Annotated in this window: 51 protein-coding genes and 1 riboswitch (1 of these 52 only partly in view); of the genes, 13 read left to right on the top strand and 38 right to left on the bottom strand. The window is 67.1% G+C overall.

The window, feature by feature from the left end; genetic code table 11:
- From hflX to G7Z99_RS13445, 7 genes are all read right to left on the bottom strand, one after another.
- Positions 1-659, bottom strand: partial view of a ribosome rescue GTPase HflX gene (gene hflX / locus G7Z99_RS13475; protein WP_181094578.1) — the 5' portion only. Its footprint begins 643 nt before the window's first position; the window shows 659 of its 1302 coding nt (coding positions 1-659); the start codon lies at positions 657-659; its stop codon lies beyond the left edge, outside the window.
- Positions 660-671: 12 nt separating this feature from the next.
- Entirely contained in the window at positions 672-932 is a 261-nt protein-coding gene (gene hfq, locus G7Z99_RS13470; RefSeq protein ID WP_060395122.1) for an RNA chaperone Hfq, read from the bottom strand.
- A gap of 94 nt (positions 933-1026) precedes the next feature.
- Complete coding sequence (gene miaA, locus G7Z99_RS13465) at positions 1027-1989, bottom strand: tRNA (adenosine(37)-N6)-dimethylallyltransferase MiaA (RefSeq protein ID WP_181094576.1); 963 nt, start codon at positions 1987-1989, stop codon at positions 1027-1029.
- Between the two features lies 1 nt (position 1990).
- Complete coding sequence (mutL, locus tag G7Z99_RS13460; RefSeq protein WP_181094648.1) at positions 1991-3916, bottom strand: DNA mismatch repair endonuclease MutL; 1926 nt, start codon at positions 3914-3916, stop codon at positions 1991-1993.
- Positions 3916-5379: an N-acetylmuramoyl-L-alanine amidase gene (locus G7Z99_RS13455; RefSeq protein ID WP_219854208.1), complete on the bottom strand. Its 1464-nt coding sequence runs from the start codon at positions 5377-5379 to the stop codon at positions 3916-3918. Before G7Z99_RS13455 ends, mutL begins: the two co-directional genes overlap by 1 nt.
- Positions 5380-5853: a tRNA (adenosine(37)-N6)-threonylcarbamoyltransferase complex ATPase subunit type 1 TsaE gene (gene tsaE, locus G7Z99_RS13450; protein ID WP_181094572.1), complete on the bottom strand. Its 474-nt coding sequence runs from the start codon at positions 5851-5853 to the stop codon at positions 5380-5382.
- Positions 5841-6701, bottom strand: coding sequence for an NAD(P)H-hydrate dehydratase (locus G7Z99_RS13445; RefSeq protein WP_375139157.1), 861 nt, complete (start codon positions 6699-6701; stop codon positions 5841-5843). The genes tsaE and G7Z99_RS13445 overlap by 13 nt, the downstream gene beginning before the upstream one ends.
- 50 nt (positions 6702-6751) lie before the next feature.
- Here G7Z99_RS13445 and queG point away from each other — a divergent pair, with 50 nt between their 5' ends.
- Positions 6752-7828 (top strand): tRNA epoxyqueuosine(34) reductase QueG, encoded by a 1077-nt coding sequence (gene queG / locus G7Z99_RS13440; protein ID WP_375139156.1) that lies wholly within the window; start codon positions 6752-6754, stop codon positions 7826-7828.
- Between the two features lie 26 nt (positions 7829-7854).
- On the opposite strand, the gene G7Z99_RS13435 is transcribed toward queG, so the two are convergent.
- Together G7Z99_RS13435 and orn are read right to left on the bottom strand one after the other, a co-directional pair.
- A complete protein-coding gene (locus tag G7Z99_RS13435; RefSeq protein WP_181094566.1) occupies positions 7855-8466 on the bottom strand; it encodes a trimeric intracellular cation channel family protein in 612 nt (203 codons plus the stop codon).
- Between the two features lie 133 nt (positions 8467-8599).
- Positions 8600-9142 carry an oligoribonuclease gene (orn, locus tag G7Z99_RS13430; protein WP_181094564.1) on the bottom strand — a complete coding sequence of 181 codons (543 nt, stop codon included), beginning with the start codon at positions 9140-9142 and terminating at the stop codon, positions 8600-8602.
- Between the two features lie 135 nt (positions 9143-9277).
- Here orn and rsgA point away from each other — a divergent pair, with 135 nt between their 5' ends.
- Entirely contained in the window at positions 9278-10309 is a 1032-nt protein-coding gene (rsgA, locus tag G7Z99_RS13425) for a small ribosomal subunit biogenesis GTPase RsgA (protein WP_181094562.1), read from the top strand.
- A gap of 325 nt (positions 10310-10634) precedes the next feature.
- On the opposite strand, the gene motB is transcribed toward rsgA, so the two are convergent.
- Both motB and motA read right to left on the bottom strand, forming a co-directional pair.
- Positions 10635-11684 carry a flagellar motor protein MotB gene (motB, locus tag G7Z99_RS13420; protein WP_181094560.1) on the bottom strand — a complete coding sequence of 350 codons (1050 nt, stop codon included), beginning with the start codon at positions 11682-11684 and terminating at the stop codon, positions 10635-10637.
- A gap of 3 nt (positions 11685-11687) precedes the next feature.
- Positions 11688-12539, bottom strand: coding sequence for a flagellar motor stator protein MotA (gene motA, locus G7Z99_RS13415; protein ID WP_060395133.1), 852 nt, complete (start codon positions 12537-12539; stop codon positions 11688-11690).
- 130 nt (positions 12540-12669) lie between these two features.
- Here motA and G7Z99_RS13410 point away from each other — a divergent pair, with 130 nt between their 5' ends.
- The 3 genes from G7Z99_RS13410 to asd are packed head-to-tail and all read left to right on the top strand — an operon-like array spanning position 12670 to position 15937.
- Entirely contained in the window at positions 12670-14208 is a 1539-nt protein-coding gene (locus G7Z99_RS13410) for an HDOD domain-containing protein (RefSeq protein WP_181094558.1), read from the top strand.
- A gap of 46 nt (positions 14209-14254) precedes the next feature.
- A complete protein-coding gene (locus G7Z99_RS19895; RefSeq protein WP_258197034.1) occupies positions 14255-15064 on the top strand; it encodes a rhodanese-like domain-containing protein in 810 nt (269 codons plus the stop codon).
- A gap of 9 nt (positions 15065-15073) precedes the next feature.
- The gene (gene asd / locus G7Z99_RS19890; RefSeq protein WP_258197033.1) at positions 15074-15937 is read left to right on the top strand and encodes an archaetidylserine decarboxylase; all 864 of its coding nucleotides are present in this window, start codon (positions 15074-15076) and stop codon (positions 15935-15937) included.
- Positions 15938-16284: 347 nt separating this feature from the next.
- Here the strand turns inward: asd and serB are convergent, their stop codons facing one another.
- The gene (gene serB / locus G7Z99_RS13400; RefSeq protein WP_181094556.1) at positions 16285-17508 is read right to left on the bottom strand and encodes a phosphoserine phosphatase SerB; all 1224 of its coding nucleotides are present in this window, start codon (positions 17506-17508) and stop codon (positions 16285-16287) included.
- Between the two features lie 134 nt (positions 17509-17642).
- Between serB and G7Z99_RS13395 the strand changes: the two genes are divergently transcribed.
- On the top strand, positions 17643-19148 hold the full coding sequence (locus G7Z99_RS13395) for an AhpA/YtjB family protein (protein WP_181094554.1): 1506 nt from the start codon (positions 17643-17645) through the stop codon (positions 19146-19148).
- Positions 19149-19488: 340 nt separating this feature from the next.
- Here the strand turns inward: G7Z99_RS13395 and G7Z99_RS13390 are convergent, their stop codons facing one another.
- The 9 genes from G7Z99_RS13390 to G7Z99_RS13350 form a co-directional block, all read right to left on the bottom strand.
- Complete coding sequence (locus G7Z99_RS13390) at positions 19489-20199, bottom strand: PqiC family protein (RefSeq protein ID WP_181094552.1); 711 nt, start codon at positions 20197-20199, stop codon at positions 19489-19491.
- Positions 20200-20373: 174 nt separating this feature from the next.
- Complete coding sequence (gene parC, locus G7Z99_RS13385) at positions 20374-22623, bottom strand: DNA topoisomerase IV subunit A (protein WP_181094550.1); 2250 nt, start codon at positions 22621-22623, stop codon at positions 20374-20376.
- A gap of 10 nt (positions 22624-22633) precedes the next feature.
- Positions 22634-23152, bottom strand: coding sequence for a retropepsin-like aspartic protease family protein (locus tag G7Z99_RS13380; protein ID WP_181094548.1), 519 nt, complete (start codon positions 23150-23152; stop codon positions 22634-22636).
- Positions 23149-24144 (bottom strand): esterase-like activity of phytase family protein, encoded by a 996-nt coding sequence (locus tag G7Z99_RS13375; RefSeq protein ID WP_181094546.1) that lies wholly within the window; start codon positions 24142-24144, stop codon positions 23149-23151. Before G7Z99_RS13375 ends, G7Z99_RS13380 begins: the two co-directional genes overlap by 4 nt.
- A complete protein-coding gene (gene parE, locus G7Z99_RS13370; protein WP_181094544.1) occupies positions 24141-26045 on the bottom strand; it encodes a DNA topoisomerase IV subunit B in 1905 nt (634 codons plus the stop codon). Before parE ends, G7Z99_RS13375 begins: the two co-directional genes overlap by 4 nt.
- Before the next feature lie 34 nt (positions 26046-26079).
- Complete coding sequence (locus tag G7Z99_RS13365; protein WP_181094542.1) at positions 26080-26688, bottom strand: YqiA/YcfP family alpha/beta fold hydrolase; 609 nt, start codon at positions 26686-26688, stop codon at positions 26080-26082.
- 108 nt (positions 26689-26796) lie between these two features.
- Positions 26797-27612 (bottom strand): 3',5'-cyclic-AMP phosphodiesterase, encoded by an 816-nt coding sequence (gene cpdA, locus G7Z99_RS13360; protein WP_181094540.1) that lies wholly within the window; start codon positions 27610-27612, stop codon positions 26797-26799.
- A 73-nt stretch (positions 27613-27685) separates the two neighbouring features.
- A complete protein-coding gene (locus tag G7Z99_RS13355) occupies positions 27686-28138 on the bottom strand; it encodes a DUF1249 domain-containing protein (RefSeq protein ID WP_181094538.1) in 453 nt (150 codons plus the stop codon).
- Positions 28129-28746 (bottom strand): NUDIX domain-containing protein, encoded by a 618-nt coding sequence (locus G7Z99_RS13350; protein WP_181094536.1) that lies wholly within the window; start codon positions 28744-28746, stop codon positions 28129-28131. The genes G7Z99_RS13355 and G7Z99_RS13350 overlap by 10 nt, the downstream gene beginning before the upstream one ends.
- A 186-nt stretch (positions 28747-28932) precedes the next feature.
- On the opposite strand from G7Z99_RS13350, the gene G7Z99_RS13345 reads away from it, so the two are divergent.
- The gene (locus G7Z99_RS13345) at positions 28933-29679 is read left to right on the top strand and encodes an RsiV family protein (RefSeq protein WP_181094534.1); all 747 of its coding nucleotides are present in this window, start codon (positions 28933-28935) and stop codon (positions 29677-29679) included.
- Here G7Z99_RS13345 and cytX read toward each other — a convergent pair.
- The 3 genes from cytX to G7Z99_RS13330 form a co-directional block, all read right to left on the bottom strand.
- Entirely contained in the window at positions 29648-30931 is a 1284-nt protein-coding gene (gene cytX / locus G7Z99_RS13340; protein WP_181094532.1) for a putative hydroxymethylpyrimidine transporter CytX, read from the bottom strand. The genes G7Z99_RS13345 and cytX overlap by 32 nt on opposite strands.
- Before the next feature lie 102 nt (positions 30932-31033).
- Positions 31034-32920 carry a phosphomethylpyrimidine synthase ThiC gene (gene thiC / locus G7Z99_RS13335; protein WP_181094530.1) on the bottom strand — a complete coding sequence of 629 codons (1887 nt, stop codon included), beginning with the start codon at positions 32918-32920 and terminating at the stop codon, positions 31034-31036.
- A 156-nt stretch (positions 32921-33076) separates the two neighbouring features.
- Positions 33077-33183, bottom strand: a riboswitch (TPP riboswitch).
- A gap of 7 nt (positions 33184-33190) precedes the next feature.
- The gene (locus G7Z99_RS13330; RefSeq protein WP_181094528.1) at positions 33191-33367 is read right to left on the bottom strand and encodes a hypothetical protein; all 177 of its coding nucleotides are present in this window, start codon (positions 33365-33367) and stop codon (positions 33191-33193) included.
- On the opposite strand from G7Z99_RS13330, the gene G7Z99_RS13325 reads away from it, so the two are divergent.
- On the top strand, positions 33342-34778 hold the full coding sequence (locus G7Z99_RS13325; protein ID WP_181094526.1) for a TolC family outer membrane protein: 1437 nt from the start codon (positions 33342-33344) through the stop codon (positions 34776-34778). The two genes, G7Z99_RS13330 and G7Z99_RS13325, sit on opposite strands and share 26 nt — an antisense overlap.
- A gap of 173 nt (positions 34779-34951) precedes the next feature.
- On the opposite strand, the gene G7Z99_RS13320 is transcribed toward G7Z99_RS13325, so the two are convergent.
- The 3 genes from G7Z99_RS13320 to G7Z99_RS13310 form a co-directional block, all read right to left on the bottom strand.
- On the bottom strand, positions 34952-35578 hold the full coding sequence (locus tag G7Z99_RS13320; RefSeq protein ID WP_181094524.1) for a LysE family translocator: 627 nt from the start codon (positions 35576-35578) through the stop codon (positions 34952-34954).
- 108 nt (positions 35579-35686) lie between these two features.
- Positions 35687-36976, bottom strand: a complete 1290-nt coding sequence (gene waaA, locus G7Z99_RS13315) for a lipid IV(A) 3-deoxy-D-manno-octulosonic acid transferase (RefSeq protein WP_181094523.1) — start codon at positions 36974-36976, stop codon at positions 35687-35689.
- A 123-nt stretch (positions 36977-37099) separates the two neighbouring features.
- A complete protein-coding gene (locus G7Z99_RS13310) occupies positions 37100-37990 on the bottom strand; it encodes a LysR family transcriptional regulator (protein WP_181094521.1) in 891 nt (296 codons plus the stop codon).
- Between the two features lie 82 nt (positions 37991-38072).
- Between G7Z99_RS13310 and G7Z99_RS13305 the strand changes: the two genes are divergently transcribed.
- The 4 genes from G7Z99_RS13305 to G7Z99_RS13290 all read left to right on the top strand — a co-directional run bounded on the left by G7Z99_RS13305 (position 38073) and on the right by G7Z99_RS13290 (position 41467).
- Positions 38073-38405: a DMT family transporter gene (locus G7Z99_RS13305; protein ID WP_181094519.1), complete on the top strand. Its 333-nt coding sequence runs from the start codon at positions 38073-38075 to the stop codon at positions 38403-38405.
- 77 nt (positions 38406-38482) lie between these two features.
- Positions 38483-39658, top strand: coding sequence for an NAD(P)/FAD-dependent oxidoreductase (locus G7Z99_RS13300; protein WP_181094517.1), 1176 nt, complete (start codon positions 38483-38485; stop codon positions 39656-39658).
- Positions 39655-40467, top strand: coding sequence for an aldo/keto reductase (locus G7Z99_RS13295; RefSeq protein ID WP_181094515.1), 813 nt, complete (start codon positions 39655-39657; stop codon positions 40465-40467). The genes G7Z99_RS13300 and G7Z99_RS13295 overlap by 4 nt, the downstream gene beginning before the upstream one ends.
- A gap of 37 nt (positions 40468-40504) precedes the next feature.
- Positions 40505-41467: a metal ABC transporter ATPase gene (locus tag G7Z99_RS13290; RefSeq protein WP_181094513.1), complete on the top strand. Its 963-nt coding sequence runs from the start codon at positions 40505-40507 to the stop codon at positions 41465-41467.
- A 324-nt stretch (positions 41468-41791) separates the two neighbouring features.
- Here the strand turns inward: G7Z99_RS13290 and G7Z99_RS13285 are convergent, their stop codons facing one another.
- The 7 genes from G7Z99_RS13285 to msbA all read right to left on the bottom strand — a co-directional run bounded on the left by G7Z99_RS13285 (position 41792) and on the right by msbA (position 50048).
- Positions 41792-42595 (bottom strand): hypothetical protein, encoded by an 804-nt coding sequence (locus G7Z99_RS13285; RefSeq protein WP_181094511.1) that lies wholly within the window; start codon positions 42593-42595, stop codon positions 41792-41794.
- Between the two features lie 55 nt (positions 42596-42650).
- A complete protein-coding gene (locus tag G7Z99_RS13280; RefSeq protein ID WP_181094509.1) occupies positions 42651-43322 on the bottom strand; it encodes a hypothetical protein in 672 nt (223 codons plus the stop codon).
- A gap of 25 nt (positions 43323-43347) precedes the next feature.
- Complete coding sequence (locus tag G7Z99_RS13275) at positions 43348-44322, bottom strand: glycosyltransferase family protein (RefSeq protein WP_181094507.1); 975 nt, start codon at positions 44320-44322, stop codon at positions 43348-43350.
- Positions 44323-44374: 52 nt separating this feature from the next.
- Positions 44375-45796: a bifunctional D-glycero-beta-D-manno-heptose-7-phosphate kinase/D-glycero-beta-D-manno-heptose 1-phosphate adenylyltransferase HldE gene (gene hldE / locus G7Z99_RS13270; protein WP_181094505.1), complete on the bottom strand. Its 1422-nt coding sequence runs from the start codon at positions 45794-45796 to the stop codon at positions 44375-44377.
- 134 nt (positions 45797-45930) lie between these two features.
- Positions 45931-47331: a PIG-L deacetylase family protein gene (locus G7Z99_RS13265; RefSeq protein WP_181094503.1), complete on the bottom strand. Its 1401-nt coding sequence runs from the start codon at positions 47329-47331 to the stop codon at positions 45931-45933.
- A gap of 3 nt (positions 47332-47334) precedes the next feature.
- Positions 47335-48234: a GNAT family N-acetyltransferase gene (locus G7Z99_RS13260; RefSeq protein WP_181094501.1), complete on the bottom strand. Its 900-nt coding sequence runs from the start codon at positions 48232-48234 to the stop codon at positions 47335-47337.
- Positions 48228-50048 carry a lipid A export permease/ATP-binding protein MsbA gene (msbA, locus tag G7Z99_RS13255; RefSeq protein ID WP_181094499.1) on the bottom strand — a complete coding sequence of 607 codons (1821 nt, stop codon included), beginning with the start codon at positions 50046-50048 and terminating at the stop codon, positions 48228-48230. Before msbA ends, G7Z99_RS13260 begins: the two co-directional genes overlap by 7 nt.
- Positions 50049-50179: 131 nt before the next feature.
- Between msbA and G7Z99_RS13250 the strand changes: the two genes are divergently transcribed.
- A complete protein-coding gene (locus G7Z99_RS13250; RefSeq protein WP_258197032.1) occupies positions 50180-50854 on the top strand; it encodes a toluene tolerance protein in 675 nt (224 codons plus the stop codon).
- Positions 50855-51145: 291 nt separating this feature from the next.
- Here the strand turns inward: G7Z99_RS13250 and G7Z99_RS13245 are convergent, their stop codons facing one another.
- The 4 genes from G7Z99_RS13245 to G7Z99_RS13230 form a co-directional block, all read right to left on the bottom strand.
- Positions 51146-52627 carry a hypothetical protein gene (locus G7Z99_RS13245; protein ID WP_258197031.1) on the bottom strand — a complete coding sequence of 494 codons (1482 nt, stop codon included), beginning with the start codon at positions 52625-52627 and terminating at the stop codon, positions 51146-51148.
- Positions 52628-52734: 107 nt separating this feature from the next.
- On the bottom strand, positions 52735-53643 hold the full coding sequence (locus tag G7Z99_RS13240) for a glycosyltransferase family 2 protein (protein WP_181094497.1): 909 nt from the start codon (positions 53641-53643) through the stop codon (positions 52735-52737).
- On the bottom strand, positions 53630-55384 hold the full coding sequence (locus tag G7Z99_RS13235) for a carbamoyltransferase family protein (protein WP_181094495.1): 1755 nt from the start codon (positions 55382-55384) through the stop codon (positions 53630-53632). Before G7Z99_RS13235 ends, G7Z99_RS13240 begins: the two co-directional genes overlap by 14 nt.
- Before the next feature lie 225 nt (positions 55385-55609).
- Positions 55610-56446, bottom strand: a complete 837-nt coding sequence (locus tag G7Z99_RS13230; RefSeq protein ID WP_181094493.1) for a 23S rRNA (adenine(2030)-N(6))-methyltransferase RlmJ — start codon at positions 56444-56446, stop codon at positions 55610-55612.
- Positions 56447-56871: the final 425 nt, after the last annotated feature.

Genomic DNA, 56871 nt, shown 5'->3' with positions numbered 1-56871 from the left:
TGGGTCAGGGCATTGAACAGGGTCGACTTGCCGGCGTTGGTGTAGCCGACCAGCGACACCGACGGGATGTCGGCACGGCGGCGCCCGCGGCGGGCCTGTTCACGCTGGCTGCGGACCTTTTCCAGGCGCGCCTTGATCTGCCTCAGGCGAACCCGCAGCAGGCGGCGGTCGGTTTCCAGCTGGGTCTCGCCGGGGCCGCGCAGGCCGATACCGCCCTTCTGCCGCTCCAGGTGAGTCCAGCCACGCACCAGGCGCGTGCTCATGTGCTCGAGCTGGGCCAACTCGACCTGCAGCTTGCCTTCGTGCGTACGGGCGCGCTGGGCGAAGATGTCGAGAATCAGGCCTGTACGGTCGAGCACACGGCACTCGAACACGCGTTCGAGGTTGCGCTCCTGGCTGGGCGTGAGGGTGTGATTGAAGATGACCAGGTCGGCTTCCTGGGTCTTGACCAGGTCGCGCAGTTCCTCGACCTTGCCGCTGCCGATCAGGTACTTGGCCGTGGGCTGATGACGCGCCACGTTGGCGAGCGCGACGATGTCGGCGCCTGCCGACAGCGCCAGCTCCTGGAACTCCTGCGGGTCTTCGCGCGCCTCAGGGTTCTGACCTTCCAAGTGAACGAGCAGCGCCCGTTCACCACCACCGTGGCGCTCAAAGAACAAGGGAGACTCCTATCAAACGTTACCTGGCTCGGCGTCGCCGCCCTCGGAATCGGTAGGGCTAGGCAGGCGAACAGGACGGGCGGGCACGACCGTGGAGATGGCGTGCTTGTAGACCATCTGGCTGACGGTGTTCTTCAGCAGAACGACGAACTGGTCGAACGACTCGATCGAGCCTTGCAGCTTGATGCCGTTGACCAGGTAGATCGAGACCGGGACTTTTTCTTTTCTCAAGGTGTTCAAGTAAGGGTCTTGTAGCGAATGCCCTTTTGACATATGCCGCACTCCTGTAAGGATCAATAGTAAAAAAACGGTGATAAACGGTGGATTCATGCCGGTCACCGTAAGGATAGCCGGTATGTACAAGGACTCAGCCCAATATGGAGATGGTCCTGAGGTATTTCAAGGTGCGCGACAGGTTGTCATCGGCCAGGCTGTCCAGCCAATGCAGGTCAGGCCAGCTTCGCAGCCAGGTGAATTGCCGCTTGGCCAGTTGCCGGGTCGCGATCACGCCACGCTCCTGCATCTGCGCCGCGGTCAGTGTGCCATCGAGATGGTCCCAGACCTGCCGATAGCCCACTGCTCGTATAGACGGCAATCCGGCGTGCAAGTCACGTCTGTTTCGAAGTGCACGCACTTCCTCGACGAACCCTTGCTCCAGCATTTGGGCAAATCGTAACGCAATTCGTTCATGCAGGACGTGACGATTCGCCGGCGCGATCGCCAGGCTGGCGACGGTATAGGGCAGCGCCCCGTCATCACCGGCCTGCGCCGCCTGCTGCTGACGGGCCCGGTGGGCGGTCATGCTCTGCCCGCTGACGCGGTAGACCTCCAGGGCACGCACCAGCCGCTGCGGGTCGTTGGGGTGGATGCGCGCGGCCGACTCGGGGTCGACCTCGGCCAGCTGACGGTGCAGCTCGGCCAGACCGAGCGTGGCCATTTCGGCCTCGAGGTCGGCGCGTACCTGGGCATCGGCCGGCGGCATGTCCGCCAGCCCGTCGACCAGCGCCTTGTAGTAGAGCATGGTGCCACCGACCAGCAGCGGGATGCGCCCACGCGCGCTGATGTCGGCCATCGCCGCCAGGGCGTCGTGCCGGAATTCGGCAGCCGAGTAGCTGTGCGCCGGGTCGCGGATGTCGATCAGGCGATGTGGATGGGCTGCCAGCACGTCCTTGGACGGTTTGGCCGTGCCGATGTCCATGTCGCGGTAGATCAGCGCCGAGTCGACGCTGATCAGCTCGCACGGCAGGACCTGGGTCAGCGCGATGGCGAGATCGGTCTTGCCGGCCGCCGTGGGGCCCATCAGGAAGATTGCAGGGGGCTTGCCGCTCATGTCACCGACCGCGCAGGAAAAGTTTGTCGAGATCGTCCAGGCCCATCTGGGTCCAGGTCGGGCGCCCGTGGTTGCACTGGCCGCTGCGTTCGGTGGTTTCCATGTCCCGCAGCAGGGCGTTCATCTCCGGGATCGCCAGCCGCCGGTTGGCCCGCACTGCGCCATGGCAGGCCATGGTGCCGAGCAGTTCGTTGAGGTGCGCCTGGATCCGGTCGCTGGTGCCGTACTCCATGAGGTCGGCCAGCACGTCCTGCACCAGGCGGTTGGCCTCGGCCTGCTTGAGCAGCGCCGGGATCTGACGGATTGCCAGGCTTTCCGGGCCGAGCCGCTGCAGCTCGAAGCCCAGGCGTCGGAACCAGTCGGCGTGCTCTTCGGCGCAGTCGGCCTCACGCTGGCTCAGCGCCAACGACTCGGGCACCAGCAACGGCTGGCCGCTCAGGCCTTCGCTGGCCATGGCGACCTTCAGCCGTTCGTACATGATGCGCTCGTGGGCGGCGTGCATGTCGACCAGCACCAGGCCGGTGGCATTCTCGGCCAGGATGTAGATGCCCTTGAGCTGCGCCAGGGCGTACCCCAGGGGTGGAATGTCGCCCTGCGCTTCGGGCAGGCCGGCCGGCGCAGCGCCAGGCAGCGGCGAGAAGAACTCGCGGTAGACGGCCTGGGCTTCGGCCGCCGGCACCTGGGGCGCGGGACGTGGCGTATAGGCGTAGCCCTGACCCCCACCTGCGCCCCCGCCCGTGCTACTGCCGTAGCCGCTGCCGGTCGTCGACGCGGGTACGGCGGGCGCCGCGAAGGTCGGTTCCAGGGTCGAGGCGGCCAGGCGCATCTCACCCTGTGGGCCGAACACCCCTGCCTGCAACCCGGTCGGTACCGGCACGTCTTCAGTGGGCACGGCGGCGGCGGCGTGATCCTGGGGCCGTACGTCGGCCAGGGCGCGGTGCAGCGTGCCATAGAGAAAATCGTGCACCGTGCGCCCCTCACGGAAGCGGACCTCGTGCTTGGTCGGGTGCACGTTGACGTCGACCCCGGTCGGGTCGAGCTCCAGAAACAGCACGAAGGTCGGGTGCCGGCCGTTGAACAGCACGTCGCGGTAGGCCTGGCGCACGGCATGGGCGACCAGCTTGTCGCGCACGGCACGGCCGTTCACGAAGAAATACTGCAAGTCGGCCTGGCTGCGCGAGAACGTCGGCAGCCCGACCCAACCCCACAGGCGCAGGCCGTTGCGCTCGATCTCGATCGGCAGGGCCTGCTCCAGGAAGCCCGGGCCACAGATGGCCCCGACCCGCCTGGCACGCGCGACCTCATCGGGCGCTTCGTGCAGGCCGAGCACCACCTTGCCGTTGTGACGCAGGTGAAAGCCCACGTCGAAACGTGCCAGCGCCAGGCGCCGGATGACTTCCTGAAGGTGGTCGAACTCGGTCTTTTCGCTCTTGAGGAACTTGCGCCGCGCCGGTGTGTTGAAGAACAGGTCGCGCACCTCGACCGACGTGCCGACCGGGTGGGCAGCCGGCTGGACCCGGGGCGTCATGTCACGGCCTTCGGTCTCCACCTGCCAGGCTTCGCCGGCATCGGCGGTACGCGAGGTGAGGGTCAGGCGTGCCACCGAACTGATCGAGGCCAGCGCTTCGCCGCGAAACCCCAGGCTCAATACGCCTTCGAGGTCTTCCAGCTCGCGGATCTTGCTGGTGGCATGGCGCGCCAGGGCCATCGGCAGGTCGTCGGCCGCGATGCCCTGGCCGTCGTCGCGTACGCGCAGCAGCTTGACCCCGCCCTGCTCCACCTCGACGTCGATGCGCCGGGCGCCGGAGTCCAGGCTGTTTTCCAGCAGCTCCTTGATCACCGAGGCGGGACGTTCCACCACCTCGCCGGCCGCGATCTGGTTCGCCAGTCGCGGGCTGAGCAACTGGATACGTGCATCGCCCTTCATCATTGCGAGGCCAGCGTGGTGTTGGGGATGTTCAGTTGCTGACCGACCTTGAGCGCATCGGTCTTCAGCCCGTTGGCGCTGCGCAACCCTGCTTCGCTGACCTGATAGCGCACGGCGAGCATCGCCAGCGTCTCGCCTGGCCGCACGGTGTGCTCGCGCGGGCCCTGGGCGATCTTGCCGCTGTCACGCAACCAGGCGATGTAGGTGCCTGGCGGCGGGTTCTGCTGGAAGAACTGCTTCACGCCGCTGGTGATCGAGCGCGCCAGGGCCTGCTGATGGCTCGGGTTGGCCAGCTTGGCGGCTTCGTTGGCGTTGGAGATGAAGCCGGTTTCGACCAGGATCGACGGGATGTCCGGCGACTTGAGCACCATGAACCCGGCCTGTTCGACACGGCGCTTGTGCAGCGACGTGATGCGACCCATGTTGCCGAGCACCTTCTGCCCCACGTTCAGGCTGGAACTGAGGGTGGCGGTCATCGACAGATCGAGCAGCACCCCGGCGAGCATGCGGTCCTTGTCGTCGAGGCTGACATTGCCGGCACCGCCGATCAGGTCGGAGCGGTTTTCACTGTCGGCCAGCCAGCGCGCCGTCTCGGACGTGGCGCCGCGGTCGGACAGGGCGAACACCGAGGCCCCGAAGGCCGCCGTGGACGGCGCCGCGTCGGCATGGATGGAAATGAACAGGTCGGCGCCTTTCTTGCGCGCGATCTCGGTGCGCTTGCGCAGCGGGATGAAGTAGTCGCCGGTGCGGGTCAGCTCGGCCCGGTAGCCTTTTTCGGCGCTGACCTGGCGCTGCAGTTCCTTGGCGATCTGCAGGACGATGTCTTTCTCGTGCTGACCGCGCGACCCCGATGCGCCCGGGTCCTCACCGCCATGGCCGGCGTCGATGGCGACCACGATGTCGCGCTTGCCGCTCGGCGCAGGCGGCAACTTGAGCGTGGACTGCGTCGGTGCGGAGGGCACGGGCACCGGTGCCCGGGTGACGGTCGGCACCGGCACCGTGGCAGGCGCGATGGCCGGGGCAGGCGTGGGCGTACTGGCGGCGATCGCGTCGGCTTCGCTGTCGTACAGGTCGACCACCAGGCGATTGCCGTACTGGGCATTCGGCGCCAGGGTGAAGCTCTTGGGCGTCACGGCCTGCTTGAGGTCGATCACCACGCGCAGGTCGGTCGGCGTGCGCTGGGCCGAGCGCAGGCTGGTGATCGGGGTGTTGGAAGTGGCGACGTCGAGCGGCCCGCCGAGGGTCGCGCCATTGATGTCGATGACCAGACGATTCGGCGCGCTCAGGGTGAAGACGTTGTGCTGTACCGGGCCGGTCAGGTCGAACACCAGCCGCGTGTTGTCCGGCGCACGCCACAGGCGCACGCTCTTGACCTGTGTAGCGGCCAGCGCGTCGATGGTCACTGCCGTCAACAGCAGCCCAACCAGAGTGACCAGTGCGCGTAGGCGCATACCTTTCCCCATTTACTGTGTGAATTCGGCCGCCAGTGCACTGCACCAGGCATCGGCGCGCGCGCTTTGCGGCGTCAGGTGCAGCGAACGGCCGCTGCCCTGCGGGCGTATGGTAATGGTCAGGTCAGGCTTTGGCAAAATGCCCTCACCCTTGCCCGGCCACTCGAACAGGCATAGCGGGTCATCATCGAAATAATCGCGAATGCCCATGAATTCCAGCTCCTCCGGATCGGCCAGCCGATACAGATCGAAATGATAAGCACGGACCTCACCGATCTCATAAGGTTCGACCACGGTGAAGGTCGGGCTCTTGACCGCCCCCTCATGGCCCAGGCCGCGGATCAGGCCGCGGCAGAGCGTGGTCTTGCCCGCGCCCAGGTCGCCCTCGAGAAACAGGATGCCATGCCCGGCGGTCAGCCCGGCCAGGCGTGCGCCGAAGGCGACGGTCGCCTGCTCATCGGCCAGATACAAGGTTATGCCAGACACGCTGAGTGCTCCTCCAACAAGGTTCTGATGACCGGGATCAGGTCGCTGGCGGCCAGCCCGCGCCCCTGCTCACCCAGCCGTTCGCCGGCGCGGGCGTGCAGCCAGACACCGAGACAAGCCGCCGCCCAGGCGTCCAGCCCCTGCGCCACCAGGGCCGCGAGCACGCCCGTCAGGACATCGCCCAGCCCGGCACCGGCCATGGCCGGGTGCCCATGGTCGCAGCGCGCCAGCCGTCCGGTCGGGTCGGCCACCAGCGTCCCGGCGCCCTTGAGCACGCAGACCACCCCGTGCGTGCGCGCCAAGGCACGCGCCGCGCCTGGCCGGTCGGCCTGCACAGCCTGGGTGGACAAGCCCAGCAAGCGCGCAGCTTCGCCGGGGTGAGGCGTGATCAGGCTGCCCTCGGGCAACGTCATGGGGGTGCTGGCCAGCAGGTTGAGCGCATCGGCGTCCCAGACCTGCGGGACCCGTGCGGTGACCACCGTCGACAGCAAGCTGCGCCCCCAGGCCGCCTGCCCCAGACCTGGGCCGACCACGACCACCGAGGCGCGCTCGAGCACCGGCATGAGCTGATTGGCCGAGGCGACGCCCAGGCACATGGTCTCGGGAAGCCGGGTCAGGCCGGCACCGACGTGTTCGGGCCGGGTGGCGACGCTGACCAGACCGGCGCCGCAGCGCAGCGCCGCTTCGCCGCTGAGCAGGACCGACCCACCGGTCCCCAGGTCACCCCCGACGATCAGGGCATGCCCGAAGTCGCCCTTGTGGGCGCCTGGCGAGCGCGGCGCCAGGCCGGTGAGGTCCTTGCCACGGATCGGCTGGGGGTCGCTTTGGCTGTGTTTGGTCTGAGGCATAAGGTCAACGGCTCCGATGTCTGGCAGAATTATACGCACCTGAGCCTGTAATGCCTTGCCCATCCATGTCTGTCCACTCTCTCGATCTCGCCGCGTTGGCCCTGTCCGTCAAGGACTGGGGGCAAACGCTGGGCTTTTCTCACGTTGGCATCGCCGGTATCGACCTGGGCGAGCACGAACATCACCTGCGTCGCTGGCTGGAGGCCGGCCACCACGGCGACATGGACTACATGGGCGCGCATGGCAGCAAGCGGTCGTACCCGGCCGAGCTGGTGCCCGGTACGGTTCGGGTGATTTCCCTGCGCATGGATTACCTGCCGGGCGACACCGCCATGGCCCAGCGCCTGGCGCAGCCCGAAAAGGCCTACATCTCGCGCTATGCCCTGGGCCGCGACTACCACAAGCTGGTGCGCAAGCGCGTGCAGCACCTGGCCGAGCGCATTCAGGCCGAGATCGGACCCTTCGGCTTTCGCGCCTTCGTCGACAGCGCACCGGTGCTGGAAAAGGCCCTGGCCCAGCAGGCCGGCCTGGGCTGGATCGGCAAGAACACCCTGCTGCTCAACCGCAAGGCCGGCAGCTACTTCTTCCTCGCCGAGCTGTTCGTCGACCTGCCCCTGCCGGTGGACGAGGCCCAGGCCACCGAGCATTGCGGCCGCTGCCAGGCGTGCCTGGACATCTGCCCGACCCAGGCTTTCGTCGGCCCTTACCAGCTCGACGCGCGGCGCTGCATTTCCTACCTGACCATCGAATTGAAGACCGCCATCCCGGTGGAGCTGCGCCCACTCATCGGCAACCGCGTCTTCGGCTGCGACGACTGCCAGATCACCTGCCCGTGGAACCGCTTCGCCCGCCCGACCGGCGAGAGCGACTTCATGCCCCGCCACGGCCTGGAGAACGCCGACCTGGCAGCGTTGTTCCTGTGGGACGAAGCGACGTTCCTGAGCCGGACCGAAGGCTCGCCGCTGCGCCGCGCAGGGTACGAACGCTGGCTGCGCAACCTGGCAGTGGGCCTGGGCAACGCGCCGTCCACGATCCCCGTTCTGGAGGCGCTGCAGGCGCGCCGCGACCACCCGTCCGACCTGGTGCGCGAACATGTCGCCTGGGCGCTCGAGCGGCATGGGGTATAGCGATCAGAGGTCAGGCCGTTGCTCGCTCACGGCTGATCGTTGTAGTGGAACTTGGGCATCTCCCAGTGGAACCGGATCGCCAGCAAGCGGATCAGGAGCCCGCCGAACAAGGTCAGCAGCATGGACTGCTCCGGCGGCACCTCGAAGTGCACGCAGCCCAGGTAGAACCAGGCGGCCGCGAAGGACACGCTGGCGTACAGCTCACGCCGGAACACCAACGGGATATCGTTGCAGAAGATGTCGCGCAGAATGCCGCCGAACACGCCGGTGATCACCCCGCTGATCGAGGCGACCAGCAGGCCCTGCCCCATCTCCAGCGCCGTCATGCAGCCGATCAGGGTGAAGGCCACCAGACCCAGGGCGTCGAGCACCAGGAACAGCGAGCGCAAGTGACGCATCAGGGGTGCGATGAACACCGTCAGCAGCGCCGCGAAACTGGTCAGCACCAGGTATTCAGGGTGCTTCACCCATGTCAGGGGATAATGCCCGAGCAGCACATCGCGTACCGAACCACCGCCCAGCGCGGTGATGCAGGCGATCAGCACCACCCCGAACCAGTCCATCCCCCGTCGCCCTGCGGACAGGGCGCCGGTCATGGCTTCGGCGGTGATCGCGATCAGGTACAGCATCAGCAACATGACAGGCCTCCGACAAAAAGGCGCGCAGTCTACCTGATGGGCAGCGGCAAGCGGCAGCGCATTGACTGCACGCCGCGCGCATTTCGGTGGCAGGCGCTCTTGTGCCAACGCAGCTTCACGCCTGCTGACGGCTTCACGCCTTGATGAAGTGCTCACGGTAGTGGCGCAACTCGGCGATCGACTCGCGGATGTCGTCCAGCGCCAGGTGGGTGTTGCCCTTGCGGAACCCATCACGCACCGCCGGCGCCCAGCGCGCGGCCAGCTCCTTGAGGGTCGAGACGTCCAGGTTGCGGTAATGGAAGTGGTTTTCCAGCCCGCGCATGTGCCGGTACAGGAAGCGGCGGTCCTGGCAGATGCTGTTGCCGCAGATCGGCGATGCGCCCTTGGGTACCCATTGCTCCAGGAACGCCAAGGTCTGCGCCTCGGCCTCGGCCATGTCGATGCGGCTGTCGCGCACGCGCTGGGTCAGGCCCGAGGCGCCATGGGTGCGGGTGTTCCACTCGTCCATCCGTGCCAGCACCTCGTCGCTGTGGTGGATGGCGATCACCGGGCCTTCGGCCAAGGTATTGAGGTCGCTGTCGGTGACGATGGTGGCCATTTCGATGATGACGTCGCTGTCCGGGTCCAGCCCGGTCATTTCCAGGTCGATCCAGATCAGGTTCTGTGGGTTCTGCATGCTTGAGGCTCCTCGACTAGGCCGTCATGGTAGCCCAGTTGCGCCGCGCATGCGCCGCCCAAGCGTGCGCAATCGCAGGGGATGGGCGTGCTAGACTGCCAGCCGTTTATTTCTGCTCGCCAACACGGAACATTCATGGCCAAACGCCAGCTCAACCGTCGCCAGAACTGGCGCATCGAAAAAATCCAGGGCGAGCGCGCCGCACGTGCCGCCAAACGCGAACAGCAGGTGCTGCAGGAACTCGAAGGCGGCGACCTGGGCCCGGAGCGGCTAGGCCTGGTGATCGCGCATTTCGGCGTGCAGGTCGATGTCGAGGCCCAGGATGGCGAGGCGGCCGGCGAGCTTTTCCGCTGCCACCTGCGCGCCAACCTGCCGGCCCTGGTAACGGGCGATCGGGTGGTCTGGCGTGCCGGCAATCAGGGAATCGGCGTGATCGTTGCGCAGATGCCGCGCAGCACCGAGCTGTGCCGCCCGAACAATCACGGCCAGCTCAAGCCGGTGGCGGCGAACGTCGACCGCATCGTCATCGTCTTCGCCCCGGCGCCCGAACCGCAGGCCAACCTGATCGACCGCTACCTGGTGGCGGCCGAGCACGCCGGCATCCAGCCACTGCTGCTGCTCAACAAGGCCGACCTGATCGACGAGCACAACCGTACAGCGCTGGAAGCGTTGCTGGCGGTGTACCGCAGCCTGGACTACCCCTTGCTGGAAGTCTCCGCTCACGGTGGCGAAGGCATGCAGCGCCTGCAGGAAGCGCTGGACGGCTTCACCAGCGTGTTCGTCGGGCAGTCCGGCGTCGGCAAGTCCTCACTGGTCAACAGCCTGCTGCCGGCGGCGCGCACGCGAGTGGGCGACTTGTCCGACTGGTCCGGCCAGGGCACGCACACCACGACCACGGCACGGCTCTACCACTTCCCCAACGGTGGGGACCTGATCGATTCGCCGGGCATTCGTGAATTCGGCCTGATGCACGTGAGCCGCGACGACGTCGAGGCCGGCTTCATCGAGTTCCGCGACCTGCTGGGACGTTGCCGCTTCCGCGACTGCAAGCATGACCGCGAGCCGGGGTGTGCGTTGCTGGGAGCGTTGGAGGAGGGGCGGATTCAGCCGCAGCGGATGCACAGCTATCGATCGATCATCGCCAGCTTGCCGGAGGATGAATACTGAGGGCGAGCTGATGTGCGAGCGGCGTCGTGCTCATTGCGAGGGCTGAGCATGGGTGTGCTGCCAGGGCAGGTTGGCCTGACGATTGGAGGGGCTGACTTTATGGGCCCTGCGGGCCCAATCGCGGCCGATCCGGCGCCCCGGCAGGGGCCGCTCAGGATACCGCGATGGCCTGCTTCACCGCATTGGGTGTAGGAGCGGCCCCTGTGCCGCGATTGGGCCCGAGGGGCCCACAAGACCCTCAGCGCAGTCATGGCATGGATCAACGCGCAGAGAGACAGCTGTTCTCACATGACCTGCTTGCATGCAGGGGTGCGAGCAGAGTTCCTCACCCCTCCCTGGCTTCGTCCAGTTTCAGCGTGCCGTTGTCGAAGATGTTCAACTTCTGTCGCAGCTCGCGCGGCTGCATCGGCGCCGCGCTGCTCTGATCGGGCGCAGCGGCGCCAGGTGCCGCAGGTGCAGGTGTCGAACCCGTCGGCGCGGGTGTCGGCGCCGGGCTCGGTGCGGCTTCTGGCGTGGCCGGGGTGCTCTGCTCGCCTTCGATGTCGCGTTGCGCCTTCTTGGTCAGGACGATGATGTCGATGCGCCGGTTGACCGGGTTGTACGGGTCCTTGCGGTCGAACAGCGACGACGAGGCATAGCCCACCACCCGTGCCACCTGCTCATCCGGGTAGCCACCCACCACCAGCGCCCGGCGTGCCGCGTTGGCACGGTTGGCCGACAGCTCCCAGTTGCCGAACTCGCCGTTGCCGGCATAGGCCTTGGCGTCGGTGTGGCCGCTGACGCTGATCTTGTTCGGCACGCCCTTGATGGTGTCGGCCATGGCCAGCAGGATGTCCTCGAAGTACGGCTGCAACCGCGCGCTGCCCAACGCGAACATCGGCCGGTTCTCGGCATCCATGATCTGGATGCGCAGACCGTCTTGGGTGATCTCGAACAGGATCTGGTCCTTGAACTTCTGCAGCTCGGGATTCTGATCGACCTTGTTCTGCAGCTCCTGCAGCAGCAATTCCAACCGCTGGTGCTCGAGCTGCTCGGCCATGGTCTGCACCTGGTCCTGGTCCATGTCGAGGTTGTCGCGCTTGAGCGGCTCGGTCTGCTGCTCGGGGTTGATGGTCTTGTCCGGCGCCAGCTCCGGCGAGCCGCCCAGGTCGATGACATAGGGCGTGCCGCTCTCCGTGAACCCGATGGGGTCCTTGAAGTAGCCTGCGATGGAGAGCTTCTGCTCGGGCGTGGCCGTCGACAGCAGCCACAGCACCAGGAAGAACGCCATCATCGCCGTGGCGAAGTCGGCGAAGGCGATCTTCCAGGCGCCGCCATGGTGCCCACCGCCGAAGCGCTTGACGCGCTTGATGATGATCGGCTGATTGTTCTCCATGACTCAGCGACCGCGAACGGCTTGTTCCAGCTCGGCGAAGCTCGGGCGGTGCTTGGGGTACAGCACCTTGCGCCCGAACTCGACGGCCAGCGACGGCGGCATGCCGGAAGCGGACGCCACCAGGGACGCCTTGATCGCTTCGTACAGGTTCACCTCTTCCTTGGCGTCGTGGGCCAGGCAGGTGGCCAGCGGGCCGAAGAAGCCGTAGGCGGCCAGGATACCGAAGAAGGTCCCGACCAGTGCCGCGCCCACGTGCATGCCGATCGCCGCCTGGTCGCCGTCGCCCAGCGACGCCATGGTCACCACGATGCCCAGTACCGCCGCGACGATACCGAAGCCGGGCATGCCGTCGGCGACACCGGTCACCGCATGGGAGGGATGCTCGAGTTCCTCCTTGAGGCTCAGCAGTTCCATGTCGAACAGGCCCTCGAGCTCATGGGGGGCCATGTTGCCGGTCGACATGATCCGCAGGTAGTCGCAGATGTAGGCCGTCATGCGCTCATCGGCCAGCACCCCAGGGTACTTGGCGAAGATCGGGCTGGCGGCCGGGTCTTCGATGTCGGCTTCGACCGCCATCATGCCCTCGCGACGGCTCTTGTTGAGGATCTCGTAGACCAGCCCCAGCACGTCGAGGTAGAACGCATGGGTGAAGCGCGAGCCGAACATCTTCAGCGACTTCTTGATGACGTGCATGGTCATGTAGCCAGGATTGGCCTGGAGGAACGCCCCGAAGGCGGCCCCGCCGATGATCATGACCTCGAAAGGCTGGATCAATGCCGCGATCTTGCCGTGGGAAAGCACGTATCCGCCGAGCACACTCGCGAATACGACGATGATGCCGATAATTTTAGCCATGGTTCAAAGCACTTGCTGTCGTGGTCAGGGGGTGGGGCGGGCGCTTGAAAACGCTTCTTCTCTTTATCGGCAGAACTGCGCCAGACTATAGTCAGTCCAATCGAAAAGCCAGTTGAAGGCCGATGTCAGAATGCCAGATGACACCAAGGTGACCGCCACCAAGCCCCCCGCCACGCTCGATGCCTGGGTCAAGCTGCTGGACGGCGTACGCCTGCCGGTGCCCAAGACCAGCCATGACCGGGTGCTGTCGGCCATCAACGACAGCCGGCGCTCGCTGCGTGACATCGCCGACCTGATGCAGGGCAGCCCCGCGCTGGTGCTGAGCGTGATGCGCGAGGCCAACCATTCGGCCAACGCCAGCCAGGCGGAGCCGGCGGAAAGCCTGGAGATCGCGCTCAACCGCCTGGGCCTCGAACGCACGGCGCGCCTGCTTGCACGCCTGCCGGCGGTGGACGCCGATGCCATCCCGCCAGTGCTGCGTCAGTTCCAGATGATCAGCCAACACGCCAGCCAGCAGGCCAGCGGTCTGTTCGCCAGTCGCCTGGCGCGCCTGTGGCAGGAAATCCACTGGGGCAGCCTGCTGTTCCTTTCCCCCCTGTGGCCCTTGGCCGCCACCTACCCGGCGCTGCTCGATGCCTGGGAGCTGCGGGTGATCCACAAGGGTGAAGACGCCACGGCCGTCGAGCACGAGCTGTTCGGTGTGCGCATCATGGAGCTGTGCCAGGCCGTGGCCACCCACTGGCGCTTGCCGGAATGGGTCACCCAGGGCTATCGCCTGCTGCTTGAAGAGCGTGAGCAACTGGTGCAGGTGCTGAACATCGCCCGCGAACCCGAACCGTTGGTGCAGCAACAGCGGCTGGACGAGGAACCCGGCCTGCGCCGCTGGTTCAACCAGCCGGCCAATACGGTGTTGCTGGCCAACGGCCTGGCGCTGGCGGCGCAGGTGGGCTGGGACAACCCCCACTTGCTGCGCTGGCAACTGCTGACCAGCCTGTACCTGCAGACCACGCTGGACGACGTGCAGCAGCAGGTCCACCAACAGGCCGCCGCCAGTGCCCGCCGCCATGCGCGCAAGGCCCTGTTCCACCCGGCCGAAGCCCTGATCTGGCCCTGGGACCAGCGTCGGCCGCACCCGGACATGCTGACGCCCCCACCGCCGAGCGCCCAGGACATGCAGCAGTGGCGCCGGTTGTGCGGCGAGCTGCTGGCCCAACCCAGCCCCTTCACCAACCTCGTGCACCTGGCCACCCAGGCGCGCGAAGCCCTGCTGGTCAGCGGCATGCAGCGGGTCTTGCTGCTGGCGCTGGACCGGGTCAACCAGTGCTTGCGCGTGGTGCAGAGCGTCGGCTTGACGGCCGAGGCCATACGCCTGGAGCTGGCGCTCGACCAGAGTGCCGTCCTGCAGAAGCTTGCCGGCCAACCCGGCCAGCTGCGCCTCACGCCCGACAACCACTCGCGCCTGTCGAGCCTGCTGCCGCCGCCCCTGTGGGCCCTGTGGCGCAGTGAGCACCTGCTGATGCGCTCGCTGGCCGTCAATGGCCAGGTGGTGATGCTGATGATCGTCGACCAGCAGGGCCGCCCGTTGAGCGAGGTCAGCGTGGAAGCCTTCGGCAAGACGGCGCAGTGCATCGAGCGTGCGCTGACCACCTTCGGTAGCCGCAACGCCTGAGCCTTGCGCTACAATCGCCCCTTCAACTTCCCCGTGGAGACTGCGGATGACCGACTTTTCCGGCCTGCCCCTGGTAATCGAACCGGCTGACCTGCTGCCCCGGCTCGACGACCCTGCGCTGATCCTGGTCGACCTGACCAGCGCCGCCCGGTATGCCAGCGGTCACCTGCCCGGCGCCCGCTTCGTCGATCCCAAGCGCACGCAATTGGGCCAACTGCCGGCTCCGGGCCTGCTGCCTACCCAGACCGAACTGGAAAAGCTGTTCAGTGAGCTGGGGCACCGGGCGGACGCTGTCTATGTGGTGTACGACGACGAGGGCGGTGGCTGGGCCGGGCGGTTCATCTGGCTGCTGGACGTCATTGGCCACACGCAGTACCACTACCTCAACGGCGGTGTGCTCGGCTGGCCGAGCGACCGGCTCACCACCGAGGTCCCCACGCCGGCGACCGCTCCTGTGCACCTGCACCTCGATCCCGCCCCGACTGCCACGCGCGAGTACCTGCAAAGCCGCCTGGGCCAGCCGGACCTGGTGGTCTGGGACGCGCGTGCCCCGGCCGAGTACCGGGGCGAAAAAGTGCTCGCCGCCAAAGGCGGGCACGTACCCGGCGCAATCAACTTCGAATGGACCGCCGGCATGCAGCACGATGACCACCTGCGCCTGCGCACCGACCTGGCGTCGGTGCTCGCCGGCCTGGGCATCACGCCGGACAAGGAAATCATCACCCACTGCCAGTCTCACCATCGTTCGGGCTTCACCTACCTGGTGGCCAAGCACCTGGGTTACCCACGGGTCAAGGCGTATGCCGGCTCCTGGGGCGAATGGGGCAACCACCCGGACACGCCTGTCGACGTTTAAAGGAAACCTATGAAATCCCGATTGTTCATCCTCAGTCAGTACCTGCTGCCGCACCACCTGCTGTCGCGCCTGGCCGGCTGCGTCGCCGAGTGCCGCGTGCGCTGGTTCAAGAATGCCTTCACCGCCTGGTTCGCCAAGCGTTACCAGGTGGACATGTCCCAGGCGCTGGTCGAAGACCTGACCGCCTACGAGCATTTCAACGCCTTCTTCACCCGTGCGCTGAAAGCCGACGCCCGCCCGCTGGACCCGACGCCGGGCGGTATCCTGTGCCCGGCCGATGGCGCGGTCAGCCAGCTGGGGCCCATCGAGCACGGCCGGATCTTCCAGGCCAAGGGCCACAGCTACAGCGCCCAGGAGCTGCTGGGCGGCGATCCGGCGTTGGCGGCACCCTTCATGGGCGGGGAGTTCGCCACCATCTACCTGTCGCCGAAAGACTACCACCGCGTGCACATGCCGTTGGCAGGGACCCTGCGCGAGATGGTCTACGTGCCAGGCCGGCTGTTCTCGGTCAACCAGACCACGGCGGCGAACGTGCCGGAGCTGTTCGCCCGTAACGAGCGAGTGGTGTGCCTGTTCGACACCGAACGCGGGCCGATGGCCGTGGTGCTGGTGGGCGCGATGATCGTCGCCTCGGTCGAGACGGTCTGGGCAGGGCTGGTGACGCCGCCCAAGCGCGAGCTGAAGACGTTCCGCTACGACGAGGCCAGCCGCACGCCGATCCATCTGGAAAAGGGCGCGGAGCTGGGCCGCTTCAAGCTGGGTTCGACCGCCATCGTGCTGTTCGGCCCGCAGCAGGTGAAGTGGCAGGACCTGCTGGGCGCAGGCTCGGTGGTGAACATGGGCCAGTTGCTGGCGGTGCCTGCCGAGGCCTGAAGTCGGCTTCGCATGTGTGGCCTGACAAGCTCGGGCCACCTTCCCTGTCGAGGCCGGGCTCACCGGCCTCATCGCGAGCGGCCCGGTGCCCCGGCAGGGGCTACTCCTGCACCCGCCGCAGTGGTACAGGCAGCCGCAGTGCTCTGCGCAGAGTCCATGGTTTCTGCCAAGTGCCAATGTGGGCCCTGTGGGCCCAATCGCGGCACGGGGGCCGCTCCTACACCCACCGCAGTGGTACAGGCAATCGCGGTCCCAGGTGGGAGCGGCCCCAGTGCCGCGATGGGCCGCGGAGCGGCCCCGAATAGATCAGCCGGACAGGGCCGGCAGCCTTGTAGTGCGCCCAGCGCCTAGCGCGCCTTGCCGCCCGCCTCGCGGTCACGCAGGCCCAGCAGGTAAAGCACACCGTCCAGCCCCAGCGTCGAGATGGCATGGCGCGCCGACTGACGCACCAGGGGCTTGGCGCGGAAGGCCACGCCCAGTCCGGCCAGGGCCAGCATCGGCAGGTCATTGGCCCCGTCACCGACCGCGATGGTCTGTTCCAGGCTCAGCCCTTCCTTGTGGGCCAGCTCGGTCAGCAGGTCGGCCTTGCGCTGCGCATCGACGATCGGCTCCACGGCCACACCGGTCACCTTGCCGTCCACCACCTCCAGCTCGTTGGCGAACACGTAGTCGATGCCCAGGCGCGCCTGGACCTGCCTGGCGAAATACGAGAACCCGCCCGACAGGATGGCCGTCTTGTAACCCAGCCGCTTGAGTTCGGCGAACAGGGTCTCGGCGCCCTCGGTCAGGCGCAGCGAGGCGCCGATCTGGTCGAGCACGCCCACGTCCAGCCCCTTGAGCAAGGCCATGCGTTCCTTGAAGCTGGCGCGAAAGTCCAGCTCCCCGCGCATGGCTCGCTCGGTGATGGCCGCGACCTGTTCGCCTACGCCTGCGGCCTTGGCCAGCTCGTCGATCACCTCGGCCTCAATCAGCGTCGAGTCCATGTCGAAGACCGCCAGTCGGCGGTGGCGACGGAACAAATCATCGTTCTGGAAGGCCAGGTCGATGTCCAGCGCATCCGCCAGGCCCAGGAAGTCGGCACGCAGCGCCTGTGCATCGTCCGGGGTACCGCGCACGGTGATTTCGATGCAGGCCTTGCTCTTGTCCACCGGTGCATCCAGCGCCACGCGTGCGGACAGGCGTTCGATGCGCTCGATGGTCAGGCCGTGCCGGGAGATCGCCGCGCTCACCTGTTGCAACTGCTCGGGGCTGACCTTGCGGCTGAGCAGGGTCACGATGTGGCGCGCCTCGCGCTGCCCTTCCAGCCAGCGCTGGTAGTCCGTCTCGGAGACGGGAGTGTAGCGCGCCTGCAAGTGCAGCTCATGCGCCTTGGACTGGACCGCCTGCAACAGCGCCGAGGCGGCTTCGTTATCGGGAATGTCGACCAGGATGCCGAACGACAAGGTGCCATGCATCACGGCCAGGCCGATGTCGAGGACGCTCACGCCGCCCTGGAGCAGGACGCCGGTGATGGCCGCGGTAAGACCGGGACGGTCCTCACCGGTGATGTTGATCAGGACGATTTCGCGCAAGACCAGGCTCCAAAATGATGAAAAAGGCGCATTCTACCGATTTTCCGTGACAATCGGGCATGGCGGACGCTTTGCCGACAAAACTCCGCTCGCTATACTGCGCACCACTTTTCCGCCATAAAGAGCCGAGCTCTGTGAACCGGCCCACGCCCGTCAAGCCAGACAACTTCTTCGTGATGCTCTTCCGTGCCCTGCGCCAGCGTCGTCTCCCGCTGGTGCTGCGGATAGCCTTCAACAACCTTTTCCTGGTGGCCCTGGCCCTGGTGATCTACGCCTGCGTCATGGGGCTGCAGTTCAGGCAGGCGATGCACGAGCAGGCAGACGCGCTCGGTCAGAGCCTGATCACGCAGACCGCCACGTCGGCCACCGAGCTGCTGGTGGCCAACGACATCCTCAGCCTCAACGTGCTGCTCGGCAACCTGGCGAAGAACCCGCTGGTGGCCCACGCCGCCATCTACAGCGTGGACAACCGGATCCTCGCCGAAGCCGGGCAACGGCCCCGCAACGGTCTGCTCGGCGAGGCCAAGGGTGTGTACCAGACACGCATCACCTTCCAGGACGTGCCTGCCGGGCAACTGCGCATCAGCCTGGACATGGCGCAGTTCCAGCAACCGATGCTGATCAGTCTGCAAAGCATGGGTGTGCTCGCCGCGATCCTGGCGGTGCTGTGCCTGGTCCTCAGCCTTCGCACGGGGCGTTCGATCACCACGCCCCTGCTGCAGTTGCGGGTCTGGCTGCGTGAGCCGCACCCCTACACGCCGGCCACCGATCGTCAGGATGAGATTGGCGACATCGCGCGTCAGCTGCATGCGCGCCTGGCGCCACCACCACCGCCCGAGCCTGAAATCGACGAGCAGGACGAGGTGTACGACGACGAGCACGATGACGAGACGTTCGTCGAAGTGCCACCGGCGACCCAGCCGACCGCGCGGGCCGTGCGCCCGGCACCTGTCCCGCTGACCGCGAGCGATGACGAACACGATGACGAGGCCTTCGCCGACCTGGTGATCGACCAGCCTGCTCCGGCCGGCGCGCCGCAACCTGTCCCGGCAGTCAAGGCCGAGCCGCAGACCAGCGCGGTGCTGGCCGTGCAGCTGGGCTCCCAGGACCAGTTGCGCCGCTTGCCACGCACCCGCCTGAACGAGCTTCAGGAGCGCTACCGCGACTGCCTGGAGCAGGCCGCCTCACTGTACGAAGGCACCATGTACACCCTGAACGACGGCAGCACCTTGCTGCTGTTCAACAGCGGCGACAGCGGTGAGGACTACCTGACCAATGCCATCTGCTGCGGCGAGCTGCTGCGCGCCCTGGGCCATGCCTTGCAGATCGAAGTCGCGGACAGCGGCATCACCTTGCAGCTGCAGCTGGGCCTGATGCTGGGCCAGGACCTGCACGGCCTGAGCCAGGTCGACCTGCTGTTGACCGAGAAGGCCCAGGGTGCCCTGGCGCTGTCCCAGCACAGCCGCAACCTGCTGCTGGTCGAACGCAGCGTGGGCGAGGATGCCTTGATTCGCCAGCGCGCGCGCATCCGCCCGATCGCCAGCCCGGAAGGCGCCAGCTGCGTCGAGCGGCTGATGGAGCCCTACCCTTCCATGCTCGAGCGCCAGCTGGCGCGGATGCACGAGCGTCGCGGGCAGTGAAAGCAAAGGTGGTCGAATGACCACCTTTTTCGTTGCGCACTGAGCCTTCAGTGACGCTTTCGCTAAGCGCGCTTTATGTCACTGGCGGATTGCGTGGGAGTGATGTTGTGGGTCCTGCGGACCCAATCGCGGCACGGGGGCCGCTCCCACATGGACTGTGATTACCTGCACCACTGCGGTGGGTGTAGGAGCGGCCCCTGTGCCGCGATTGGGCCCGTAGGGCCCACATTCTCGCTTGGCAGAAACCACAGAATCTTCCACATGGACCGTGATGGCCTGTACCACTGCGGTGGTGTAGGCGCGGCCCCTGTGCCGCGATCGGCCGCAGGCCCGCAATCCCTCAGAACCGATAGACTTCCAGGTCGGTACGAATCGGCGTGGCCATCGGGATCTTCGGCTTCTGGGCATCCTTGCGCACCTGGGTAGGTGCGGCAGGCTTCTTCGTCGCCTCTTCGGCGATCGCCGGTTGATTGGCCAGCGGCTTGACCGCCACGCTCAACTGCTCGGCCAGCTTCTGCAACAGCTGCCCTTGCGCCTGCACCTGGGCGGCTTCGCTCCCTTCGTGCGGTTGTTCGAGGTGGACGATGCGGTTGTCACGCACCTTGCCGCGCCGGTCGAGCAGACGCCACTGCGCGTCCAGAACCGCCGGCTGCCCGACGCCCGAATCGAGCCGGGTGATCGAGAGCAGCACCTGCACGTCCGGGCTGAACCCGGCGGTGGCCGGGGCCAGCACCACGCGCTGGCTGTCCAGACGCCAGGCCAGTTGGCGCACCAGCAATTGATCGATGTCCGATGACAGGCTGCCCGCCCAGCGTCCACCGGTCGCGCCGGTCAGGCTACCGTCGGCCTGGCGCTGCAACAGGGTTTCGCGTTGCAGGTAGTCGGCGACCGACACCGGGCCGAGCACCACGGCCAGGCCCGCGTGCTGGGACGGCTGGCCAGGGTCCCCGCTGTCGAGCTGATACAGGGCCGTCGGCTGATGGACGCTGCAGCCGGCCAAGCCCAATACGCCAGTCATCAGCCACACAAATGGAAGGCGCAGAACGTTCATTCATCCCATCCAGGCGGCCGCCGTGGCGGCGGACCGCAGTGATACGTGTCAAGTTCGGTAGAGGCGCGCAGCCGCGCTGGCGCCAAGAGGCGCCTATCATCCGCGAAATGCCGGGGCAACTCCAGCCTTTCTGCCGGAGCGTCGCCTGGGCGAACGTCCCGGCGGGTTACAGGCTCAGTCCACCGTCAAGGCGTCGACACGCTGGAAGCCACGTGGCAGTTTGTTGCCTCGACGCCCCCGTTCGCCCTTGTAGTGGTCAAGGTCGGCGCCCTTGAGCGACAAGGTACGCTTGCCGGCACTGAGCACCAGGGTCGCGCCCTCGGCGAGCACGGCCAGGTCGGTCACGTACTCCTCGCGACTGGCCACGCGCTCGCCCGGGATGCCGATGATCTTGTTGCCTTTGCCCTTGCCCAGTTGCGGCAGGTCGGCCACCTTGAACACCAGCAGGCGACCTTCGGTGGTCACCGCCGCGAGCCAGTCCTGCTCGCGATTGGGCACCGGGCGCGGGCTGATCACCTTGGCGCCTGCCGGCAGGCTGAGCAGCCCCTTGCCGGCCTTGTTCTTGGTCTGCAAGTCCTCGCCCTTGACCACGAAGCCATAGCCCGCGTCCGAGGCCACCACGTACAGGGCTTCATCCTCCGGCAGCAGCAGGCATTCGAAGCTGGCACCCGGTGGCGGGGTGAGACGCCCGGTCAAGGGCTCGCCCTGGCCGCGCGCCGAAGGCAGCGTATGCGCGGCCACCGAGTAGCTGCGTCCGGTGGAATCGATGAACACGGCCGACTGGTTCGAGCGCCCGGGGGCCGCGGCCTTGAAGCCGTCCCCGGCCTTGTACGACAGGCCGGTGGCATCGATGTCGTGGCCCTTGGCGCAGCGCACCCAGCCCTTTTCCGAAAGCACCACGGTCACCGGCTCGGTCGGCATCAGTTCGTTTTCCGACAATGCCTTGGCCTCTGCGCGCGCGACGATCGGCGAGCGACGGTCGTCGCCGTAGGTCTGGGCATCCTTGATCAGCTCGCTGCGCACCAGCTTCTTGAGCTTGGCTTCGCTGCCCAGCAGGCCCTGAAGCTTGGCCTGCTCCTTGAGCAGCTCGTCCTGTTCGCCGCGGATCTTCATCTCTTCCAGGCGTGCCAGTTGGCGCAGGCGCGTCTCGAGGATGTAGTCGGCCTGGGTCTCGCTCAGGCCGAAGCGGGCGATCAACGCCTGCTTGGGGTGATCCTCGGTGCGGATGATGTGGATCACGTCGTCCAGGTTGAGGAAGGCGGTGAGCAGCCCCTCGAGCAGGTGCAGACGCTTCTCGACCTTGTCCAGGCGGAACTGCAGGCGACGACGCACGGTGTTGACGCGGTACTGCAACCACTCCTGCAACAGCGCACGCAGGTTCTTCAACTGCGGACGACCGTCCAGGCCGATGATGTTGACGTTGACCCGGTAGGTGCTTTCCAGGTCGGTGGTGGCGAACAGGTGCTGCATCAGCTCCTGGGCATCGACCCGGTTGGAGCGCGGGATGATGACGATGCGGCACGGGTTCTCATGGTCGGACTCATCGCGCAGGTCGGCGACCATCGGCAGCTTCTTGGCCTGCATCTGCGCGGCGATCTGTTCGAGCACCTTGGCGCCGGAGACCTGGTGCGGCAGGGCGGTGACGACGATGTCGCCCTCCTCGACCCGGTACACCGCACGCATGCGGATCGAGCCACGGCCACTCTCGTAGAGCTTGAGCAGCTCGGCCCGTGGCGTGATGATCTCCGCCTCGGTGGGGTAGTCCGGCCCCTGGATGTGCTCGCACAACTGCTCGACCGTCGCCTTCGGTTCGTCCAGCAGCCGCACGCAGGCGGCGGCCACTTCGCGCAGGTTGTGCGGCGGCACGTCGGTGGCCATGCCGACCGCGATGCCGGTGGTGCCGTTGAGCAGGATGTTGGGCAGGCGCGCCGGCAGTACCGACGGCTCCTGCAGGGTGCCGTCGAAGTTCGGCACCCAGTCCACGGTGCCCTGGCCGACCTCGTCGAGCAGCACTTCGGAATAGCGCGACAGGCGCGCTTCCGTGTAGCGCATGGCGGCGAACGACTTGGGATCGTCCGGCGCGCCCCAGTTGCCCTGGCCATCGACCAGCGTGTAGCGGTAGCTGAAGGGCTGAGCCATCAGCACCATGGCTTCGTAGCAAGCCGAATCCCCGTGCGGGTGGAACTTGCCGAGCACGTCGCCGACAGTGCGCGCGGACTTCTTGTGCTTGGCGTCGGCATCCAGGCCCAGTTCGCTCATGGCATAGACGATGCGCCGTTGCACGGGCTTCAAGCCATCGCCGATGTGCGGCAGGGCACGGTCCATGATCACGTACATGGAGTAGTTGAGGTAGGCCTGTTCGGTGAAGTCAGCCAGGGAGCGGCGTTCGACGCCGTCGAGACTGAGTTCCAGGGAGTCGCTCATGCGGGCCTCGTCATTTCAGGTTCTGGCGCAGCAGCAAGGTGCCGCTGCGCTGGGTGAATTCAAGTTGTTTCAGGGCGCTCATGCCGAGCAGGATCTGCTCGCCGTCCAGGCCCGGCACGACCATCGCGCGCACGTCGTGCAAACGGATGTCGCCCAGTTGCAGGCTGTTCAGGCGGGTACGATAGCCCTCGGCACGCCCATTGGCGGTGCTGACCTGCACCGGGACCCCGCGCTCGAGGTCGAGCTGCCGGGCCACGCGCTCGGGGATCGCCACGTCGGTGGCGCCGGTGTCGAGCATGAAGTGCACGGGCTGTTCGTTGATCGCGCCGTCGACGACGAAGTGGCCCTGGTGATTGCCCACCAGGCGTACCTCGACGAAACCGGGCCCGTGGGCAGAGCGCACCTCGGTGTTGGGGTTGTGCTGCCGCTGTTCCCAGGCGCCGAAGAACCGGGTGGCCAGGAACAGCGCCGCCGCCCAGGCCAGAATCATCAGCACCTTGCCGGCGCGCTTGCCTGGCGCGGTGCTCAAGGCGCGGTGCTCCAGCCGCCCGGGGGCGCGGCGAATCGCCAGACGATGGGCCGGGTTTCCCCGTCGGCACGTCGGGCATTGTTGTTGTCCAGGCCGATCCAGGCACCCTGACGATCGATCACCAGCGCCTCGGCCAGCCCGTAGGGTTCGTCATAGCGCCGGCCTTCGGCCAGCCCGCCTTCGGCGAACGACCAGCAGCGTTCCACTTCACCGCTGTCGGGCGTGCGGCGGCAGAGCCGATAGGCATTGCGCTCGAGGGTGAACAGCTTGCCCTCGAACCAGGCCAGATCGGAAAAATCCCGCGTGATGGGGCGGGTCCGGCCGGTCTGGCGCGGCGGCGCCTCTTTGCCCGCCTCGCTGAACAGCACGCACCCTTCCACGCAGGTCCACACCGCCTGCTGGCGATGCAAGGCCACCAGGCCACGCCGCTCACGTTCGGCAGCCAGCCACAGGCGGTCGCCTGCCGGGTTCACCGTCAGCCCTTCGAACAAGGCGTTGAAGTGCAGCAGCATGCCGCTGGCCCGTGCCTGACGCACCATGGCCGGGTCGATCCGGAGCCATTCCACCTCGCCGGTCGGCGGCACCCGCAGCACGCTGGCCTGGGCTTCGCTGACCACATAGGCATTGCCCTGCCGGTCGCAACTGATGCCCTCGAAGTCCAGTGCCCCACCGCGCAGGTAGGCCGCAGCCCAGGAGCTCGAACGCAGCCCCCAGGGCAAACCGCTGTCTGGCGCCGGGGGTGCCTGGAACGTCCGCGCTTCGGCCTGCCAGGTGTTGGCCTGGGTGTCGAGTCGGTAGATCTGGTCGTCGTCACGGTCCGACACGGCCCACAGCTGGCCCTGGCAGAGGGCCAGGCCGGAGAGGTTGCCGCCACGCATGCCATCGACAGGGTGCTCGGCGACGAAGTCCAGCTCGGGCCACGAGGCCGCCTGCGCGAGGCTCGCGACCGACGCCAGCCCCACCAGCCCCATGATCAGCACGTTACGGATCACACCAGGACCTCGGCCAGGTTGCCTTTGGTCTCCAGCCAGCTCTTGCGATCGCCGGCGCGCTTCTTGGCCAGCAGCATGTCCATGATCTCCCGCGTACCCTGCAGGTCGTCCAGGGTCAGTTGCACGAGGCGGCGGGTGTTCGGGTCCATGGTGGTTTCGCGCAGCTGGGGCGGGTTCATCTCGCCCAGCCCCTTGAAGCGGGTCACCTGGGGTTTGCCGCGCTTCTTCTCGGCCACCAGCCGGTCGAGGATGCCATCGCGCTCGGCCTCGTCCAGGGCGTAGTAGATCTCCTTGCCCAGGTCGATGCGGTACAGCGGCGGCATGGCCACGTAGACATGGCCGGCCTCGACCAGGGGGCGGAAGTGCTGGACGAACAGCGCGCACAGCAGCGTGGCGATGTGCAGCCCGTCGGAGTCGGCGTCGGCGAGGATGCAGACCTTGCCGTAGCGCAGCTGGGTCAGGTCGGCAGCCCCCGGGTCGACCCCGATGGCCACGGCGATGTTGTGCACTTCCTGGCTGGCCAGGACCTCGCCCCCGTCGACTTCCCAGGTGTTGAGGATCTTGCCGCGCAGCGGCAGGATGGCCTGGAATTCCTTGTCACGGGCCTGCTTGGCCGAACCGCCGGCCGAGTCGCCCTCGACCAGGAACAGCTCGGCGCGCATCGGGTCCTGCCCGGCGCAGTCGGCCAGCTTGCCTGGCAGCGCCGGGCCCTGGGTCACGCGCTTGCGCTCGACCTTCTTGCTGGCCTTGAGCCGTCGCCCGGCGTTGCTGATGGCCAGCTCGGCCAGTTGCAGACCCAGCTCGGGGTGGGCATTGAGCCACAGGCTGAACGCGTCCTTGACCACGCCGGAGACGAATGCGGCAGCCTCGCGCGACGACAGGCGCTCCTTGGTCTGGCCGGAGAACTGGGCGTCCTGCATCTTCATCGACAGGACGAAGGCGATACGCTCCCACACGTCTTCAGGCGCCAGCTTGACGCCCCGTGGCAGCAGGTTGCGGAACTCGCAGAACTCGCGCATGGCGTCGAGCAGGCCCTGACGCAGGCCGTTGACGTGGGTCCCGCCCTGGGCGGTGGGGATCAGGTTGACGTAGCTTTCCTGCAGGCTGTCGCCCCCTTCGGGCAGCCACAGCAAGGCCCAGTCCACGGCCTCCTTGTTGCCGGCCAGGCTGCCGCAGAAAGGCTCGTCGGGCAGGCGCTGGAACTCGCTGACCGCATCGACCAGGTAGGAGCGCAGGCCGTCTTCGTAATGCCACTCGACCTTCTCGCCGGTGCCCTTGTCCTCGAAGCCGATCGACAGCCCCGGGCAGAGCACCGCCTTGGCCTTGAGCACGTGCTTCAGACGGCTCACGGAGAACTTGGGCGAGTCGAAGTACTTGGGGTCCGGCGCGAAGTACACGCTGGTGCCGGTGTTGCGCTTGCCGACCGTGCCGACCACCTGCAGCTCGCTGGCCTTGAAACCGTCGGCGAAGCTCATCTGGTATTCGTTGCCGTCGCGCTTGACCCGGACCCGGACCTGGCTGGACAAGGCGTTGACCACCGAGATGCCGACCCCGTGCAGGCCGCCGGAGAACTGGTAGTTCTTGTTGGAGAACTTGCCGCCGGCGTGCAGCTTGGTGAGGATCAGCTCGACCCCGGACACCCCTTCTTCGGGGTGGATGTCCACGGGCATGCCGCGGCCATCGTCGGACACTTCGAGGGAATGGTCGGCGTGCAGGATCACCTGGATCGAGCGGGCGTGACCGGCCAGGGCTTCGTCGACGCTGTTGTCGATGACTTCCTGGGCCAGGTGGTTCGGCCGACTGGTATCGGTGTACATGCCCGGCCGCTTGCGGACCGGATCGAGGCCGGAGAGGACCTCGATGGCGTCTGCGTTGTAGGCGCTAGCGCTGGGATTGGCCATGGATTCTCGTCGTCAGTCTGGTGAATGCAAAAAATCAGAAACTCGAAGCATCGAGCGCTGCGTAGCGCTCCGGTTCGACGCCCGCGAAGGCCAGGACCTGGTCCAGACGCTGGGCGAAGCCTTGGAAACCGTGGTCGCCGCCGACCTCGATGCGCAGGTCGCAGGCCTGGTAATAGCGCTGCGCCTGGCGGTAGTCGAGGGTCTCGTCGCCGGTCTGCAGCCAGACCTGGATGCGTTCGCCGGCCTGTGGCGCAGGCACTTCCAGGTCGGCCAGGGCCTGCACGTGGTCCAGGGTCAGCTCCCAGGTTTCGTCGGTGTAGAGGTTGCGCTGGGTGCCGAGGTAACCGTCGAACAGCCGGTGCGGCGCGACCGCCGGGTTGATCAGCAAGGCCTTGAGGCCATGGCGCTCGGCCAGGTGGGTGGCATAGTAGCCGCCCAGCGAACTGCCCACCAGCAGTGGCTGACCGAGGGCGGCGATGGCGGCTTCGAGCTGGGCGATGGCCTGGCGCGGATGAGGGTGCAGGGCCGGAATGCGCAGCCGCTCGGCCAGACCGAGCTGGCGCATCGCCGTGTCGAGCTGGTGCGCCTTGCGCGACAGCGGCGAGCTGTTGAAACCATGGATGTAGAGGATCGAAGCCGACATGCTGCTCCTGGGGTCTGCGGCGACAGGCCCGTCGAGAGACGGGCGCGGGGACGCGCAGTGTAGCCTGTTCACCCCAGGTTGGCGTAGCGCGAGGGTGTTACATCGTGCTCAATAGCCGGGTCCGTCGAGGTCCAGGGTCACCTCGAAATCCCGCGCCCGCTCGACGCCGGTGTCCAGCCGTCCGTCCGGGTGCAGGTGCAACCAGCGGTAGCCGGGGTGCTCCTCGCTCACCACGAAGTCTTCGCTGGCGGGTGCGAACTGGATGCACGTGGACGGCGAGGCCAGCAGCCGCAGGCCATCCACCTCCCGATCACAGGCCTGGTGCACGTGCCCCCAGAGCAGCGCCCTCACCTGCGGCCGCCCCTGCAGGCGTGCGAACAGCGCCTCAGCGTTGCGCAGGCCGATGGGGGCCATCCAGGCACAGCCGATGTCCACCGGCTGGTGGTGCAGGCAGATCAGGCAGTGCCGCGCGCCTGCACCGTCCAGCGCCGCTTCCAGCACCGCCAGCTGCGCGTCGTCGAGCCAGCCATGGGTGGCACCGCGTACCGTGGACACCAGGGTGACGATGCGCCAGCCGCCCACGTCGGTCACGGCCTGCAGGCGGTCGCTGCCTTCGGTCACGGCCGCCATGGTTTCGAGGCGGTCGTGGTTGCCAGGCAGCCAGCGCGTCCGGGCGGCCAAGGTGGCGGTCGCGTCGTCGAAGGCCTGGTAGGACGCCACGCTGCCGTCCTGGGACAGGTCCCCGGTGCAGAGCAGCACGTCGAGGTCGGGGTGCTCGCGCCGCACCTGCTCGGCCACGTGGCGCAGGCTGTCCCGCGTGTTGACCCCCAGCAGGGTCCCGTCCGGGCTGGCGAACAGGTGGGGATCGGTCAGCTGCACCACGCGTACGGGGGCAGTGTCTTGCGAAGCGTCGAATGGCGACACGGGACCGTCTCCTCACGGCGGGTGGCGAACGAATGATGACAGGTGGCGGGCGCAGGGCGCGGGCCGTGCAGGCTCAGCGCACCGCTTCGAGCTCGTGGCCGCAGGCCAGGCAGTGGCTCAGCCATTCGCCCAGGAACAGGTTGAGCTGGGCCTTTTCGTCGGGCTGATGCATGGCATCGTTGGGGTAAGGGTAGATGCTGCGCAGGCGGCGTGCATGCTCGGCGCTGATGACCTCGGCCATCTGCGCGTCGTGGTAGACCTGCACCTCGAGCTGCGGCACCGGCAGCCAGGGCAGGCTGTGCTCCTGACGCACGCGCAGCGTGGTGGTGTAGGGGCAGGTGAGCACCACGTCGAGCACCAGCACGCCGAGCATCTGGTCGCCCTGGGTCATGCCGATGCGCCGCGAACCCATGCCTTCGCGCATGGTCGGCAGCAGCTGCATCAGCCGCGCATAATTGGCCTCGCAGGCCGCTTGCAGGCCGATCAGATCGACGCGGTAGCGTTCGCGCAGCGGGCTCACGACCACAGCCCCCTGACTTCGTCACGGTTGAGCGCCAGCCATTGCACCGCGATGATGCTGGCGGCGTTGGCGATGCGCCCGTCGCGCACGGCCTGCAGGGCGTCCTCGAACGACCAGACCTTGACGCGGATGTCCTCGCCCTCTTCTTCCAGCCCATGCAGGCCGCCAGCGCCTTCGCTGTCGCAGCGCCCCAGGAACAGGTGCACGAACTCGTCGCTGCCGCCCGGAGACGGGAAGTAACGCGTCATCGGCCACAGCGCGGAGAACGTCAGGCCCGCTTCTTCCTCGGCTTCGCGGTGGGCGACCTCCTCGGGCTGCTCGTCCTTGTCGATCAGGCCGGCCACCAGCTCGATCAGCCAGGGGTTCTGCGTCTTGTCCAAGGCCCCGACGCGGAACTGTTCGATCAGCACCACTTCGTCACGCTGGGGGTCGTAGGGCAGCACGCACACGGCGTCATGGCGCACGAACAGTTCACGACTGATCTCGCGACCCAGGCCGCCGGCAAACAACTCATGGCGCAAGCGCAGCTTGTCCAGCCGGTAGAAGCCCTGATAGCAATTGACCCGCTCGACGATCTCGACCGTCTGGGGCATCGAATTCAACGATTCTGACATGTATGACCTCGTTTACCTCAATTACCGCATCGCGCCATCCTACTCTGCGACTCGACGGGTTTCACCCCTTTCCGCCAATCGCGGCGGCACGCACGACAGCCAGGCGCCGCTCTGTTAGCTTAGTGCCGAACCGAAGGCCGTGCCGACGGTCGAAGGCCGATCTACCTTTGTCTTGCAAGGATCCACATGACGCTGGTCAAACTGACTTCCGTAGCCGTGCTGGCCCTGGCGCTGGGCGCTTGCCAGAGCCTGTTCGAGCCCAACTACCGGGCACCGCTGGAGACCAAGCGCGAGGCGTGGGAGCACGTCAAGCCCGGTTGCAGCGAACGCGACTGCCCGCTGGTGAACATCGACGTGGTGCACTTCCCGACCCTGCCCAAGCTCGATGCCATCGTCGAGCGCCGCCTGCTGCAACTGACCGAAGACAACCAGAACGGCACCGCGCCGGCATCGCTCAAGGCCTACGAGGCGGCCTACCTGGCCAGCGCCGAGAAGCGCAACAGCAGCTACCTGCAGGCCAAGGTACGCGAGCAGCATGACGGGCTGGTGATCATCGAACTGTCCAGCTACCTGGACAGCGGCGGCGCCCACGGCATGCCGGGGCGTGGCTTCATCAACTATTCGCGCAAGCTGGACAAGGTCCTGACCTTGCAGGACATGCTGGTGCCGGGCCAGGAGGCGACCTTCTGGAAGACCGCCGAGGAGTCCCACCGTGCCTGGCTGATCAGCACCGGCATGGACAAGGACCCCGAGTTCGTCAAGACCTGGCCCTTCCGCCAGACCCCGCACATCGCCCTGACCTACGGCGCGGTGATCCTCAAGTACGAAGTCTATGCCATCGCGCCCTACGCCATGGGCCACATCGAGCTGAAGCTTCCCTACCCGCGCCTGAACGGCGTGCTCAAGCCGGAGCTGTTCCCCGGCCGCGGCTGAGGCTCGACAGCCCGTGCAGTGCCCCTGCCACCAGCACGGCTGGCAGGGTGGCGCCCACGTCCGGTGCCAGCTGGGCGAGCAGGTGATAGACCGCCACCCCCGCCAGCCAGGTCCCCAGCGCCCGCCCGTGCAGGCCGCCCACTGCCACCGGTGACCGCCGGCGCCTCACCAGGAAGTGGTCGGTCAGCACCACGCCGAACAACGGCGCGAAGACAGAACCGATCAGCAGCAGGAAATGCTCGTACTGCGCCAGGGGCGCCACGCAGGCGATCAGCGTGCACAGCGCGCCGATCGCCAGTGCCAGGTGCTCGACCTTCAGGCCCAGCAGCAGGCCGCTGGACACCGCTGCCGAGTGGATGTCGGCGAAGGCGTTTTCCGACTCGTCGAGCAGGATCAGCAGCAGCGGGATCCCCAAGCCTGCCCCGGCCAGCGCCAGCAGCAGCGCATTGGCTTGGCCCGCGGTGGCGAACGCCAGGGTGTAGGCCACGCCCAGGCTCATCAGCCAGCCATTGCCGAGCAGATAACCCAGCGCCGTGCCGGCGAAGACCCGGCTGGCTCGCTGGCCGAAGCGCGAATAGTCGGCGATCAGCGGCAGCCACGACAGCGGCATGGCGATGGCGATGTCGATCCCCACTGCCAGCGGCATCGAGCCATCGCCGGCACGCGCCCAGACCGCCGTCAGGTCGGCGCGGGCGAACAGGTTCCAGGTCAGCCACAGGCAGGCGCCCAGCAGCAGCCAGATGCCCCAGGTGCGCAGGATCGTGCGCACGAAGGCCAACGGCCCGCACACCGCCAGCAACGTGGCCAGCGCGCCGAAGCACAGCGTCCAGAGCAAGGGGTTGCTCCAGGCGCTGCCTTCGCCAAAGGCGCGGGCAGCGAGCAGGCTCGCGGCATCGCGCATGACGATCAGCTCGAACGCGCCCCAGCCGATCAGTTGCAGCAGGTTCAACAGCGCGGGCAACCTGACGCCGTGACGGCCCAGGCTCAGGCGCAGGGAGGCCATCGCCGACAGGCCGGTGTCGGTCCCGACGACGCCAGCGGCCGCCAGCAGCAGCACGCCCACGACGGTGCCGACGACGATGGCCAGCAAGGCGCCGGCCAGGCCCAGGCCCGGCGCCAGCAAGGCGCCGACCTGCAGCACCATCAGGCCGGTGCCGAGGGAAAACCACAGGGCGAACAGGTCACGGGCGCCGAACGGGCGTCGGTCCAACGGAACGGGACGATCAGGGGAAAACGGACTGGGCGTGGTCACGGTGCAGGCTCACTTCGAGAGATGAGCGCGGGCCCGTCGAGGGGCCCGCGATGGGGAGTGGCGCGCCCGCCCTGAGAGCGTGACGGGCGCGAGTGGCGGCCGTCAGACCTTCTGGTACAGCTGGCTGCCGGTCTGGCGGAAGCGCTCGGCCTGTTCGCGCAGGCCCTCCTCGACCGCCACGTCGACGGTCTCGATGCGCTGGTTGGCGGCGTACTCGCGCACCTCCTGGGTGATCTTCATCGAGCAGAACTTCGGCCCGCACATCGAGCAGAAGTGCGCGACCTTGGCCGACTCCTTGGGCAGGGTTTCGTCATGGAAGGCGCGGGCGGTGTCCGGGTCCAGGCCGAGGTTGAACTGGTCCTCCCAGCGGAACTCGAAACGCGCCTTGGACAGGGCGTTGTCGCGGATCTGCGCCCCCGGATGCCCCTTGGCCAGGTCGGCGGCGTGGGCCGCGATCTTGTAGGTGATGATGCCGGTCTTGACGTCGTCCTTGTTCGGCAGGCCCAGGTGCTCCTTGGGCGTGACGTAGCAGAGCATGGCGCAGCCGAACCAGCCGATCATCGCCGCGCCGATGCCGGAGGTGATGTGGTCGTAGCCCGGCGCGATGTCGGTGGTCAGCGGCCCCAGGGTGTAGAACGGCGCCTCGTCGCAGCATTCGAGCTGCTTGTCCATGTTCTCCTTGATCAGCTGCATCGGCACATGGCCAGGGCCTTCGATCATGCACTGCACGTCGTGCTTCCAGGCGATCTTGGTCAGCTCGCCGAGGGTTTCCAGCTCACCGAACTGGGCCTCGTCGTTGGCGTCGGCGATCGAGCCGGGGCGCAGGCCATCGCCCAGCGAGAAGCTGACGTCGTAGGCCTTCATGATTTCGCAGATGTCCTCGAAGTGGGTATAGAGGAAGTTCTCCTGATGATGGGCCAGGCACCACTTGGCCATGATCGAACCGCCGCGGCTGACGATGCCGGTGACCCGCTTGGCGGTCAGCGGCACGTAGCGCAGCAGCACGCCGGCATGAATGGTGAAGTAGTCCACGCCCTGCTCGGCCTGCTCGATCAACGTGTCGCGGAACAGCTCCCAGGTCAGGTCCTCGGCCACGCCGTTGACCTTTTCCAGGGCCTGGTAGATCGGCACGGTGCCGATCGGTACCGGCGAGTTGCGGATGATCCACTCGCGGGTCTCGTGGATGTGCTTGCCGGTGGACAGGTCCATCACCGTGTCCGAGCCCCAGCGGATGCCCCAGGTGAGCTTGGCCACCTCCTCCTCGATGGACGAGCCCAGGGCGCTGTTGCCGATGTTGCCGTTGATCTTCACCAGGAAGTTGCGGCCGATGATCATTGGCTCCAGCTCGGTGTGGTTGATGTTGGCCGGGATGATCGCCCGCCCCCGGGCGATCTCCTCGCGCACGAACTCGGCGGTGATGGCCTTGGGAATGCTGGCGCCGAAACTGTGCCCGGCGTGCTGCTGCGACAGCAGGCCTGCGGCGTGGGCCTCCTGCAGCTTCATGTTCTCGCGCAGGGCGACGTATTCCATCTCGGCGGTGATGATGCCCTGGCGGGCGTAGTGCATCTGGCTGACGTTCGCGCCGGCCTTGGCCCGCCGGGGCTGGCGCACGTGGGCGAAGCGCAGCCGGGCCAGGTCATCGTCCGCCAGGCGTTGCTGGCCGAAGTCCGAACTCAGCCCCGCCAGGCGCTCGGTGTCGCCACGCGCCTCGATCCAGGCCGAGCGCACATCGGCCAGGCCGCGCCGCACATCGATGGTCACCTCGGGGTCGGTGTACGGGCCGGAGGTGTCGTAGACCAGCACCGGTGCGTTGGCCTCGCCGCCGAAGTCGGTCGGCGTGTCGTCCAGGCTGATCTCGCGCATGGGCACGCGGATGTCCGGGCGCGAGCCCTGGACGTAGACCTTGCGCGAACGGGTGAAGGGCTGCACGGACTGCTGGTCGACGCGTGCCGATTCGCTGAGGTTGATCGCTTTTTCTTGTCTGCTCATCAAAGGCTCCCGGACATGTTCCTGGCGGATGGATGTCGGGGGAAGAACCTGAGCGGACGCGGACGCACCCCTGGGGGCGCTGTGCCGATACGTGACGTGCCGAGGCTCGAACGAGCCGCTGGGACATCCCGGACCTGGCACAAGAGATTCGCCGGGATGGCGAGAAATCTTGTTCCCTACGCAGGCGCTAACCTGATCAGGTTCAACGGGATCCGGAACTCTCCGATCTCAGCCTCCGATTCGAGGCACCCCGACAAGAACACGCGCAGTCTAGACTGCACAGGCCGACAACGCCAGGCGCACGCCATGGGGAATGATCGGCGGCGCGGATGGTCGATTGTTGCCGAGTGCGCGCCCCACTACACTGGCGCTCACGCCAATACCGCCCACCCAGAAACCGCCACCGTTCAAGGACTGCCCTATGCTGCGCAAACTTTCACTGGCCATTGCCGTGTCCTGTGCATCCCCTGCAATGGCCTGGGCAGCACCGGCGTCCATGACGGTGAAGACCGACCTGATCAGCGTGTACCAGGAGGCCGTGCTCAACAACGCCGACCTGGCGGCCGCACGGGCCGACTATGGCGCGCGGCGCGAGGTGGTGCCCCAGGCCCGTGCCGGGCTGTTGCCCAACCTCTCGGGCGGCGCCGAGGTGCTGAGCACGCGGACCAAGGTGGACCAGCCGGCCTACATCGCCAACCGCAGCGGCAACACCTGGAGCGCGACCCTCTCGCAGCCGATCTTCCGCGCCGACCGCTGGTTCCAGCTGCAGGCCGCCGAAGCGGTCAACGAGCAGGCGGCGCTGGAGCTGTCGGCCACCGAGCAGAACCTGATCCTGCAGACCGCCGAGCGCTACTTCGCCGTGCTGCGCGCCCAGGACAACCTGGCCTCGACCAAGGCCGAGGAAGCGGCGTTCAAGCGCCAGCTGGACCAGTCCAACGGCCGCTTCGACGTGGGCCTGACGGACAAGACCGACGTGCTGCAGGCCCAGGCCAGCTACGACACGGCGCGCGCCAACCGGATCCTGGCCGAGCGCCAGGTGCAGGATGCCTTCCAGGCCCTGGTGACCTTGACCAACCGGGACTACCTGGCGCTGCAAGGGGTGGTGCACAGCCTGCCGGTGAGCGTACCGACCCCCAACGATGCCCAGGCCTGGGTCGATACCGCCGCACGGCAGAACCTCACCCTGCTGGCGACCAACCATGCGGTCGACGCCGCCGAGGAGACCGTGCGCCAGCGCAAGGCCGGGCATGCCCCGACCGTGGATGCGGTGGCGCGTTACCAGAAGGGCGACAACGACAACCTGGGCTTCAGCAACCCCTCGCCCCTGCCGGGCGTGACCTACGGGGGTGACGTCGAACAGACCAGCATCGGGCTGCAACTGAACATCCCGATCTACAGCGGCGGCCTGACCAGCTCGCAGGTGCGCGAGGCCTACCAGCGTCTGGTGCAGGCCGAGCAACAACGCGAAAGCCAGCGCCGCCAGGTGGTGGAGAACACCCGCAACCTGCACCGTGCGGTCAACACCGACGTCGAGCAGGTCAAGGCCCGCAAGCAGTCGATCATCTCCAACCAGAGCGCCGTGGAAGCGACCGAAATCGGCTACCAGGTCGGCACGCGCAACATCGTCGACGTGCTCGACGCCCAGCGCCAGCTGTACGCCTCGGTACGCGACTACAACAACAGCCGCTACGACTACATCCTCGACAACCTGCGCCTGAAGCAGGCGGCCGGCACCTTGAGCCCGCAGGACCTGCAAGCGCTCGGCGGCTTCCTCAAGCCCGACTACAACCCCGACCGCGACTTCCTGCCGCCGGACCTGGCGGCTGCGGCGGCCGAGAACTTCAAGCGCAAGCCGTGAGGGGGTGCGACAGCGTTTACGCGGGCGGGGCGTGGGGTTTGTCGAGGTCTGAGGCTTATCCCAGGGCGGGTACGCCAGCATTCCGCCAAGGGGCGTACGACGTGGGGGCGGAATGTCGTGGTTTCCTGTGCAGGCGCCTGTTTTCTACTTGATTCACCCCAGCGCTACCCGCCTCATGGCTTGCGCAGCATGTCCACGGCAAACCCACCCAGCACCCCACCACTGACCCAACGCTGCGCCCGCAGGGCACGGGGCCGACTGCGCAGGAACTGGCTGACGCGAGCCGCCGCCAGCACGATCAGGCCATTGACCGTCACCGCGATAGCGATCTGCACCAGCCCCAACTGCAGGAACTGTTGCAAGGTAGCGCCCGCCGTGGGGTCGATGAACTGCGGGATCAACGCCGAATACATGAGCGCGATCTTGGGGTTGAGCAGGTTGGTCAGCAATCCCATGGAGAACAACCGGCGTGGCGAATGCGGCGGCAGATCACGGGTCTCGAACGGCGACACGCCACCAGGCTTGAGCAGGTTCCAGGCCAGGTACCCCAGATAGAGCGCCCCCGCGACCCTGACCACGTCATAGGCCATCGGCACAGCCTTGAACAACGCAGCCAGGCCCAGGGCCGAGGCCAGCAGGTAGACGACGAAACCCAGGGCGACACCGGCCAGGGAAATCATCCCGGCGATACGGCCCTGGGACAGGGTGCGTGAGACAAGGTAGGCCATGTTCGGGCCGGGGGTGAGGACCATGCCCAGGGCGATGAGGGTCAGGCCGATGAGCGCTTCGAGACTGATCATTGGACGTCCTTTCAAATGATGGGCGCTACATTACACGCTCACGGCCATCTGATTTCCACGAACGCGCCGTGGTCGTCTGGGCGGTTGATGACGTGAACATTCATTCGATCACGAGCGTAGCGCATTTTGCTCGATCAGCTTGCCAACCCCCTCCAGCAACCGCCCCAACGCCCCCTGATTCGCCCGCATCACCGCCCTGCCCGCTTCGCCGCTGCGACGCGCCTCCTGCGGCAGCTCGATCAGTTGACGCACTGCCTCGCCCAGCCCTTCGGCATCGTCCACCTGCCGCAGGGCACCGGCCTCGCGCAGCAGGGCGCTGATGTCGAGGAAGTTGAACACGTGCGGCCCCATGATCACCGGCAGCGACAGCGCCGCCGGCTCCAGGGGATTGTGCCCGCCGGTAGCGACCAGGCTGCCGCCGACGAAGGCGATGTCGGCCAGGGCGTAGAGGAACAGCAGTTCGCCCATGGTATCGCCGAGCATCACCTGGGTATCGGCCTGTACGACCTCGCCGGACGAACGCCGCATGGTGGTGAAGCGCTCGGCGCACAGCGCATGCACTGCCGCGAACCGTTCGGGGTGGCGCGGTACCAGGATCAGCAAGGCGTCGCTGTGCAGCGCCAGCACCTGGCGATGGGCATCGAGGATCAGTGCGTCTTCGCCTTCATGGGTGCTGGCGGCGATCCAGACGGGCCGCGCGGTGGCGCCCCACTGCGCGCGCAGCGCCTGGGCACGGGGGACGAGCGCGGGGTCGACGGTGAGGTCGAACTTGATCGAGCCGGTGACCTGGACGCACTCGGGACGGGCGCCCAGCTGGCGGAAGCGCTCGGCTTCGGTTTCGGTCTGCACCGCGATCAGGCTCATCTGCGCGAGCATGGGCCGGGTCAGGCCGGCGAAGCGTCCGTAGCCACGGGCGGAGCGCTCGGACAGCCGGGCGTTGGCCAGGGCCACGGGAATGCCGCGCCGGTGGCACTGGTCGATCAGGTTGGGCCAGAGCTCGGTCTCCATGACGATGCCCACGCGTGGCTTGAGGTGGTCGAGGAAGCGGCCGACGGCCCAGGGCAGGTCGTAGGGCAGGTAGCAGTGCTGCACCCGAGGCTCGTCGGCGAACAGGGCGCGGATGCGCTCCGAGCCGGTCGGGGTCATGCAGGTCACGACCACGGGCAGGTCCGGGTAGGCCTTGAGCAAGGCGCGGACCATGGGCGCGGCGGCGATGCTCTCGCCGACCGACACGGCATGCACCCACAGGCCACCCTGACGCAGCGGCGGCAGGCCACAGGCGAAGCGCTCGCCCAGGCGCTGGCGGTAGGCAGGCGCCTTGCGCCCGCGCAGGAACAGGCGCAGCGCGATCAGCGGCAAGCCCAGGTGGAAGAGCACGGTGTAGAGGGTTCTGTTCATGGCGCGAGAGTGTACTAGGCTCTTCTGCCCTCGCCCATATGCGTCGAAGCGAGACGGGAGGCGCGGTGACGTCGGCGCCCGCCGCTGTGCGCGACTGACCAGGCCTGACCTCGCAGGGCCTGCCTAGCCAATGGCCTGCAAGTGTACCGCGAATCGCTCGGCCAGCCAGTGCGCGGCAGGCCCCAGGGGTTCGTCGCGGCGCCAGGCCAGTTCCACCACCAGCGCCGGGGGGCGCCAGTCGCTGGCTAGTTCGACCATGTGCGCCTGGTAGGTCGGGTACTGCACCACGTGCCGTGGCAGCCAAGCCCAGCCCAGGCCGCGCATCAGCAGCTCGGCCAGGGCGTAGAAGCTGTCGGCGCGCCAGACGTGCGGGCTGATCGCCTCGCCACCGGGGGCTTCGCTCTGCTGGGCCGTGATCAGCAGTTGCCGGTGGCGAGCGAGGGATTGCCGGGTGACACGTGGCTCGTTGGCCAGGGGATGGCCGACGGCGCACACGGTGACCATGTCCACGCTGCCCAGCGAGCGCCGTTCCAGCGCCTCGGGGATGCGCGCGTGCTGGAAGAACAGCCCCAGGTCGGCCCGCCGCTCCAGCAGCTTGCGGGCGACGTCGCCGTGGGCGCCACTGGCCAGCTGCACCTCGAGGAAGGGATAGTGATTGGCCAACTCGTCGAGGCCATCGATGACCGGCTGATAAGGCATCGCCTCGTCGTGCGCCACGCGCAGCAGCGCTTCCTGACCACGCATCAGGGCCCGCGCGCGGCCGTCGAGGCGCTCGCCCTGGCGCAGCAGCTCCCGGGCATCGTTCAACAGCGCCGCCCCCGCTTCGGTCAGGTGCGGCTGGCGGCCGCTGCTGCGCTCGAAGAGGGTCACGCCCAGGTCGGTCTCGAGGGCGGCGATGGCCGTGCTGACGGCCGACTGGGCCTTGCGCAGCGCGCGGGCCGCCGCGGAGAACGAACGCGCATCGGCCACGTGGACGAACAGGCGCAGGTGATCCAGGTTCCAGCGTGGGGTCATCGACCTATCTCGTTTGTGGATAGGCAATGACTTTATCCCATCTGGGCAGGTCGTAGAATGACGCCATCCAAGGAGAACCGTCATGAATGCCTACCTCTGTCTGGCCATCGCCATCTGCGCCGAAGTCGTCGCCACCGCCTCCATGAAGGCCGTCAAAGGGCTGAGCACGCCGCTGCCGCTGCTGTTGATGATCGGCGGCTACGCCATCGCCTTCTGGATGCTGACGCTGGTGGTGCGCAGCATCCCGGTGGGCATCGCCTATGCCCTCTGGTCCGGGCTGGGGATCGTGCTGATCAGCGTGGCCGCCTGGCTAATCTACGGACAAAAGCTCGACCTGCCGGCAATGCTCGGCATGGCCATGATCGTCGGCGGCGTGGTGGTGATCCAGCTGTTCTCGCACAGCAGCGGCCACTGACCGGCCACCAACCCGGCAGGCCGCACGACGGCACAGCCTGTATACTGCGGGCCTGTCCCAGTTCTCGAGGTACCCGCATGCCATCTGCCATGTCCACTGACGTCCTGATCGTCGGTGCCGGAGTCGCCGGGCTCTGGCTCACTGCGCGCCTGCGCCAGCAGGGCTATTCGACGGTGCTGGTGGAGCGGGCCAGCCTGGGCGGCGGGCAGACCCTGAAGTCTCAAGGGATCATCCACGGCGGGGCCAAGTACGCCCTGCATGGCGCGCTGACCGGGGCCTCCGAGGCGATCGCCGACATGCCGCGGCGCTGGCGCGAGGCCCTGGCCGGCCAGGGCGAGCTGGACCTGCGCGACACGCGCCTGCTGTCCGAGGCGCACTACCTCTGGTCGCCCGGCACCCTGGCCGGCAACCTGACCAGCTTCTTCGCCAGCAAGGCGGTGCGCGGGCGGGTCGATCAGGTCAAGGGCGACCAACTGCCCCCGGCGTTGCAGGATCCCCGGTTCAAGGGCAAGGTCTATCGCCTCGCCGAGCTGGTGGTCGATGTGCCCAGCCTGCTGGCGAACCTGATGCGTCTGGCCGGTGACAGCCTGCTGGCAGGCGAACGGATCACGCCGCTGCACGAGGACGGCCAGCTGGTCGGACTGAACGTCGATGACCGCCAGATCCGTGCACAGCGCATCATCCTCAGCGCCGGCGCGGGCACCGAGCAATTGCTGCGCGACCTGGGCATCGAGCAACCGGCCATGCAGCGGCGCCCGCTGCACATGGTGCTGGTCAAGGGGCCAACGCTGAAGCCGCTGTACGCCCACTGCCTGGGCGGCGGGCCCAAGCCACGGGTCACGGTCACCAGCCACCCGGCCGCCGACGGCCAGTGGGTCTGGTACCTGGGCGGCGACTTGGCCGAGGCCGACGGGGTCGCACGTGACCCGGCCGCGCAGATCGCCGCAGCGCAAAAGGAACTGGGCCAATTGCTGCCGTGGATCGACCAGGCGCCCCTGCAGTGGGCGACGCTGCGGGTCGACCGCGCCGAGCCTGCGCAGTCCGGGCTGGTACGTCCGGACAACGCGTTTCTCGCCGAACAGCAGCGTCTGCTGGTGGGCTGGCCGACCAAGCTGGCCCTGGCGCCCGACTTCGCCGACCGCGTCCTGGCGGCGCTTGCCCGCGATGGCATCCGCCCCCAGGCCACGCCGGACCTGCATGACCTGCCACGTCCGACGCTGGGCGTGCCGGTCTGGGAGCAACTGCTGCCATGAGCCTACCGACACTGCACGCCCATCACCGCCCACTGGGCAGCACCGGCCTGATGGTCTCGCCCTTGGGGCTGGGCACGGTCAAGCTGGGGCGCGATCAGGGCGTCAAATACCCGTCCGGCTTCACCATCCCGGACGATGACGCTGCCCGCCTGCTGCTCGGCCAGGCACGCGACCTGGGGCTGAACCTGCTCGACACGGCGCCGGCCTATGGCGTCAGCGAAACGCGCCTAGGGCCCCTGTTGCGGGGCCAGCGTGATCACTGGGTCATCGTCAGCAAGGTCGGCGAGGAGTTCGAGCAGGGCCAGTCACGCTTCGACTTCAGCGCCGCGCACACCCGTCGCTCGGTCGAGCGCAGCCTGCAGCGACTGGAGACCGATCGCCTCGAACTGGTGCTGGTGCATTCCGACGGCAATGACCTGGACATCCTGGCCCATGAAGAGGTCTACGCCACCCTGGCCGCGCTCAAGCGCGAGGGCAAGATCCTCGGCTACGGGTTTTCCGGCAAGACCGTCGAGGGCGGGCTCAAGGCGCTCGAGGCAGGGGATTGCGCCATGGTCACCTACAACCTGAACGAGCAAGCGGAGCGCCCGGTCCTGGACTACGCTGCCGAACACGGCAAGGCGATCCTGGTGAAGAAGGCCTTGGCCAGCGGCCACGTCTGCCTGGCACCGGGCGTCGACCCGGTGCGCGCCAGTTTCGAGCTGTTGTTCGCCCACCCTGGCGTGAGCAGTGCTATCGTCGGCACCATCAACCCGGTGCACCTGGCCCACAACGTGGCGACCGTGGCCCGTCTGCTGGACCAGCCCTGAGCCGCCTGCGCGGCCGCCCGACACGAGGAGCCGCCCTGTGGCACGCACGCTGATCCGCAGCAACCCGCACACCTTCAAGACCCTGCCGGTGCACGTCGAGGCGACCGCGCAGGGGCTGACCTACCAGGCCGTGGGTCGGCCGCAGAACTTCGCCCAGACGCAACAACGGCGCAAACCCATCCAGTTGGCCGACACGGAGCAGTTCGCGGTGGAGCTGGCCAACCTCGGGGTGTCGGTGCGCCTTACCCTGAACTGGCAGCACCAGGACTACTGGGTGCTGGTGCGCCAGCGCCGCCAGGACCGGGGCGACGTGGTGCTCAAGCTGATCTCCGGCTATGTGCCGGCGCACGAGCTGAGCCTGCCCTTGCACACCGCCGTGCAGGAAGTCGCCGAAGAATGCCTGTTCGAGACGCCGGAAGGCTGGCTGAGCGGCCGCTTCAACGACACCTGGTTGCCCGCGCCCTACGCCGCCGCGCTGCACTACCGCGAATCCCCACCGTTCCTGCTGACTCCGGCCTCGGGCGCGGCCAGGCCGGTGCACTGCGCCAGCCAGGTGCTGCAGGAGCGGCCGCGGGCCTACGTGCACTTGCCGACCGCCTCGCTGCAACTGGTGTACGACATGCGCCTGCAGGTGCCGCGCGAGGCCAAGTCGCTAAGCCTGTTCCACGTCGACGAGCGCCTGGAAGACGGGCACCTGGTCACCCGACTCAACCGCAAGCGTCCGGACTTCTACCTCATGCCTCTGGAGGACGGCCGTCCGCGCCCGGAGCTGTACACGCTGCGCAAGGACCAGCTGGTGCGCACCAGCACCCGGCGGGTCTACCTGGCCGAAAGCTTCGCGCCGCAAGACGGCTGGGTGGTGCGCGACGAGCGGATTCGCTGGAAGGACTGGTTGCGCCAGCAAGGCCTGGAGGCACCGCGCGACACGGGCGGCCTGGGCACGCTCACGCGCAAGGCGCGCGGGCTGGTCAGCCGGGTGCGCAGTGCGTTGCGGCCCTGAAGACAATATCCTTCAGTGTCTTTGCAAAAGGCGTCAATTTTGTGGTGTGCAGGTGGGCCCTGGCGGGCCCAATCGCGGCACAGGGGCCGCTCCTACAGGGGACCGCGACTGCCTGTACCACTGCGGCGGGTGTGAGCGCCCCTGCGCCGTGATTGGGCCCGCAGGGCCCCCATCTGCACTGGGCAGACACCCTAAATCTCCCATATGGAACCGCGATGGCCTGCAACGGTGCGGGGCGACGGCAGGGAAGCACCGCTCTGTCAGGTCAGCGACGTAGTCCACACCGTGTCAGGCAAAGACGCTGAAAGGCATGACCCTGAAGGCTCAGCGCTGGCGCTTGTCCCACCAGGTGCGCACGCGCGCGAACAGGTGGAAGTAGCGGTTTTCGCGCTTGCCCATGCCACGCTTGGGCGAGAACGATTCGTCCACGAACTCGCCATGGATGCGCACCCGGGAAGCCGTGGTAGGCAGCGTGCAGACGCGGGCGCCGGCTTCCAGCAGCGCAAACTTCAGCAGCCGTTCCGAGTGCAGCTTGCGGCCGGTGGCCTCGCAGAAGCGGAAGATCGCCTCGCCCCGGTTGCCATACGCCGGGTAGATGTCCCGCCCACAGACCGCGAAGCGGTCGTTGAGGCCACCCCACCACTGCCAGTCCGGGATGTAGGCATTCAGCCGCCTTGCCTCGGGCCGGCCGAAGAGGTAGCTGGGCAGGGGCGAGTGATAGAAATTGTCCGGGCGCACGAACACCACGAAGTCCGGCTCGAACTCGGCCGCCATCTGCGTCACGCACCGCAGCGAATGCAACTGGAACACCAGGTTGCGCAACGAGGCATGGTTGTCGCCCCAGGTGTCGCCCTGGGCCTTGATGCGTTCGAAGTCCCATTGCTCCAGCACGCCCTCGGTCGAGTCCAGTCGGCCGGTCATGCTCGCGAACGGAGCATAGTTGTCCTGCAGCAACGCCCCGCTTTCGCCGGAACGGGCGTTGTGCACCGCGTCGAGCTGGTACAGGTGGTAGAACGTCTTGACCGTGCAGCCTGCAGGAATCTGCGCCAGGACGTTCTGCTCGATGGACGGGAAGCAGATGGCCGAGTTGCGAGGGATGCCAAAGAACGCGACGGCGACTTTCAACACGCGGGTACCTCTGTGACAGATGAGGGGCGAAGGGGGCGCAGGCAGCGCACGACGCTCAACGGCGACGCCACAGCTGCCACCACTTGCGCCGCGCGCTCAGCTCGACCACGGTGATGTCGGCCTGCAGCAGCCAGGCGCGCTCGTAGTCCCAGGCATGCCCGCTCCACAGCTTGCCGGCCTCGTTGGAAAACCCGAGCGTGAGCATCGCGTAGTCGAACCCTGGCTGACGACGCAGCGTCTCCAGCACGACCAGCGCGTTGAAGCCCGTGGACGGCCCGACGAAGCGCTTGCCGTCGGGTCGCGTCGTCGGGTAATTCCACAGGGGCGGCAAGGGGATGCGCTCGTAGAACAGGCTGACGCCCGGCAGGGGGCACAGTGGCGTGGTGCAGCCGACCAGCACGGTGAAGTGATGCGCACGGTCGTCGCGCAGCCAGTCCGGCAGGCCAGCGCGCATCGGCAGGCCGAAGAAGTAGTGATCCGGCGCGTTGTAGCCGTGCACCAGCACCTGGCGGCTGTGCGTGTTCAGCAGCTCGCCTTTGAGGCAGGTGTTGAAGCTGACCACCACGTCGCGCGCTCCCAACTGCAGCGCCTGCAGGTCGGCAGCGGTGATGGCGGGGTTGTTGGCCAGCAGCAGCACCCGCTCGGCGTGGCGCAGGCAGGCTTTCAGCTCATCGGACAGGCAACCGAACACATCCTGATCGCCGCCGGGCCGTGCGTCCAACTGCATGTCCGCCTGCTCGAGCGTCATCCGTTCACCCCGCCACGTCCATGCCGAAGCGCCATTTCACCCAGGTGCGGATCCACACCGAAGGCTGCGGCCAGGGGCGCATGGGTTTTTCGATCTGTTCGGCCAGGTCTTGCCCGACCCGACTGAAACCGTAGTACTGGCGCACGAACGCCTGGCCATTGGCAGCGATGCGCGCGGCCTGCGCCGGGTGCTGCTGAAGCCAGTGCAGTTTCTCGATCGCCTCGTCCAGCGAGCGATAGAACACCACGTTGTGGCCATCCTCGAAGCCCAGCAGCTGGTCTTCCTCGCCCTGGCTCCAGGCCAGCAGCACGCAGCCGCAGGCCATGGCTTCGAAGTTCTTGATCATGAACTCGCCCATGCCGATGTCGGCGCTGACGAAGACCTGGATGCGGTTGAGCATCTGCAGGTATTCCTCGCCCGAGCCGGTGCGCGTCACCAGCAGGCCGGTGCGCTCGGCCAGGGTTTCGAGCATGGCCTTGCGCTGGCCGTACTCGCGGCTCTTCAGGCTGCCCAGGAAGCCGGCCGGGATGTCCCGCGTCAGGCCCAGGTTGTCGAGCATCTGGTCGTCGTAGCCCTTGGAGACGAACACGGCGTCCAGGCCCTCGGCCTGCATGCGCCGGGCGACCACCGCCCCCGAGACCAGCGCGCGCGACCAGGGCAGGCGCCTGTACAGCCGCGAGTAGACGTGGCGGTACTTACTCGAAGGCATGTAGTTCTGGTAGGCGTCATGCTCCAGAAACACCAGCCCGGGGATGCAGCGCAGTACCGCCCACTGGGGCGCCAGGCGCTTGACCCGGGAGAAGATCACGATGCGGTCGAAGCGCTGGTAATCCACCGAGGCGAGAAACGGGCCGAGGTTCATCTGCTGCTGCTTGCTCAGCCGATGAATGACGCAGTCCTGGCAGGCCTGCTGGACGATCTCGTAGAGGCGATCGAGGATGACGCGCTGCTCATCCATGACCAGTAACATGACTTTCATACGTTCATCTATCGCTGTTCATGAAGCGCCCGTGAGCACCCGGTTCGTGCTCTCACCGGCTGCGTATCTTTTCCACGATGGAGGTGGTGGAGCTGTTCTCCACCAGGCCCAGCACCTTCACCGTACCGCCGTAGGCGCGCACGATGTCGGCGCCGACCACTTGCTCGACGCCATAATCGCCGCCCTTGACCAGTACGTCCGGGCGCACCTCGGCCAGCAGGCTTTCAGGGGTCGATTCGGAGAAGCTGATCACCCAGTCGACCGCCCCCAGGCCAGCCAGGACCGCCATGCGTCGGTCGACGCTGTTGATCGGCCGGCCAGGGCCCTTGAGCCGGCTGACCGACGCATCGTCGTTGACCGCCACGATCAGGCGATCGCCCAGGGCGCGCGCCTGTTCGAGGTAGGTCACGTGCCCGGCGTGCAGGATGTCGAAGCAGCCGTTGGTGAAGACGATTCGCTCGTTGTGGGCCCGCGCGTCGTCGATGGCCAGCAGCAGTTGCTCGAGGCTCAGCACGCCCCGCTCCGACCCTTCTTCGCGCTGGATGGCGCGGCGCAGTTCCGGGGCGCTGATGGCGGCGGTGCCGAGCTTGCCGACCACGATGCCGGCGGCCAGGTTGGCCAGGCCGACGGCGCAGGGCAGGTCTTCCTCGGCCGCGATGGCGGCAGCCAGGGTGGAAATCACGGTGTCGCCTGCACCGGTCACGTCGAAGACTTCACGTGCGCGGGCCGGCAAGTGCAGGGGGGCATGGTCGGGGCGCAGCAAGGTCATGCCATGCTCGCCACGGGTGACCAGCAGCGCGCCCAGCTGAAGCTCGCTCATCAGCGCTGCGCCCTTGGCCACCAGGTCGGCTTCGTCCACGCAATGCCCGACGATGGCCTCGAACTCGGCCAGGTTGGGGGTGATCAGGCTGGCGCCGCGGTAGATCGAGAAGTCCTTGCCCTTGGGGTCGGCGAGCACCGGGATGCGGCGCGCCACGGCGGCCTGGATGAGCGCCTGGTGGTTCTTCAGGGCGCCCTTGCCGTAGTCGGAGACTACCAGCACCTTGACCTGGTCGAGCAGCGCTTCGACGCTCTGCTGCAGGGCCTGGGTGTCGGTGTCGAAGGCTTCTTCGAAGTCGATGCGCAGCAGTTGCTGGTGACGGCTCATGACCCGCAGCTTGACGATGGTCGGCTGGTGGGCGATGCGCTGCAGCGCGGCCTGGACGCCCGCGGCCTCGAGGCTGTTGGCCAGGCTCTCGGCGGCCTCGTCCTCACCGGTGACACCGACCAGCAGGGCCGGTGCGCCGAGCGCCGCGATGTTCAGGGCGACGTTGGCCGCACCACCAGGGCGGTCCTCGATCTGATCGACCTTGACCACCGGTACGGGGGCCTCTGGAGAAATGCGCGAAGTACCGCCATGCCAGTAACGGTCGAGCATCACATCGCCGACCACGAGTACGGGAGCCGATTCGAAACGCGGCATGGTTAACTTCATGGATGACCCACAGACAGAAAGGAACAGGCCGGCGATAGTAGCACAGGCTGGCTTTACGGCCTCAATGCCCCACCGACGAAGGCATTGCCAGGCGTTGCCGGACGACCGCGCAGGCCGCCCGAGCAGGCGCCGGCTCACTCGCCCAGGCGTCGCACCCAGAGCAGTTCGTGCCGGCGCACGGCCTTGCGGAAGAACTCGTCCTCGCCGGTCACCGGCCAGCGGCGACCGGCCAGCAGCCACTGGATCGCGCGGCGCAGGCGCTTCTTCAACGGCGGACGCCCTTGCAGGTCGTGCTGCATGCGCAGCGCCATGGCCTTGTCGAGCTGAGTGTCGGCATCCAGCACCGGGCTCCACGGCGCGTCGGTCACCGGCGTCTCGATCACCGGCGGCAAGGCGACGCCGGTGCCGGCCTCGCCCATGGGCCAGCGGTCGTTGTCGTGCAGGTGGTTGGCGTAGAGCAAGGCGACGTCGGGTGCCCAGTCGCCTTCGGCGATGGCCTGCTGCAACGCCCGGGTGGTGGCCTGGTGATCGGCATGCGGGTCGAGTTCGGGGTGCGGCATCACCACCACCTCGGGCTGGAAGTGCTGCAGCAGGGTTTTCAGGTCGGCGACCAGGTTGTGCCAGGTCGGCAGGCCGTCGACGTCGCCGGGCAGTGCCAGTGGGTTGGCCTGGCGGGCCGAACGAATGTCCGACTCACCGGATTCGAGCGAGCCGAAGGGGCTGTCTGGCGCGTCGGCCATTGCCGACAGGCGCAGGCAGTAGTAGCCCAGCTGGACGCAGCGCTCGGCCGGCACACCGCCCCAGCGCGGAATCGCCAGGCTGTCCCAGGTACGCAGCCGGCCCTTGAGCCGCGCGGCGCCTGCGGCGTCCAGACCCAGCGAACGGTACGCCTCGGCTTCGATCTCCCCCTGGGTCAGGGTCACGATGCAGGCCTCGCGCGCCCGGCTGTAGAGCCCGAAGGCGGCCAGCTCGGCGTCGTCGGCATGGGGGGCGAGCACCATCACTCGACGCTGCGCGTAGTCGGGGTTGCGCTGCACGTGCAGCACGCCATCGGGCGAAACCCGGCAGAAGCGCGTGCGTACGCTGAGCGTCCCGGCCTCGAGCGCCGCGCGCTGGCCGGACAGGTTCAGGTAGCGTCGGCCCGCCACGCCACGCTCGAAGGTCTGACGGTCGTCGCCGATCAGGACGCTGGGATCGATCAGCCGGCCCAGCCAGCGGGCCTTGAGCGTGACTTCCAGCACCAGCGTCTCGCCCTCGGCCAGCGGCTGCGCGAGCTGCACCCGCGGTGTCGTGCGCACGGGCTGATGCGCGCTGCCCGGCGCATCGAAGGCATAGTGGTAGTCATCGCTCGGGCGGTAGAACAAGTGGTCGGCGAACCAGGCCTCGTGGGCGATCCAGACCAGTACCGCGAGCACGGGCACCGCCCACAGCCCCAGCACGGCGCCGGCCACGACGAGCAGCGCCGCGATCCCCAGCAGCGTCAGCCGTTTGGCCCGTCGGTGCGCCTTGAGCAAGGCCTGCTTTCGGTTACTCACCCGTCACGTCCTCTGGTAGACCTGAACGGTATGGCACCACCGCTCCTTGTATTCGCGATCGGCGCGGCCGAACGAGTAGCGCAGCGACTTGCCCTGCGCACGGGCAGCCTCCCACTCGGCCTGGGTGTTCACGTAGCTGAGCACGCTGCCGGGGCTGAAATCCCGGCTCTGGGGGTCGACCCCACCGTTGACGTACTCCACCGACACCCAGGTCGGCGCCTGCACCCTGTAGAGGACCTGGATGGCCACCGGAACGCCTTCGAGTTCCACCACCGAGCCGGTCATGAACTCGCGCAGCCGCGTGAACACCTCCTCCAGGTGCGCCAGGCCCGGCGCCGGGAAGTTCCAGCGGCGCAGGAACAGGTCGGCATAGTGGCTCGCCAGCTCGGCGGGCGAGAATGCCTGGACCGGCTTCAGCGTGCCGCCGGCCTCCTCCAGCAAGCGCTGCTCGCGACGCTGGTTGTAGCGAAACTTCTTGGAGTAGTCCTCGGGGGCACGGGCCAGCGCCAGCGCTTCGCGCTGCGGCGTGAGCGTCGGGAAGCTCGCCTGGTTGAGCGCCGACACGTAGCGCGCCTGCTGGCGCAACGGCACCTGCACCTCAGGGCTGGCAGGCAGGATGATCTCGGCGTTGCCGAGGTCGAACAGCCCCCGCTGGCCCCGGCGTTTCAAGACATCCTTGGACAACGCCACATGCCGCCCCCAGCAGGGCACGGCCGCGACGATCTCGCCGGCGGCTTCCCAGCCCAGGTAGCGCACCGGCATGCCCGCCAGGTCGGCCAGGCGCTCCACCACCTGGGGATGGGTCGCGACACTCCCCCCCCAGCGGGCCCAGGCCTGGGCGTAGGTGTCGGCATCGATGCTCGACCAGCCGCGTTCGCGCCAGGCGCGTACACGGTTCAGCACGGCTCGACGCTCGGCGCGGGCGCAGCGTCCGGGCCGTCCTCGAACTGCTTGGCATGCAGGCGGGCATAGTGACCGTTGCGCGCCAGCAGCTCGGCATGGCTGCCGCGCTCGACGATGCGACCTTCGTCCATGACCAGGATCAGGTCGGCCTTCTCGATGGTGCTGAGGCGGTGCGCGATCACCAGGGTGGTGCGGTTCTTCATGACCTCGTCCAGGGCGCTCTGGATATGGCGCTCCGACTCGGTGTCCAGGGCCGAAGTGGCCTCGTCCAGGATCAGCAGCGGTGCATCCTTGAGCAGGGCCCGCGCGATCGCCAGGCGCTGGCGTTGGCCCCCGGAGAGCAGCACGCCGTTTTCGCCGACCAGGGTCTGGTAACCCTCGGGCATGCGTTCGATGAACTCGTCGGCGTAGGCAGCGGCAGCCGCGCGCTTGACCTGCTCGAGCGGTGCGCCAGCCAGGTCGCCATAGGCGATGTTGTTGGCCACGGTGTCGTTGAACAGCGTCACTGCCTGGGTCACCAGGGCCGTGTGCCGGCGCAGGTTGTGCAACCGGTAGTGCTGGATCTCTTCGCCATCGAGCAGGATCTGCCCCTGGCTGTGCTGGTAGAAGCGCGGCACCAGGTTGGCCAGGGTGGACTTGCCGCTGCCCGAACGGCCGACCAGGGCGACCATCTGCCCGGCCTCGGCGACGAAGCTGATGTCGTCGAGTACCTGTTTCTCGGTGCCCGGGTAGGTGAAGCTCAGGCCGCGCACTTCCAGCCGGCCGCTCACGCGCTCCGGCGCCAGCTGGCCCTCGTCGCGCTCGGCCGGTTCGTCGACCTGCTCGAAGATGCTTTCCGCACCGGCCACGCCCTTCTGGATGGTCGAGCTGACTTCCGACAGCTGGCGAATCGGCTTGGGCAGCAGGCCGGCCATGGTGATGTAGGCGACCAGGTCGCCCGGCGAGGCGTCGCCGCGCAGGTACAGCACCAGGAACATCACCACGGCCATGGCCGAGTAGGTGACCAGCTGCAGCGTCGGGGTGTACACCGCGCCGGTCTTGGTCATCTTCAACTGCTTGTCGGTGTTGTTCTGGCTGGCCTTGGCGAAGCGCTGCTCTTCGTACTGCTCGCCGCCGAAGCTGCGCACCACGCGGAAGCCGTGGATGGTCTCGGACGCCACGTGGGTCACGTCGCCCATCGCCACCTGGATCTTCTTGCTCTGCTTGCGGAACTTGCGGCTGGTGCTGTTCACCATCAGGCCGATCAGCGGCAGGATGGCCAGCATCACCAGCGTCAGTTTCCAGTTCATCCACAGCAGCGAGACGAACAGGAAGATCACCGTCATGCCCTCGCGGATCACCACCTTGATGGCGTCGGTCGCGGCGCCCGTCACCATGGTGACGTTGAAGGTGATGCGCGAGATCAGGTGGCCCGAATTGTGGTTGTCCAGGTAGGACGTGGGCAGCTTCAGCAGCTTGTTGAACAGCAGCACGCGCAGGTCGTGGATCAACCCGAGCGACACGCGGGCCAGGAAGAAGTTGCCCAGGTAGGAGCCGACGCCCTGCATCAGGGCGATCAGCACGATCATCAACGGCACCGCCTGCAGCAGCTGCAGCTCGGGCAACCAGGCATGGCCGGCGAACAGCCGGGCCTCGGGGTTGCCCAGGCCATCGACGAAGTACTTGAGGATGTAGGCCAGCATCGGCTGCGTCGAGGCGAAGATCAGAAAGCCGAAGATGCTCAGCAGGAACAGGCCGACATAGGGCCGGACATAGCTCAGAAGGCGCAGGTAGATCGTGAGCGTCGATTGCGCGTGAGGGTCAGGTCGACTCATGGGTTTCCAGTACATGACGGCGTGAAACGGCAATGGTAACACAGCCAAAACGGGGCCCGAATGAAGGTCATCGGCCTCCCCTGCCCCGGCAACTGCGGTACCATGGCGGGCTCATTCGTCGAGGAAACGCCATGCAGCCACTGGACCACACCGCCTACCTGACCCTGCGTGAAGGCGCGCGCGTGATCGAGGCCGACGGCTCGGGTGACAAGGTGCTTCAGATGCCTGACGGGCGCTTTCTCAAGCTGTTCCGGCGCAAGCGCTGGCTGACCTCGGCCGCCCTCTTCCCCTATGCCCAGCGCTTCGCCGACAACGCCCGGCGGCTGCGTGCACTGGGCATCGAAACGCCCGAGGTGCTGGCGGTATACCGGATCAGGAGCGTCGAGCGCGACGGCGTCTACTATGCGCCGCTGGAGGGCTCGACCCTGCGTCAGCTGATCCAGCAAGGCACCGCCAGCGACACGCTGCGCGAGCGGTATGGCGCGTTCGTCGCACGGCTGCACGACCAGGGCGTGTACTTCCGTTCGCTGCACCTGGGCAACGTGGTGCTGACCCCGACCCAGGTGCTGGGCCTGATCGACATCGCCGACCTGAGCCAGCGCGGGCGAGCCCTCGGCCCCAACAAGCGGCTGCGCAATTTCCAGCACATGCTGCGCTACCGCGAAGACAGGGCCTGGTTGCGCGGGGACGATGCGGGGCAGGCGTTCCTGCGCGGCTACGCAGCGTCCTTGCCCCAGGGCCCTGGCTACGAGCGCCTGGTGGCGCAGGTCTCGGCGCTGCTCACCGACACTCCATCCAACCCCTAAGGGTCAGGCCTTTCAACGTGCTTGGAAAAAGCGCCAAGCCAGGGTCATTGGTATCCAGAGATTCACCGGCATGATGCAGGCAAGCGCAATCCTCCTGTGGGAGCGGGCTTGCCAGCGATAGGGCCCTGTCAGGCGCCGCCTGCATCGGGGGCAAGCCCACACATTGGCCCACGCGGTCGGGCATGTACCCAGTAGAAAAAGACAGTTGCTCCCACAGAGGGGGTGAACCGTCCTGCAAGATCAGCGATGCGACCCACATCGTGCCAGGCAGAGACGTTGAAAGGCCTGCCCCTAAGGGCCGAGCACCAGCACGGTGTCGCCCTTGCGGTTGGCGAAGCTGGCCAGCACGCGCTGCCGGTGCTCGCTCAGCCACGCCTTGAGCCACGGCTCGTCACGCTCGGCCTCGATCACGAAGTAGCGATAGCTGTCGGCCAGCTCCGGGCCCATGGCGGCCTCGCGGGTCAGGTCGCTCAACTCATAGCCGCGCCCGGCGTAATAGCCGATACGGCCGTCTTCATAGAAGATCGACGCCTGCGCCGGCGTATGCGCCGCGACCCAGTGGCCTGCCTCGACGTAGTGGGTCTTGCGGGCGCCCAGGGAAATCACGTTCGCCAGCATGACCAGTACGCCGATCAACGCCAGGACCTTGCCCAGGCGCGGGTGCGCCTGGTGGAACAGGTGCAGCCCCATTGCCAGCAGCGGGACCAGCAACAGCACCAGCAGGCTCAGGTAGCGGCTGTTCATGAACTGCGCACGGATGAAGAACAGCATCAGCACGACCAGGTAGAGCAGGGCCGTGAGCGCCAGGACCCGGTATTCGCGCCAGTAGCGCGAGCAGGCCGCCCAGGCACGTCGGTCGAGAAACGCCAGGGCGCCCGGTCCCATGAGGCTGACGCACTTGATCAGCAGCGCACCGCTCAGGCCGATGAAGATGATCCGCCCCGCTTCGTTGGCCGAGTACTTGTTGATCAGCGAATCGGCGAACTGATGGCTCAGCTGGGTGAAGGCCTCGAACAGGCCGGCAGGCCGGATCAGCTCCAGGTAGTAGTCCAGCCGGCGTGCGTCCAGTGTGCCCCAGCCCGCCAGCGCCAGCACCCCCACGGTGCCGACCAGAATCGGCAGCCAGGCGATCTGCACGAACCGTTGCCGCTGCCCGGCCGTCCACAGTGCAGGCAGTTGCCAGAGCAGTACGCAGCCACCGACCAGGACCGCCTCCAGGCGAAACAGGCTGCCCAGGCCGACCGCCAGCGAAATGCCTGCCGCCAGCCCCCAGCCGCCCCGCGCCTGCCAGCGCATGGCCAGCCAGAGCGCCAAGGTGCAGAAGAACCAGAAGCCGGACTCGCGGATGATGTCGCTGCGGAACTGGTTCACCGCCGGCATCGCCAGCACGATCCAGCAGGCCCAGTAGGCGGCCTGGGGCACGCGTTGCCGAACGATGTCCACCATCAAGGCGCAGGTGCCTGCCGCGAACAGCACCGACCACAGGTAGGCGCAATACTCCAGGGGCAGGCGCAGCACGGCGTGGGTGCCGGCCAGCAGCAGCGGGTACCAGGGCCAGTCGAAGCGCGCCTGGACCCCGGCCAGGTCGTGTTCGCCAGCCTGCCGCGCCAGGTCCAGGTAGAACGCGCCGTCGCGCCCCACCGTCACCACGCCGAGCAGGGCGATGATCGACAGCAGCAGGCTGCCGAAAGCGGCCAGCAGGACGGGGTCGAGCCGCTCGAGCATGCGCAGCGCGGGAAGACTCGGACGGACGGAAGGACGTTCGGAGCGCATGGATCAGACCTTGGGAGATGAGTGCCGCGGGGTTGGGCACTGCGGTCGGCGGTAAGTGCCGCGTGACGATGAAAAAGCCTGCAGGCTCGCTCCCTGAGCGCAGGTCGTCACTTGAACAGGCACCGAATGGCCTTGCGTGTGTATGACCAGCGCCTGACCGAGCAGGGGTCGTAGCGCAGGGCTTGCAGGTAGAGCCGCTTGGCCCGCACGTAGTCGCCGGCGCCGTAGCAATCGCGAAACAGCGAGAGGCAGCGCTGGGTCAGGAAGGCCGGGCGCAGGCTGTGGAACGAAGCAGGCAGGCGCGCCGGCGAAAAGACCTCGTCGACCATCTCGATGCCGGCTGCCAGGCTTTGCTTGAGGTCGTGCCGCATGCTGTCGTGGTGCTTGTGGATCACGGCCAGGGGCCGGTCGATGATCGTGCACTCGAAGCGCGCCAGCACCTGGGCGAAGACCGGAATGTCCTCGACGTTGCGCAGGTGTTCGGGGTAGGTGCCCGGCCCGAACACGTCCCGGTGCATGGCGCAGGCACCGTTGGACAGCGAAACGCTCTTGTCCACCAGGTAGCCGCGTACGCGGGCGTAAGGCGTGGCCGGCAGTGGCCGGACCGTGTGCAGCGCACGCGCGCCGTTCTCGAACACCGACCAGTGCCCGCCGATGACCATGCGCGTGGTCGGGTGGGCCCCGATGTGCAGGCGCAGCGCGTCCAGCGCGCCAGGCGCCATCTCGTCGTCGGCATCGAGAAAGATCAGGTACTGCCCGCGCGCCTCGGCGATGCCCAGGTTGCGCACCGAAGACAAACCACCATTGGCCTTGCGCACGGCGCGAAAACGGCCGGGGTACTGCATCGACAGCTGATGCAGCACCTCGGGCGTCTCATCCGTGGACCCGTCATCGATGACCATCAGGTCGCAATCGGTATCCAGCTGCGCCACCACGGAGGTGACTGCCCTGGGCAAGACCTTGGCGTAGTTGTAAGCAGGAATAACGATGCTGATCAGCACGTCAGTCGTCTGCATATCCGTTCGCGCCTTCTTTGACCACCAGGATGTCTTCCATGATCAAGTATTGCAGGTCCGAACCGAAGAACATGTTCAAGGCGTCGGTCGGCGAGCAGATCATCGGCTCGCCACGGCGATTGAGCGAGGTGTTCAGCGAGACGCCATTGCCGGTCAGCGCTTCCAGGGCCTTCATCATGTCGTAGTAGCGCGGGTTGTACTCGCGCTTGAGCACCTGCGCCCGCGACGTGCCGTCCTCGTGGACGACTTCCGGCACGCGGGTTTTCCATTCTTCGGCAACTTCGAAGGTGAAGGTCATGAACGGCGCCGGATGATCGATCTTGATCATCTGCGGGGCCACGGTGTCGAGCATCGACGGGCAGAACGGTCTCCAGCGCTCACGGAACTTGATCTGCTCGTTGATCCGGTCGGCCACGCCGGTGGCGCTGGGGCAACCGATGATCGAGCGCCCACCGAGCGCGCGCGGGCCGAACTCCATGCGCCCCTGGAACCAGGCGACCGGGTTGCCGTCGACCATGATCCGGGCGATCCGCTCGGGCATGTCGTCGATCCGGCGCCACACGGGCTGGCTCGGGTGACGGGCGCAGGCGGCGATGACGTCCTCGTTGGAGTAGGCCGGGCCGAGGTAGACGTGCTCCATCTTCTCCACCGGCACGCCACGGGCATGGGACACGTAGGCGGCGGCGCCCACGGCGGTGCCGGCATCACCCGACGCAGGCTGGACGAACAGCTCCTTGACGTCGGCGCGGTCGATGATCTTCTGGTTGAGCTTGACGTTCAGCGCACAGCCGCCGGCGAAGGCCAGCTTGCCGGTCTCCTTGAGGATGTCGCTCAGGTAGTGATCGATCATCTGCAGCGCGAGCTTCTCGAACAACGCCTGCATGCTGGCCGCGTAATGGATGTACGGCTCGTCGGCCACATCGCCTTCACGCTTGGGGCCCAGCCATTCGATCAGCTTGGGCGTGAAGTAGAAGCCCTTGCCCTTTTCCTTGTAGCGGCGCAGGCCGATGACGTTGGCGTATTCGGTGTTGATCACCAGTTCGCCGTTCTCGAAACTGGCCAGGCGCGAGAAGTCGTACTTGCTGGCGTCGCCGTAAGGCGCCATGCCCATGACCTTGAACTCGCCGTCGAGCATCTCGAAGCCCAGGAACTCGGTGATCGCGCCATACAGGCCGCCCAGCGAATCCGGGTCGTAGAATTCCTTGATCTTGTGGATACGGCCGTTTTCGCCGTAGCCGAAAAAGGTGGTGGCGTACTCACCCTTGCCATCGATGCCCAGGATCGCGGTCTTTTCCTTGAAGCCCGAGCAGTGATAGGCGCTGGAGGCGTGGGCCAGGTGATGCTCGACCGGTTCGATCTTGATCTTCTTCGGGTCGAAGCCCAGCTGTTCCAGGCACCAGACGATCTTCTTGCGGTAGCGCTTGTAGCGGCGATTGCCCATCAACAGGGCATCCAGTGCACGGTCCGGGGCGTACCAGTAGCGCTTGGCGTAGTGCCAGCGCGCCTTGCCGAACAGGCTGATGGGCGCGAAGGGAATGGCGACCACGTCGACATCCGAAGGCTTGATGCCGGCCTGCTCGAGGCAGAACTTCGCCGATTCGTAGGGCATGCGGTTCTTCGCATGCTTGTCACGCACGAAGCGTTCTTCTTCGGCAGCGGCAATCAGCTTGCCGTCGATGTACAGGGCCGCAGAAGGGTCATGGCTGAGGGCGCCGGACAGGCCAAGAATCGTCAATGCCAAGGGTCTAGCCTCTTCGTTCGGTAAAGATGCGCCTCGGCCTCGTGGGCGGATGGCGGCTAAAGGGGCGGGATTATAACGCAAAGCGCTGATGGGGTAATGCGCGCAGGTCATGGTCGTTGGCGACGCGGGCCAGGCGCTTTTGCCAGGATGCAGCAAGCTTCGAGCCAGAAGCTTCACGCTGAAGCCGCCTGGCTTGTCGCGTGAAGCGTGCGGCTCGCCCCCTGCTCACTCGGCGATGAGCCAGTCCATCCGCCAGCTGCCGTGGCTCTGCGCCAACTCCGTCGCCAGCCACGGCAGCAGCTCGCGCAGTTCCTCCTCCAGGCCCCATGGCGGATTGGCGATCGCCAGGCCCGAGCCGTTGAGCCCTTGCGGGCTGTCCTGGTGATGCACGTACAACTCGGCCCGCAGCAGCTTTGGCGCACCGGTGCTGGTCAGGTCCTGGTAGAAGCGCGTCAACTGTCGCTGGTCCTTGATCGGGTACCAAAGCGCGACCACGGTCTGACGCATGCGGCCGATGGCCTCTTTCACCGACTGGGTGCAGCGCTTGAGCTCGTCGGCCTGCTCGAAAGGCGGGTCGATCAGCATGACGGCGCGTTTTTCCTGCACCGGCAACAAGGCACGCGGCACGTGCCAGCCTTCGCCCAGGTGGACCACCACGCGCGGATCCTTCTTCATGTTCTCGCGCAGCAGCGGGCCGTCTTCAGGGTGTTTCTCGTTGAGCAGCGCGCGGTCCTGCTGGCGCAGGGTGCGGCGCGCCAGCTCCGGCGAGCCGGGGTAGTAGCGCAATTGACCGTCCGGGTTCAGCCGACGAACGACCTTGAGGTAGTCGTCGGTCGACGCCGGCAGGTCATCGCGCCCCCACAGACGGGCGATGCCTTCGAGGTACTCCCCGGTACGGCTGGCCTGGTCACCCTGCAGGTCGTACAGGCCCAGCCCGGCATGGGTGTCGAGGTAGGCGAACGGCTGCTCCTTGCGCGACATCAGGGCGATGAGGCGGGTCAGGACGATGTGCTTGAAGACGTCGGCGTGATTGCCGGCGTGGAAGGCGTGACGATAGTTCATGGCGGCTCCTGCTGGGTCGCCAAGTCTAACGGTTGAGACGCAGGCTGCAAGCTGGAAGCTGGAAGTGGTGAATGGTGAGCGCAAGTGGCAAGCGGCAAGCGCATGGCGGATGAGTAGGGTTTTACCTGGTAAGTAGGGAGGGCTGGTCTTATGGGCCTTTCAGGCCCAATCGCGGCCGGTCCGGCGCTCCGGCAGGGGCCGCTCCCACATGGACCGTGATTGCCTGCACCACTGCGGTGGGTGTAGATACCGTCTTGATCCTCACATCGCAAGTGCGATCTGAGGGTCGAACGGTTTATCGGATTTCACCACGCCATACACCAGGTGCAGCAGCTTGCGCATGGCCGCACAGACGATCTGTTTGTACGCCTTGCGTCGATTGCCAAGCCGCTCGGCCATCGCCTTGATGACCGGGTTGAAGCGCA

Source organism: Pseudomonas entomophila (assembly GCF_013523165.1).
Taxonomy (GTDB): domain Bacteria; phylum Pseudomonadota; class Gammaproteobacteria; order Pseudomonadales; family Pseudomonadaceae; genus Aquipseudomonas; species Aquipseudomonas entomophila_A.
The sequence above is the reverse complement of the archived record's forward strand: the minus strand, read 5'-3'. Positions and strand labels throughout refer to the sequence as shown.

Coding starts and splice junctions, on each gene's coding strand:
- hfq (WP_060395122.1), bottom strand. CDS start 932: ATGTCAAAAGGGCATTCGCTACAAGACCCTTACTTGAACACCTTGAGA.
- parE (WP_181094544.1), bottom strand. CDS start 26,045: ATGGCCAATCCCAGCGCTAGCGCCTACAACGCAGACGCCATCGAGGTC.
- G7Z99_RS13445 (WP_375139157.1), bottom strand. CDS start 6,701: ATGCCTCAGACCAAACACAGCCAAAGCGACCCCCAGCCGATCCGTGGC.
- thiC (WP_181094530.1), bottom strand. CDS start 32,920: ATGAGCAGACAAGAAAAAGCGATCAACCTCAGCGAATCGGCACGCGTC.
- parC (WP_181094550.1), bottom strand. CDS start 22,623: ATGAGCGACTCCCTGGAACTCAGTCTCGACGGCGTCGAACGCCGCTCC.
- G7Z99_RS13455 (WP_219854208.1), bottom strand. CDS start 5,379: ATGGGGAAAGGTATGCGCCTACGCGCACTGGTCACTCTGGTTGGGCTG.
- G7Z99_RS13435 (WP_181094566.1), bottom strand. CDS start 8,466: ATGTTGCTGATGCTGTACCTGATCGCGATCACCGCCGAAGCCATGACC.
- G7Z99_RS13330 (WP_181094528.1), bottom strand. CDS start 33,367: ATGGCCAGTGAAAGTTTGCGCAGCATAGGGCAGTCCTTGAACGGTGGC.
- G7Z99_RS13275 (WP_181094507.1), bottom strand. CDS start 44,322: ATGAAAGTCATGTTACTGGTCATGGATGAGCAGCGCGTCATCCTCGAT.
- motB (WP_181094560.1), bottom strand. CDS start 11,684: ATGGAGAACAATCAGCCGATCATCATCAAGCGCGTCAAGCGCTTCGGC.
- miaA (WP_181094576.1), bottom strand. CDS start 1,989: ATGAGCGGCAAGCCCCCTGCAATCTTCCTGATGGGCCCCACGGCGGCC.
- asd (WP_258197033.1), top strand. CDS start 15,074: ATGAAATCCCGATTGTTCATCCTCAGTCAGTACCTGCTGCCGCACCAC.
- motA (WP_060395133.1), bottom strand. CDS start 12,539: ATGGCTAAAATTATCGGCATCATCGTCGTATTCGCGAGTGTGCTCGGC.
- G7Z99_RS13390 (WP_181094552.1), bottom strand. CDS start 20,199: ATGAACGTTCTGCGCCTTCCATTTGTGTGGCTGATGACTGGCGTATTG.
- G7Z99_RS13310 (WP_181094521.1), bottom strand. CDS start 37,990: ATGACCCCACGCTGGAACCTGGATCACCTGCGCCTGTTCGTCCACGTG.
- mutL (WP_181094648.1), bottom strand. CDS start 3,916: ATGAAGGGCGATGCACGTATCCAGTTGCTCAGCCCGCGACTGGCGAAC.
- G7Z99_RS13345 (WP_181094534.1), top strand. CDS start 28,933: ATGACGCTGGTCAAACTGACTTCCGTAGCCGTGCTGGCCCTGGCGCTG.
- rsgA (WP_181094562.1), top strand. CDS start 9,278: ATGGCCAAACGCCAGCTCAACCGTCGCCAGAACTGGCGCATCGAAAAA.
- G7Z99_RS13300 (WP_181094517.1), top strand. CDS start 38,483: ATGCCATCTGCCATGTCCACTGACGTCCTGATCGTCGGTGCCGGAGTC.
- G7Z99_RS13305 (WP_181094519.1), top strand. CDS start 38,073: ATGAATGCCTACCTCTGTCTGGCCATCGCCATCTGCGCCGAAGTCGTC.
- queG (WP_375139156.1), top strand. CDS start 6,752: ATGCCTTGCCCATCCATGTCTGTCCACTCTCTCGATCTCGCCGCGTTG.
- G7Z99_RS13245 (WP_258197031.1), bottom strand. CDS start 52,627: ATGCGCTCCGAACGTCCTTCCGTCCGTCCGAGTCTTCCCGCGCTGCGC.
- G7Z99_RS13320 (WP_181094524.1), bottom strand. CDS start 35,578: ATGATCAGTCTCGAAGCGCTCATCGGCCTGACCCTCATCGCCCTGGGC.
- G7Z99_RS13250 (WP_258197032.1), top strand. CDS start 50,180: ATGCAGCCACTGGACCACACCGCCTACCTGACCCTGCGTGAAGGCGCG.
- hldE (WP_181094505.1), bottom strand. CDS start 45,796: ATGAAGTTAACCATGCCGCGTTTCGAATCGGCTCCCGTACTCGTGGTC.
- msbA (WP_181094499.1), bottom strand. CDS start 50,048: ATGAGTCGACCTGACCCTCACGCGCAATCGACGCTCACGATCTACCTG.
- G7Z99_RS19895 (WP_258197034.1), top strand. CDS start 14,255: ATGACCGACTTTTCCGGCCTGCCCCTGGTAATCGAACCGGCTGACCTG.
- G7Z99_RS13230 (WP_181094493.1), bottom strand. CDS start 56,446: ATGAACTATCGTCACGCCTTCCACGCCGGCAATCACGCCGACGTCTTC.
- G7Z99_RS13410 (WP_181094558.1), top strand. CDS start 12,670: ATGCCAGATGACACCAAGGTGACCGCCACCAAGCCCCCCGCCACGCTC.
- G7Z99_RS13325 (WP_181094526.1), top strand. CDS start 33,342: ATGCTGCGCAAACTTTCACTGGCCATTGCCGTGTCCTGTGCATCCCCT.
- waaA (WP_181094523.1), bottom strand. CDS start 36,976: ATGAACAGAACCCTCTACACCGTGCTCTTCCACCTGGGCTTGCCGCTG.
- G7Z99_RS13240 (WP_181094497.1), bottom strand. CDS start 53,643: ATGCAGACGACTGACGTGCTGATCAGCATCGTTATTCCTGCTTACAAC.
- orn (WP_181094564.1), bottom strand. CDS start 9,142: ATGCAGAACCCACAGAACCTGATCTGGATCGACCTGGAAATGACCGGG.
- G7Z99_RS13350 (WP_181094536.1), bottom strand. CDS start 28,746: ATGTCAGAATCGTTGAATTCGATGCCCCAGACGGTCGAGATCGTCGAG.
- G7Z99_RS13280 (WP_181094509.1), bottom strand. CDS start 43,322: ATGCAGTTGGACGCACGGCCCGGCGGCGATCAGGATGTGTTCGGTTGC.
- G7Z99_RS13295 (WP_181094515.1), top strand. CDS start 39,655: ATGAGCCTACCGACACTGCACGCCCATCACCGCCCACTGGGCAGCACC.
- G7Z99_RS13365 (WP_181094542.1), bottom strand. CDS start 26,688: ATGTCGGCTTCGATCCTCTACATCCATGGTTTCAACAGCTCGCCGCTG.